Below are 42,643 nucleotides of genomic sequence, written 5' to 3' on the forward strand. Positions count from 1 at the left end.
GGTCGCACAGGTCGACCCGGCCCTCGAGCTGCGCGCCGGGCCCTACTGCTGCGCCCCGACCCGGGCCGGGCTGACCGTCGTCTTCACCGGCTGGCGGCGGACCACCCCGGACGCCGCCCTGCACGACGAGGGGGCCGGGACGACCGGTGGATGACCCGCCGGTGAACACCTCGCGACGTGGGCCCGGGGACCTCGCCCGCCCGGGTGAGGGAGCGGCACCGGCCCTGGGGCGGGGGTCGGTCGCCGTCGACACCAGGGACGTGATCGACGTGCTCGGCCTGGACCGAGGCCACCTGACCGCCCTCCACGACGCTGACGCCGGGCTCCCCGGCCTGGCCGCGCTGGCCCGCCCCGTCCCGGTGCTGGCGGCCGACACGACCATGGAGCAGGTCGACCGGGTCTTCGCCCGGCACCCGGAGGTGCCCTGCGTCGCGGTCGCCCACCCCACCGTCCCGGCCCTGCGCGGCCTGCTGGAACGCACCCGGTTCGACGCCCTGATGAGCGGCCCCTTCGGCTACGGCCGGTCGCTGCACGCCCGCCGCGAGCTCCTGGACACCGCCCAGTGGGACGCCCTGCTCCTCACCCCGGGCACCGGCGTCGTCGAGGCCGCCTCCCGCGCCATCACCCGCTCGCCCGGCTTCGTCCACGACCCGGTGCTGGTCGCCACCGAGTCGGGCACCGCCGCAGTGGCCATGCCGGCGCTGCTGGCCGCCCTGGCCCGGGCACTCGCCGAGCGGGCACTGACCGACCCGCTCACCGGGCTGGCCAACCGGGCCGCCTTCTTCGGCCGGGTCGAGGAGTCCTGCCGGCGCAGCGCCACCCAGCCCGGGCACCAGAGCGCCGTCGTCTTCTTCGACCTCGACGGGTTCAAGGCGGTCAACGACACCTGGGGCCACGAGACCGGCGACGAGCTGCTCGTGGCGGTGGCCGCCGAGCTGCGCCGGGTCGCCCGCCCCACGGACCTGGCGGCGAGGCTCGGTGGCGACGAGTTCGCCGTCTGCCTGGACATCGACGGCGGAGGGACGGCGACGGGCACCGCTGCCGCCATCGCCGGCCGGCTGCACGCCGCGGTGTCCCGGGTCGGCCGGGCCACGCCGGGCGGTGTCCGGGCCTCGGCCGGCGTGGCCGTCTGCGCCCCGGGCGCGGCCATCGACGCCGGCGACCTCGTCCGCGCCGCCGACCTGGCGATGTACACGACCAAGCGGGCCGGTGGCGACGCCGCGTCCGAGCCCGTCCTGGTCCACGCCGCCGCCGACGTCGACCCGCTGCAGAACTCCACCATCGGTGCCGCCGCAGCAGCCGGCGAGCTCGTCCTGGACTACCAGCCCATCGTGGAGATGACCACCGGCCGGGTGGTCAGCCTGGAGGCGCTCGTGCGCTGGCGGCACCCGCGGCTGGGGCTGCTGGCGCCGGGGGCCTTCCTGCCCGCGGTCGACCGCCGGGGCCAGCTGCCCGACCTCGACGACTGGGTGCTGCGCACCGCGTGCCGGGAGTTCGCCACCTGGTCCACCGACGGGCCCTTCCTGAACGTCAACGTCAGCCCGGCGACCCTGCTGGCCCCCGGGTTCCTGGACCAGGTGCTGGCCGCGGCCGGCGCGGGCGGCCTGCCGCCGGAGCGGCTGCGGATCGAGGTGCCCGAGCACCTCCTGGTCGACCAGCTGGACGCCGTCGCCGACACCCTGTCAGCGCTGCGCCGCGCCGGGGTCGCACTCACCCTGGACGACGTCGGGGCCGGGGACACCTCCCTGCGGCACCTGCGCGACGTCGACACCGACGGGATCAAGATCGACCGGTCCTACGTCGCCGGCGCCGTGGACGACGTCAAGGACCGGGCGCTCGTGCAGCTGCTGGTGGCCTTCGCCGACCGGACCGGCCTGGCGGTGACCGCGGAGGGCGTCGAGACCGTGGAGCAGCGCGACCTGTTGACCTCGATGGGCTGCCGCTACGGACAGGGCTGGCTGTTCGGCCGCCCCGGCCCGCTGCCGGCGCCCTCCCCACGACCGACGCGGGACTGAACCGGTCACCCTGCGGGGCACCGGCCCGAGTGCACCAGCTGCGTCGTCCAGAGGCCCGGCAGGACCTCGCGGTGACCCAGCTCGACGAAGCCCGTCCGCGTGTACAGCGCCCGGGCGGGCGCGTTGGCCCGCCCGGTCGACACCGTGGTCGGTCGTCCCGCGGCCCGGTCGAGGACGGCGGCCAGCAGCGCCGTCCCCACCCCGCGACGGTGGGCCGAGGGGGCGACCACCAGCCGGTCGACGTCGAGGCCCTCCGGCGCGGCCGTCCAGGCCACCGCGCCCACGAGCCCGTCCGGACCGGTGGCGGCCAGCCACTGCAGGGGTGCCGCACGCAGCTCCGCGAGCGTCTCGTGCAACGGCGGGATGCGGTCGTCACCGATCAGCGCGGCCTCCACCCGGTAGGCCTCGCGCTGCAGCTGCTGGAGCCGGAAGGCGAGGTCGTCGTCCCGACCGGGGACGACGGACGTGATCCACGGGGTCGTCACCCGCCCATCCTCGCCGTCGCGGTGACCCGGGCCACGGGCGCGGGGACGCCTGGGACTGGAGGGGTGACGGGCCGGTCCGACGCGCTCGCCTACCGGCTCCGGCCCACTCCCCATGTCACCCTCGGTGCCGAGAGACCACCAGCCGGTCACGACCCGACCGCGACCCGACCGTCCAGGTCACGACCCGAGCCGGAGTGCCCCTGTGCCACGCGACGACGTCCCCGGGACGCAGCTGCCCCCGCGGCTGGACCCCCGGGCCGGCCGCCCCCGCCGCGACCCCGAGCAGACCGCCGGCCGCTCCGCCGGCTCGGCCCGCCGGGTGGCGACCGCCGTGCGGCTGCTGGCCGGGGTGATGGCCGTGGTCGTCATGGGCGGCAGCGGCTGGGGCTGGTACCTGGCCCGGGTGGCCGAGGCCAGCATCACCCGCACCGACGCGATCCCCACCGACGGCAACGTCGACGCCTCGGGCACCGGGCACGCCGGTCAGGAGATGAACCTGCTGCTGGTGGGCCGCGACTCCCGCGCCGGTCTGACCCCCGAGCAGGTCGCCGAGTTCAGCACCGGCGACCCCTCGGGTCTGCTGAACACCGACACGATGATCCTGGTGCACATCCCGGCCGACGGGTCCGCGGCGTCCTTCGTCTCCATCCCCCGCGACCTGTACGTGCCCATCCCCGGGCACGGGTCGAACAAGCTGAACTCGGCCTTCGGGTTCGGCTACAACGACACCGACGGCGACGAGGCCGCGAAGAACTCCGCCGGCGCGCAGCTGCTCATCCAGACGATCAGCCAGACGACCGGCGTCCAGATCGACCACTACGCCGAGGTCAACCTGCTCGGCTTCATCAACCTGACCACCATCGTCGGCGGGGTCGAGGTCAACCTCTGCGAACCCTCGCAGGACGACATGTCCGGCGCCGACTTCGAGGCCGGACCGCAGACGATCAGCGGCGCCGCCGCGCTGGCCTTCGTCCGGCAGCGGCACCACATCGGGGTCAACAGCACCGACCTGGACCGGCAGGTGCGCCAGCAGGCGTTCATCGCCGGGCTGCTGCGCAACGTGCTGTCCTCGGACCTGCTGCTCAACCCGGTCAAGCAGCGTGAGGTCATCGAGCAGGTCGGCACCAGCGTCGCCGTCGACCAGGGTCTGGACCTCTTCCAGCTCGCCGGCCAGATGCAGTCGGTCCGCCCCGGCAACATCACCTTCCAGACCATCCCCGGCATCACCGACGCCACCGTCGACGGCGCCTCGGTCCTGCAGGCGGTCGACGACGACGCGCTGCGCGACTTCTTCGCCGGCCTGGGGACGCCGACCACCCCGGCCGCGCCCACCGTCGTCCCCACCGACGACGCCCCGGCACCCGCGGAGGTCGACGTCACGGTGCTCAACGGGTCGGGCGTGTCCGGTGCCGCGGCGTCGGCCGCCGAGGAGCTCGGCGCCGCCGGCTTCCCGGCCACCGTGGGTGGCAACGCCCCCGAGTCCAGCGACACCACCACCGTCCTGCACCGCAGCGGTGAGGAGGCCCAGGCCGCCGTGCTGGCCGCCCAGGTCCCCGGTGCCGCCGTCGTCGCCGACGACACGCTCGCCCCCGGCGCCGGCGTCCAGCTGGTCCTCGGCTCGGACTTCAACGGGATCGGCCAGCCCGTCACCGTGGAGGAGGCCGCCCCCACCGACGGCACCTACGCCTCCGTCGAGCGCACCGCGGAGGACACCAGCTGCATCGCCTGACGCCCGCCATCAGGGCGTGCCCGGTACGCAGTACTGGCCAGGAGTGCGCATCAGACACGCCCTGATAGGCGCCCGGTCAGGTCTCGACGCGCAACGCGCGGTCGTCGACGCCCACCAGCTGCTCGACCGCGTTCCCCTGCCCGGGGTCGTCTCCGCTGTCGGGGTCGTTCGGGGCGCACTGGCTGACCCCGAGCAGCACCGAGAAGACGATGACGATCGCGATGACGATGGCGCCCAGCACGTAGGTGCGGCCCACCTTGCGGGGCACCCGGCCCCGCTGCTCCTCGCTCACGAGCCCGGCTCGAAGACGGTCCGGACGCAGCCGTCCACCTTGTCCTTGAAGATGCGGTACCCCTCCGCTGCCTGGGACAGCGGCATGGTGTGGGTGGCCAGGTGCTCGGTGGTCAGCTCGCCGCGCTCCATGTGGCCGAGGATCTCGGGTACGTAGCGCTGCCCGTGCTGCTGCGCGCCGCGCAGCGTGAGCCCCTTGTTCATGACGGCGCCCAGCGGGAACTTGTCGACCATCCCGGCGAAGACGCCGAGCACGAAGACGCTGCCCCCCTTGCGGCAGGCCCGTACCGCCTCACGGACGGCGACCGGCCGGTCGGTCTGCAACCGCAGCTGCTGCTTGACCTGGTCGTACACGCCGGTCACGCCGGTGCCGTGCGCCTCCATGCCCACGGCCTCGATGCACACGTCGGGCCCGCGGCCCCCGGTGCGCTCGCGCAGCTCGGCGACGACGTCGGTGGTGCTGTAGTCGACCGCCTCGGCCCCGACGTGCTGGCGGACCTGGGCCAGCCGCTCGGGCAGCCGGTCGATGACCACGACCTGCTCGGCACCCAGCAGCATCGCGGCGCGGGCGGCCATCTGGCCCACCGCGCCGGCCCCCCACACGGCGACGACGTCCCCGGGCTTCGTGCCGCCCAGGTGCGCACCGGTCCAGCCGGTGGTCACCGAGTCCGAGGCGAACAGCGCCCGGGTGTCCGACACCCCGTCGGGGACGAGGAAGCACCCGACGTCGGCGTAGGGCACCCGCATGTACTCGGCGTGGCTGCCGGCGTAGCCGCCCATCGCGTGGGAGTAGCCGAAGCAGCCGCCGGGGCTCTGGCCCCACAGTCCCTCGGTGATGCCCGGGTCGGGGTTGCCGTTGTCGCACAGGGAGTACAGCTCCTGCCGGCAGTACCAGCAGTTGCCGCACGCCACGAAGGACGGGACGACGACCCGGTCCCCCACCGCCACCTTCCGCACCCCGGACCCGACCTCGACGACCTCGCCGGTGAACTCGTGGCCGAGGACGTCGCCGGTGCGCATCGCCGGGATGTAGCCACCGATCAGGTGCAGGTCCGACCCGCAGGTGACCGTCTTGCTGATCTTGAGGATGACGTCGTGGGAGTTGAGCAGCTGGGGCTCGGGCACGTCCTCGACGGCGACCTCGTTGACCCCGGCCCACACGGCGGCCTTCACAGCACACCCTCCTTCGGAGCCCGTGCGGCCGCGCCCTCGAGTGCGGCGCCCTGCGGGGTGGCCGCCCGGCGTCCGTGCGGCTGCGGGTCGACCCGCAGGACCTCACCGACCTCGACGACCTGCTTGGTCCGGCGCAGTGCGGCGCGCAGCTCCCCGATGCGCTCGGCGTCCGGGGTGCCGCGGAAGCGGCCGGCGAGCTCGGTGCCCCGACCGCCCGGGGCGGGTGTCGTCCGCACCTGGAGGTCGGGTCCCAGGGCGTCGAGCTCGGGGAACGGGCCGGTCAGCTCGTCGGGGTCGGCGAGCACGGTGACCGCGCGCTACCGGGCGGCGGACACGTCGGCCGGCTCGGTGGTGGACGCCTGCCCGATGCCGGGGATCCGGGTGTGCTGCAGCTTGGCAAGGGCGGCACCCCCCGCCCCGGCGACGCGGGTGAGCAACTGGTCCAGGGCCATGGGGTACCTCCGAGAGTGGGTCAGCGGGTGGTGGTCCGTGGTGGTCCGGCGCTCGTCCAGCGCCAGTGCGCCCGGGCACAGCGCGCCCCACGCGGTGGCGGAGCCGACGACCTCCGCGCGGGTCGACCGTCCGGGGACGGGTGGTCCTCCTGGTCTCGGGGTGGTCGCGCGGGGAGGGCGGCCCGCAGGCCGCCCTCCCCCGGGGCTCAGCTGGAGCTGGCGCCCTGCACGTTCTCGCGGGACTGCTGGGCCTGGCCCTGCACGTCCCCGGCGGCCGACTGGCCCTCCTCCTTGACCGTCGCGACGGCGTCCTGGGCGGTGCCCTTGACCGACTCGACGGCCTCCTGGGCGGCCGGCTTCAGGGCCTCCCCGGCCTCCTGGGCGGCCTGCTTCGCGGCGTCGACCAGCGGCTGCGAGTGCTCCTTGACCGCGGTCTCGGCCTGGCCGGCCAGCTGCTTCTCCTTCTCCGTGGTCGGCAGCAGCGAGGACACCAGCCAGCCCACGCCGAAGGCGATGAGGCCCGCGGCCATCGGGTTGCCCTGGGTCTTGCTGACGACGGCGTCCGGCGTCTGGCCGACCGTGTCGGCGGCGCTCTGCGCGGCCCCACGGACCGAGTCGGTGGCCTGGTGGGCGGCGTCGCCGACCTTGCTGCCACCGGACTCGGCGGAGCCCATCACCCGGCTGCGCAGGTTGTCCACGGAGGCCTTGGTCCGGGTCACCCGGCGGTCGACGACGCGGGCCGGGTTCACCTTCTCGTTGAGCGCGTCGACGTCGTAGCTGAGGTTGGCGCGGGTGTCCTCGATCTGCTGCCGGATGACGTCCGGGTCACTGCTGGTCATGGTGGGTCCTCTCGTCCGTGCTGGGTGGGTGGGGGTCAGGAGGGGGTCACGGCGCCGGGGACCCGCTGCAGGGTCTCCACCGTCCGCTCCGGCTTGGGGTTCACCGTCTTGAGCTGCTTGCGGCCCATGACGAAGAGGACCCCGGCCACGACGCCCCAGACGACGGCGACGATGAGCGCCGCCCAGCCTGCGGGGATGGCGCTGGCCAGCGCGGCCCACAGGGCCAGGCTGAGGAAGAGCACGGTGAGGTGCCCGGCGTAGCCGGCCCCGCCGAGCATCCCGGCGCCCTTGCCGGCCTTGGCGGCCTCGGTCTTGAGCTCGGCCTTGGCCAGCTCCAGCTCCTGGCGCATCAGCGTGGACAGGTCCTTGCTGACCTCACCGAGGAGCTGACCGACCGAGACGCCGTCGACGTCGGGGTGACCGTCATCGGTCTGCGCGCCCATGCCGGCCTTGGGCGCGGCGGCCGCGCTGATGTCGGTCGCGGAGACGCGCTCGGCGCCGGTGCCGTACGGGGCGCTCACGCCCGGCCCCGCGTCGGGTCGGCCGGCGGGACGACGGGGGTCTCGGTGCCGTACGGCGCCGGCGGGACCGGGGTGTACCCGGTCGTCGGGTCGTAGCCCGGGCCGGAGGCGTAGCCGGCGCCCGTGGTCAGGCCGGCGTCGGTGGGGGCACCGGCGTGGGTCGGTGGGACGTCGACCGGCGGCACGGCGGCGTACCCGGACGCCGCGCCGGGCAGCGCGCCGGTGCCCGTGGTGACGTCGTGCGGCGTCCCGGAGGTGCCCTGGCCGCCCTGACCACCCTGGTCCTTGTGGGCGGCGACGACGCCGGTGGTCAGCCGGCCGGCGAGCACCCCGGCCACGGCGGCGCCGAGCAGGAAGGCGCCGGGACGGCGGCGGGCGAAGCGCCGGACGTCCTCGAGCAGGTCGCCGGGCTCGCGGTCGCGCAGGTGCCCGGCGAAGGTGTCGACGGCGCCGGTGGCCTGCCGGACCAGGTCGTGCGCCGGGCCGGAGCCGCCTTCGCCGTCGGTCATCGCGCGTAGTTCCTCGGCCAGGGCGGAGAGGCTGCCCGCGGCCTTCTGCTGGCCGGCGCGGGCCTGCTCGGTGGCCTGCTGGCGCCCCTGGGACAGCAGGTCGGCGGCCTGCCGACGGGTCTCCTGGGTGACCTGCTGGGCCTGCTCGGCCGCGGTGCCGGCGACCTGCTTGCCGGCCTGCGCGGTGGTCTGCCCGACCGACCGGGCCTCGTCCTTGGCGACGTCGGTCGTCGAGGCGGAGCCGCTGTCGGTGCCGCCGCTCGTGCCGCTGGTGGGTGTGTCGAGGGAGTGCGTCATCGTTCCTCCAGGGAGGGGTGCGGACAGCCCGCGGGACGGCCCGGCGCAGCACTCGTCGACGGCGCCCTGGAGGCGTCGTGAGGGTGTGCGGGGCCGGACGGGCTGCGCTTCGCGCGGGTGGTGGCCACCGTTTCTGGGTGGCGGTCCGGGACTTCTCAGCTACCCGCCGCTCGAAGGTGGAAACGCGCGATGGGAACCATCCCGGCCGGAACCCGGTGGGAGCGGCGGTGTCACCAGAGCGGGAAGCCCGACCGGAGCAGCGGGGAACGCTCGGCGAGCGCGGGGAAGTCCGGGTGGTCCTCGTACGCGGCGGCCAGCAGGCACAGCACGCGCCCGAGCTCGGCGAGCCGCGGCGCGAGGAGCTCGTCCCCGGTCGCGGCGAGCCGGAGCCAGGTCCGGGCCACCTCGTGACGGCCCCGGGCGTGGCGGACGGCGCGGGCAGCACGGTCGTCGGGGGCGGCCGGGTCGGCCGCCAGCCGGTCGAGCTCGTCGGCCGCGCGCTCGAGCAGGAACCGGGCCACGTCTGCCGTCACGGGGGAACCGCCTCGGGGTGCTGTCCGCGGGCAGCACGGACGTCCTCGAGCCTCGGTGTTGGACCCGCCGGGCAGGCTAGCGGACCCCGCTGAGGGGTCGCGCCGACCCGTCCAGGGGTCAGCCGGTGACGGCGGGGGCGGCGTCCTCCGCGGGGGCCAGGGCTCGACGGTGACCCCACGCGGCGGGCAGCCGGTGCACGTGGTGGCGGGCCAGCAGCCGGTGCGCCAGCGCGGCGGCGATCAGGCAGGCCGCGAGCACCGGGGCGCCCGGGGTGAGCACGGCGGCGGTGAGGGCGAGGGCGAGCAGGACGGTGAACGGGGCGGACCGGGCCAGGGTCGGGGACACGGGGACCTCCTCCGGATCGGGGTGGGTGGAGCGGGTGGGGCGCCGGTGCCCGCCGCCGGGGACGGCGGGCACCGGCAGCGGGACTACGTGAGCGCGTCCTTGGCCTTCTGCAGCAAGCCCTGCATGGGAACCGGCGGGGTGCCGTAGAGCCGCGGGTCGCCCGGCGGGAGGATCGGGGCGTCGGCGTGGGCCGCGATCGGCGCCGACGTCAGCACGTTGTCCGTGCCGTCCAGCGCCGGGCCGTTGGCCCACCGGCCGGCGGCGGCGTCGGGGCCGTCGGAGGCGTCGATGAACGTGTAGGCGAACTCGGGCAGCTCCTCCTCCAGCGGGAAGGCCTCGGGCACCGGGACGCCGTCCAGGCCGTCGCTCTTGAGCTCCTCCATGGCGGCCAGCCACTGCTGCTGGTGCATGTGGTCGCGGGTGAGCAGGAAGCGCAGCAGGTCCTTGACGCCCGGGTCGTCGGTCATGTTCCACAGCCGGGCCACCTGCAGCCGGCCCTGCATCTCCGCCGTCGCGTTGTAGGAGAAGTCGGCGTAGAGGTTCCCGCTGGCGGTCACGTAGGCGCCCGTCCACGGGTTGCCCATGCTGTCCATGTAGGAGGCGCCCGAGCCGTTGGCGATGAGGTGCTGCGGGTTGTGCTGGCCGTAGCCGGCGGCCGCCTCCTTGGTGCGGTCGGCGGCGTCGGGTTTGAGCGGCGCGTGGTCGAGCAGCCGGTCGATCATCGTCACGATCATCTCGACGTGGGCGAGCTCCTCGGTGCCGATCGCCAGCAGCATGTCCTTGTACTTGCCGGGCAGCCGGCAGTTCCAGCCCTGCAGCAGGTACTGGGTGGCGACGGTCATCTCGCCCCACTGGCCGCCGAGGACCTCCTGCATCTTGCGGGCGAAGTCCGGGTCGGGACCGTCGGGCTTGGCCTCGAACTGCAGTGCGTGGGTGTGGGTGAACACGGTGTCTCCTGGTTCGTGTCGGCGGTTCCGGCGAGCACCGCGTCCGCGGTCTCACCCCCTCACTCCCCACCCCCGGTGGCCCGCCCGGGCCCTCCGGTGGCCCCCCGGTGCCGGGTTCAGCGGTCGGGCAGGTCGACCACCACGGACAGGCCCGCGGGCCCGCGCCGGCAGGTCACCCGGCCGCCGAGCTCGGTGGCCTGACGGCGCACCGACCACAGGCCCAACCCGGTCAGGTCCGCCGGCGGCTCCTGGGCCCGCAGGTGCTCCACCACCCGGTCGGGGACGCCGGCCTGGGTGACCTCCAGCGACGCCCACCCGCGGCGGGCCCCCACCACGAGCCGCACCGCCCGCCCCTGGCCGTGCCGGTGGGCGTTCTCCAGCAGGTTGGTGAGGATCCGCTGCACCCGGGCGTCGGCGACCGGCACGTCACCGGCGCCGGGCTCCACGGCGACCCGGACCTGGTCGCCGGGCAGGCCGGACGCCGCCAGGCTCGCCCGGACGACGTCGGCCAGCGATCGCGGCCAGCCGGTCGCCGGGAGCGCTCCCCCGGTCGCCGAGGCGGTGCGCAGCATGGAGACCAGGCAGTCGGCCTGCGCCCGGGCCAGGTCGGCGACCTCGCCGGCGTCGTCCCCGGCGGCGTCCAGGTGGGCCAGCAGGGCCCGCAGGGAGGCCAGCGGCGTCCCCATGTCGTGGCACAGCGCGCGCACCAGGGCGTCGTCGTCACGCACCGGCGCCGGGTCGGGACGGCGTCGGAACACGCGCGCCACCCGGGCCAGCGGGGAGCGCGGCACGCCGGTGGTGGTGTCGGCGGCGATGGTCACGGGCACTGCCTCCCCGACGACCGCGGCCAGTCCCGCCGCACCCCGTCCGCACCCCCTGGAGACGCGTGAGCCTCCCCGAGCCCTCCGCCCCGACCGCTGCTCCGGTCGACGTGGTGGTGGTCGACGACCACCCGCTGTTCAGCCGGGGCCTCGCGGTGCTGCTGCCCCCCGTCAGCCGCGGCCGGGTCCGCGTGGTCGGCAGCACCGACGACGCCTCGGCCGCGGCCGCCCTGGTCCGCCGGGAGCGGGCCGACCTGGCCCTGGTGGACCTGGGCATGCCCCCACCGGGCGGGCTGCGGGCGATCGCGGCGATCCGGCGCGCCGAGCCCAACGTGCGGGTCGTCGCCCTGTCCGGCACCGCCGACGAGGACGAGCAGCTGGAGGCGCTGCGGGCCGGGGCGGAGGCCTTCCTGCCCAAGAGCAGCGAGCCCGAGACGCTGGTTCCGCCGCTGCTGGCGCTGCTGGAGGGCTGGTCCGTCGTCCCGGCGGCGCTGCTGCGCAGGCTGCTCGCCGACGCCGCGCCCCGGGAGGACCGTGGCGTGCTGGGCCAGCTGTCCGCCGACGACCGCCGGCTGTGGCGTCTGGTCGCGGCCGGGACGCCGACGATGGAGATCGCCACCACCCTGCACGTGTCGGAGCGGACGGCGAAGCGGCTGGTGGCCGGCCTGCTGCGTCAGCTGAGGGTCTCCAGCCGCACCGAGGCGGCGGCGCTGGCGGGTCGGCTGGGGTTGACGGCGGAGGGCTGAGCGCACGGGTTCCTCACGGGGTCAGGCCCCGGCGGTGTCCCCGTGCTGGGGACCCGGCGCCCTGGCCCGAGTCCACGCGCGCGGGCGGCCAGCCGCCACCGGGGCGGCGGGATTGGCCCGCGCGGGCCAGGGACGGCCCGACCGGGCCGGTGGCCCGGGCAGGACAGGAGCGTCCGCCCGTCCGCGAGCCACCCCCGGGGGTCCCCGTGTTCCTGTCCCGCGTCGAGGCCGCCACCCTGCCCCCGCTCGCTCCCCCACCCCGCCGGGCCCGGCTGTGGCCGATGCTCGGGCCGGCCTTCGTCGCCGCCATCGCCTACGTCGACCCGGGCAACGTGGCCACCAACGCCACCGCCGGCGCCTCGTTCGGCTACACCCTGCTGTGGGTGGTGGTGGCGGCCAACGTGCTCGCGGTGCTGGTGCAGACCCTCACCGCGAAGCTGGGCCTGGCCACCGGGCGGGACCTCGCCACGCTGTGCCGGCTGACCCTGCCCAAGCCGGTGACCCGCGGGCTGTGGGTGCAGGCCGAGGTGGTCGCGATCGCCACCGACCTGGCCGAGATCGTCGGGGGTGCGGTCGCGCTCAACCTGCTCTTCGGGGTGCCGCTGCCGGTGGGCGGCGTGCTCACCGCCGTCGTCGCGTCCGCCCTGCTGGGCCTGCAGCGCGGCGGCCACCGGCCCTTCGAACGGGCGGTCACCGGCTGCCTGCTCGTCATCGCCGCCGGCTTCGGCTACACGATGGTCGACGCCGGGGTCGACCCCGCGGGCGTGGTCGCCGGCCTGGCCCCGACCCCGCTGTCCGGGGACGCCGCCGTGCTCGCCGTCGGCATCCTGGGCGCCACGGTGATGCCGCACGTGGTCTACGTGCACTCCGCGCTCACCCCCGGCCGCTACGGCGACGCCGTCACCGCCGGTCGCACGCGGGAGGGACGGGGCCGGCTGCTGCGGGCCCAGCGGCTGGACGTGCTGCTGGCGATGGTGCTGGCCGGGGTGGTCAACGCGGTGCTGCTCGTCGTCGCCGCCGGGCTGTTCTCCGGAGAGGGCGAGCAGACCCTGGAGAGCGTGCACGCCGGCCTGGGCGAGCGCTCCGGGCAGGGCGCGGCGATCGCCTTCGCGGTCGCGCTGCTGGCCTCCGGGTTCGCCGCCTCCTCGGTCGGCACCCACGCCGGACAGGTGGTGATGGCCGGGTTCCTCCGCCGGCGGATCCCGGTGCTGCTGCGCCGCACGATCACCGTCGCCCCCGCCGTCGGACTGCTGGTGGTCGGGGCCGACCCCACCACCGCGCTCGTCTGGTCCCAGGTCGTGCTCAGCTTCGGCATCCCGTTCGCCCTGGTCCCGCTGGTCTGGCTGACCGCCCGCCGCTCGGTCATGGGGGCGTGGGTGAACCGGCCGGTGACGACGCTGGCCGCCGGCGTCGTCGCACTCGCCGTCACCGCGCTCAACGCGTGGCTGGTGGTCGACGTCCTGCTCTGAGCGGGTGCAGGGGCCGCGCACCCGGGGCACCCTGGAGGACGTGACCCAGCCCAGCCTGTTCGACGAGCTGGACGCCGCCGAGGCCCGCGCGGCCGAGACCCCGGTGCGGCACCGGCTGCTGCAGGTGCGCCGGGTCTACGCCGAGCCCGCCGCGGCCGCCTCTCCTCGCGGCCGCCAGGTGCTGGCCCGCTTCCCCGACGCCGAGGTGGTCGAGGTCGCGAGCCACTGGGGCGTGCCCGAGCTGCACGGCAACGCCGGCAACGTGGACCGCTGGGTGCGGGTGAAGAGCGAGACGCTGGTGCTCGGGGTGAAGAAGTCGATCGCCACCCGGGAGAACGGCCGCTCGGCGAACTGGATCGCCCCCTCCACGGCCAACGGCTGCGCGATGGCCTGCGCCTACTGCTACGTCCCGCGGCGCAAGGGCTACGCCAACCCGATCACCGTGTTCACCAACATCGACCAGATCACCGCCCACCTGCGCCGGCACGTGGCGAAGCTGGGCCCCAAGCCCGAGCCCGACCAGTGCGACCCGCACGCCTGGGTCTACGACATCGGCGAGAACGGCGACTGCTCGGTGGACGCCGTGGTCAGCGACAACGTGGCCGACCTGGTCGCCACCTTCGCCGACCTGCCCACCGCCAAGGCCTCCTTCGCCACCAAGTGGGTCAACCGGCAGCTGCTGGAACTGGACCCGCGCGGGCGCACCAGGATCCGGTTCTCCGTGATGCCTGACGACGACGCCCGCCTCCTGGACGTGCGCACCAGCCGGGTCGCCGAGCGGATCGCCGCCGCCGACGACTTCGTGGCCGCCGGGTACGAGGTGCACCTGAACCTGTCCCCGGTGGTGCTGCGCCCGGGCTGGGAGGCCGACTGGACGGCGCTGCTGCAGCAGCTCTCCGACGTCCTGTCCCCCGCCACCCGCGCCCAGGCCGCGGCGGAGGTCGTCCTGCTGACGCACAACGAGGCGCTGCACGAGGTGAACCTGGGCTGGCACCCGCAGGCCGAGCAGCTGCTGTGGCGCCCGGACCTGCAGGAGGCCAAGACCTCGCAGAACGGCCAGGCGAACGTCCGCTACCGGGCCGACGTCAAGCGGGCCGCCGTCGACCGGCTGCGTGCGCTGATCAGGGCGCACGCCCCGTGGCTGACGGTCCGTTACGCGTTCTGAGCCACCTCAGACCGGGTCCCCCTGCAGCACCCGCTCGGGGTCGAGCCGCCCCGCCGAGACGGCGGCCGCGACGTCGTCCACCGTCTCGTCCCGACCGAAGGCGTAGGCGCGCAGCCGGGACAGCGCGGTGTCGGAGTCCGTGTCCCCCCGGGTGGCCAGCAGACCGATCACCTGCCAGACGGAGAGCCGGTCCGAGACCCCCGGCGACCGGTCACCCCCGCCGAAGGCCGCCGCCAACCCGACCTGGGTGACCAGCGCGTCGGCGACCAGCGAGGCCAGCGAGACGACGTCGAACACGTCGAGCGCCCGCAACCCGGAGGGGTCGTCGAGGTAGAGGTCCAGGGAGGCGAACGGATCGCCCCGGTCGAAGAGGGGCAGCGAGGCCACCGCCCGGTACGGGGTCCGGGTGACCAGCGCGTCGACGAAGGCCGGCCAGCGCTTCCCGGCGTCCTCCTCGTCGCTGAAGACCGGCTGGCCCAGGCGGGAGGAGGTCAGGCACGGCCCGTCCCCGGCGGTGAACTGCAGCCGCTCGGCCAGCGCCGCGGTGGGGTCCGAGGCGCCGACCGGGAGCCGGCCGACCGGCTCGTCCTGGGCCAGCGTGATCCCGGCGCCCTGCACGGGCAGCGCCCGGACGGCGGCCCGGGCCAGCCGGGTGGGGAGCGAGGCGGGGTCGGGGTCGGCGGCGGACTCCCGGGCGAGCGCGGAGGCGAAGTCGTCGACGGCGCTCACCGGCGGCCCCCGTCCCGTCCGTCGTCACCGCGGCTGTCGGCGCCGTCGTCGCGGTCGCTGTCCCGGTTCTCCTCCCGGCCCTCGCCGGTGACCTCGGCGACCAGCTCGCGGGCGATGTCCCGGAGCTTGCGGTTGGCGTCCTGCGAGCGCCGGGCGAGGGTCTCGAAGGCCTCGGCGGAGGAGATGCCCGCGCGGCCCATGAGGATGCCCTTGGCCTGCTCGATCACCGCCCGGGAACGCATCGCCTCCTGCAGGTTCTCCACGGTGCGCCGGGTGCTGTCGTAGGCGTGCATGTTGCTGATCACCACCGCGGCCCGCCCGACGATGCCTCGAGCCTGCGCCTCGGCTGCGGCGTCGAAGGCGTGCGGCTGCGTCGCGTAGCAGTTGAGCGCGGCCTGCAGGTCGTGCTGGAACGGGATGGGCGTGGACAGCGAGGCCAGCGCGCCCTGCCGGAGAGCCAGCGGGGTGAACCGCCCCCACCGCTCCTCGGTGGCCATGTCCGCGATCGCGACCACCTCGCCGCTGGCGGCGGCGGACAGGCACGGCCCGTACTCCAGGCCGAACTGGGTCTCGTCCAGCTCGAAGGCCAGCAACCCGGTCCAGGCCGCCGACGTCGGTCGGCCACGCTCGACGACGGTCACCGAGGCCTCGGCGACGCCGGGGATGGCGTGCTTGGCCTGGGTGGCGACCTGTTGCAGCACCGACTGCATGGTCTCCCGGGCCAGGTCGACGTCGTCGAACGCGGACCGGTCGGGTCCGTCGGGTGGGGTCGTCATGAGGGGGCTCCTGAGCTCAGGGCTCACGGCTCACGCCATCCGGGCCGGCACGACTGCCGCCCCAGGGCTGGACGCCCCCCTGTTGGACGCTCGGTCCGACGAGCGGACGCGCTCACCCTACCGGTGCCCGGACGACCTGCACGGCGGCCCCGCGGTGTCCCACCAGCCTCCCCAGCACCACCCGTCCCGGGTCGACGGGGGGCCCGGTGCGCCTGCCCTGGACGGCCCGCTGGGCTCCCTAGTCTCGCGACACACGCCCCGCTGGACCGGCCGCCGTCGCCCGCTCCGCACGCCCGAGCCGCCTGACCGGAGAACGCCATGATCCGACTGAAGAAGTCCCCCGCCGCCCGCACCGACGTCGCCGTCACCTTCGCCCTGGAGGAGCAGGCCGTCCCCGGCCCGGTCTCCGTCGTCGGTGACTTCAACGGCTGGACGCCGGGCACCCACGTGCTGAAGAAGCGCTCCAACGGCACCCGCAGCGTCGTCGTCACCCTGCCGGCCGGTGAGCCCGTCCGCTTCCGCTACCTCGCCGACGGCGGCGTGTGGCTGGACGACCCGCAGGCCCACGCGCACGACGAGCAGGGTTCACTGCTGCACCTGTGACACCCGGTCGCCGGGCCCTCGGGTGAGGGTCCGGCGACGGTCCGCAGTGGCCGCGCCGCCCTGGCCTCGACGCGCGGCGCGGCGCACACTCCCGGTCTCCCCGGGCTCCGAGACTCCGGGGACCCGCTGCACACACCGGCGGCCGGACGACGGGGGTCGCCATGAACGAGGCCATCTGGGCAGCACTGGGCGTCGCCCTCTCGGTGGGCCTGCGGCTGGGCTACCACCTCGGCGTCGAGGACGGCGCGAAGCGCGCCGCCAAGGGCTCGAAGCGCACCGTCCGGGGCCGCTGACCCGCACCCCAGGACACGTGGCACGCTGCCCTCCCGTGACCCTCGCTCCTCTCGTGCTGGCCGCCGCGAACGGCGCCGAGACGGCGGGCCTGGTCATCGGGCAGCTGCTCGGGCTGCTCATCGCCGTCGTGCTGGTGGTGCTCGGCGTCCGCGCCCGGCGCCGGCCGACCCTGGGCAACCGGGTGGGCGGGCTGGTGCTCATCGTGCTGGGCGGCCTGATGCTGCTGGGCGGGCTGGCCTCGCTCACCGACGCCGCCACCTGAACCGACCGGGCCCCCGTGACCTGGTGGTCACGGGGGCCCGGTCGGACAGGGGTCTCAGGCCGCCGTGGCGGCCTGCTCCCACTCGCGCTGCATGGCCCGGCGCACCTTGGGCTTGGCCGTCGTCAGCTGGACCAGCTTGGCGACCTGCTGCGGGGCGTTCTTCGGCGTCGTCGCAGCCATCCAGCCGTTGGGCAGGGAGAGCCGGAAGACCTTGTGCCAGGCGCTGCCGACCTGCCGGGGCAACGAGGCGGTGTGGTACCGCAGCCCGTACTCGTCGAAGATCGCGCGGACCTTCGGGGCGATCTCGGCGTACCGGTTGCTCGGCAGGTCCGGGAAGAGGTGGTGCTCGACCTGGTGCGACAGGTTGCCGGTCATGACGTGCATGGCCTTGGAGCCGGAGATGTTCGCCGAGCCCAGCATCTGGCGCAGGTACCACTCACCGCGGGTCTCGCCCTCGATGGAGGTCTTCTCGTAGGTCTCGACGCCCTCGGGGAAGTGCCCGCACATGATCACCGAGTGCGACCACACGTTGCGCACCACGTTGGCCACGAAGTTCGCGGTCAGGGTGGGCAGGAACGAGGGGCCCGACAGCAGCGGGTGCACCACGTAGTCCTTGGTGGCCTGCTTGCGGATCTTGCGCAGCACGGCCTTGCCCCGGGCCCGGAAGCCCGGGTCGGCGCGCCGCTCGGGGGTGGCCAGGTTCTTGCCCAGCTCCAGGTCGTAGGCGGCGATGCCGTACTCGAAGAAGCACGCGTTGACGAAGTTCCACAGCGGCTGCAGCAGGTACAGCGGGATCCACTTCTGGTCCTCGTCGACCCGCATGATCCCGTAGCCGAGGTCGTTGTCCTTGCCGATCACGTTCGTGTACGTGTGGTGCAGCTCGTTGTGCGAGTGCTTCCACTGCTCGGCCGGGCTGGCCATGTCCCACTCCCACGTCGTGGAGTGGATCTTCGGGTCGCGCATCCAGTCCCACTGGCCGTGCAGGATGTTGTGCCCGATCTCCATGTTCTCCAGGATCTTGGCGACCGAGAGGCCCGCCGTCCCGACGAACCAGGCGGGGGGGAACTTCGAGAGCAGCAGCACGGCGCGCGAGGCCAGCTCGATCTTGCGCTGGACGTCGATGACCTTGCGGATGTAGGCGGCGTCCGCGGCGCCGCGGCTGTCCGCGACCTCCTGGCGGATCGCGTCGAGCCGGCGGCCGATGTCCTCCACGTCCTGGGCGGACAGGTGCGCGACGGGGTTCTCGGACTTCTTCTGCAGCGCGGTCATGCGGGTCTCCTCAGCGTCGGGGGGTCGAGAGGTGGGGTGTCAGTGGTCGATGTCGCACGGCCCGGCGGCGGCGCTCACGCAGGTCTGCACGAGCACCCCGTCCCCGGGGGCGGCGGTGGTGAGCTCGCCGTTGCGCAGGTCGCGGACGGCGCCCTCGCGCAGCGGGAGCACGCAGCCGTAGCAGATGCCCATCCGGCAGCCGCTGGGCATGAGCACCCCGGCGGCCTCGGCGGCGTCCAGGATCGGGGTGGCGCCGTCGGCCTCCACGGTGGTGCCGGTCTTCCCGAAGGTGACCGTGCCGCCCTCGCCGGTGACCAGCACGCGGGGCCGGAAGCGCTCGGTGACCAGGCGCTCGGCGATGCCCTCGGCGGCCCAGTGCTCCTCCAGCGCCTCGAGCATGCCGACCGGGCCGCAGGCCCAGGTGGTGCGCTCGGCCAGGTCGGGCACCAGCTCGGCGAGCTCGGCGGGCTTGAGCAGACCGTCGGTCCCGGTGTGCCGCTCGACCAGCCGCAGGCCGCCGGCGGCGGCCAGCTCGCGCAGCTCGGCACCGAACACGACGTCCTCGCGGCGGGGTGCGGAGTGCACCAGGACGACGTCACCCAGCTCGTCGAGGTGGTTGCGCAGCATGCCCATCACCGGGGTGATGCCCGAGCCGGCGGTGACGAACAGGGCCTTCTCGGGCCGCTCCTGCGGCAGGGTGAAGTCCCCGGTGGCCCGGTCCAGCTGGACCACGGTGCCCGGGCGCATCTCGCGCACCAGGTGGTTGCTGACGACGCCGTCCGGGATGGCCTTGACGGTGACCGTGAGGCAGCCGTCGGTGCGGGTGCGGTCACTGGTGACCGAGTAGGCGCGCCACTGGCGGACGCCGTCGACGTCGACCCCGAGGCGGACGTACTGGCCGGGGGTGTGCTCGCGCCAGCCCCGGCCGGGCCGGATGACCAGGGTGGCGGCATCGGCGGTCTCGGGCCGGATCTCCACGACCCGTCCGCGCAGGTCGGCACCGGACCGCAGCGGGGCGAAGACGTCGAGGTAGTCGGTGGGCAGCAGCGGGGTGGTCGCCGCCTCCACCAGGCTCAGCACCCGGTCCCCGAGACGGGCGCGCAGACCGGGTCGGCGAGGCACGGATGTCGTCATGGGCCCATCCTGCCCGCTCCCGGGTACGAACACCTGTGCCAAGCTGGTGAATCGGAGGGTGCTTTTCACACCCTGCGAACAACTCCTGCCAGAAACCGCAGCTGAGAGGCCCCGTCGTGGCAGCACCGACCGACCCCACACCCCGGACGTTGCCGATGCACGTCGCCCGGGCCATCCGCAACGACCTGCCGGCGGTCGCGGAGGCGACGGTGGCGGCGATCGTGGTGTCGGTGCCCAGTTACGCCGACGCCTATGCCGACACGATGGGCGCCACCATCGAGAACGCCGTCCAGCTGGCACTCGGCGGGTTCCTGGAGCTGGCCACCACCCGGGGCGCGGCCGCGGCGGACACCCCCATCCAGCCCGCCCTGGACGGCGCCTACGCCCTGGGTCGCGGCGAGGCGCGCGGCGGCCGGTCCCTGGACGCGCTGCTGGGCGCCTACCGGGTGGGTGCCCGGGTGGCCTGGCGGCACCTGGCCGCCACCGCCGTGGGCAGCGGGCTGACCGCCGAGCAGCTGGCCCGGTTCGCCGAGCTGGTCTTCGCCTACATCGACGCGCTGTCCGCGGCCAGCGTCGCCGGGCACGCCGACGAGCGCACCGCCAGCGGCCGGGTCCGCCAGCGGGTGCTGGAGCGGCTGGGCCAGCGGCTGCTCGCCGGCGGCACCGTCGAGGAGCTGACCGCCGCGGCGGCACGGGCCGACTGGACTCCCCCCGGCACCCTCACCGCCGTGCTGCTGCCGGCCTCCCGGGTGCGCGGTGCGCTGGCGCTGCTGGACGGGCAGACCCTGCAGCCGGTGGACGACGACCTGTCGGTGCTGCTGGTGCCCGACGGCGAGGGCCCGGGCCGCGCGGCCCTGCTGCGCGCGCTGGAGGGCCGGGAGGCCGTCGTCGGACCGCCCCGGCCGTGGTGGGACGTCGCCGCCTCGCACGCCCGCGCCGCCCGCGCCCTGGAGCTCGGCTTCACCGCACCCGGGACGGCGGCGTTGGACACCCAGCAGCGGCTGGCCGAGTTGGTGCTCCGCGCCGACGACGACGCCCTCGCCGACCTGCGTGCCCAGGTGCTGAGCCCGCTGGACGACCTGCCCGAGGGCGCCCGGGAGAAGCTCACCGAGACGCTGCGGTCCTGGCTGCTGCACCAGGGCCGCCGGGCCGACGTCGCCGCCGCCCTCTTCGTGCACCCGCAGACCGTGCGCTACCGGATGGGCCAGTTGCGCGAGCTCTACGGCGACCGCCTGGAGGACCCCCGCACCGTCCTCGAGCTCACCCTCGCCCTCGCCTGAGGCCGCAGCTCCCCGCGTCGATCGGGGTGGTCACTGCAGGGGCAGGCCGGTGACGACGCGGGCGGCGGTGCGGCCGGCACGGCGCCAGTCGGCGGGCGTGCCGTCGCGGACGGCGAGGGCGGGGCGGTCGGCGGGCAGCTGGGCGTGGTGCACGGCCACCGCACCGTCGGCGGACACCCCGACGCCCACCGAGAGCCGGGAGTCCCGGGCCGCGGCGTGCCCGAGTGCGACGGCGGCACCGTCGGGGACCCGCTGCAGCCGCAGCGGGACACCCTCCTCCTCGGCCCCGGCGGACACCTCGCGCAGCACGGCGGACGGTGCACCCGGCGCGTGGTGCAGCACCACCGCCGGCGGCTCGACCCGGTCCTCGCGGCGGGGGCTCACCCGCCCAGGCCGTTCGCGTACGCCGCGACCAGCCCGGAGGCGACGGCGTTGCGCGGACCCTGGTCACCGAGCACGTTCCCGGTGCCGCAGACGACGCCGAACCCGGCGAGGGCGTCGGCGATCAGGTCGGGGATCTCGAAGTCCAGCGCCGAGCCCCCCAGCAGCACCACGAAGTCCAGCCGGCGCAGATCGCCGTCGGGGGCGACCTGGCGCAGCGCGCGCAGCGTGTTGACCACGAACACCCGCTGCTTGGCCTCCCGCCGCACCCGCCGGACGGCGTCCAGCGAGCGTCGGGTGGCCAACGGCACCGGCCCGTCGGGGGTGAGGACGACGACCCGGGCGAACACGTGCGAGGGCAGCGGCTCGTCGAAGAACTGCACCGTGCCGTCCTCGTGCCGGACGTGGAAGAAGCTCTCCACCTTGGCCAGCGGCCAGCGCTTGACCCACTCGGCGACCTCCCGGTCGTCCAGGGCCAGCTCGGAGTCGACCAGCCGCGTGACCAGCTCCCCGGCACCGGCGACGTGCACCGCGGTGCAGACGCCGTCGGCGGACAGCGAGGCGGCGTCGGTGGACCCGCCGCCCAGGTCGACCACGACCACCGGCACCTGCACCCCGGGGGTGGTGAGCGCGCCGAGCACGGCCATCTCGCCCTCGACGCCCCCGATGGTGGCCTCGGTGGCGAGCTCGGCGGCGACCCGGGCGGCGACGGCCTGCATCCGGCTGCGGCTGGTGCGCACCATGGCGGCCAGGCCCACCGCGTTCTCCAGGGCGATCTCCCCGGCCAACCCGCCGCGCACCTCGGCCGGCACGAAGGTGTCCACGGCCAGCACGTCCCGGATGGCGATGTCCCCGGGGGCCTCCCCGGACCCGTCGGCCATCGTGTCGGCCATCGTGTCGCGCACCGCGGCGAGCATCCCGCCCACGTGGGTGCCGGGCTCGCCGTGGGCGTCGCGCAAGGGCTGCACCCGGGCGAGCGCGGCCATGATCGCCTCGGCGCCGGCGTCCACGTCGACCTTGACCGTGCGGGTCTCGCCGCGCAGCTCCAGCACCCCGACGGGGATGCGCCGGTCGGTGACGTCGCCCGAGGGCGTGCGGACGACGACGGCCGAGCGGTTGCCGGTCAGCGCCCGGGCCACCGGGGACACCTGCCGGGTCTGGTCGGGGTCCAGGTCGAAGACGGTGGCGATGCCGTAGGTGTTGGACAGCGTGCGGATGGTCCGGCCCGGTGCCGCGACCTCCACGGCGGCCCGCATGCCCAGCGGCACCTTCTCCACCGCCGACACCTCGTCGACCACCGGGACCGGCGTGTGCAGCCGGTTGGTGACCAGCACGGCGTCGTCCCCGGCGAGGACGGCGGCCACGACCTCCACCCCACGGGCGACGGCGTCGTTGAGCGCACCGGCGACGTCGTCGAAGTCCCACCCCGCCGGGACGACGACGACCGCGGGTTCCCCCACCGGGTGCTCGGGCAGGTCCAGCACCGACACGGTGACCCCGACGCCCAGGCCCTCGCCGCCCGGGGTGGCCGGGTTGTGCCCGATCATCGTGGACTCGGTGATGACGGTCTCGGTGATCGTCTCCATCGCCAGGCCGCTGATCACCGGGGTGGCCTCGTTGAGCAGCACCCGGTCCAGCTCGTCCGGGCGCCGGCCGACGTCGGCGAGCACCCGGCGCACCGCGGTGAGCGCGCCCTCGGTGGAGGCCGGGGTGCCCTTGACCCCGGTGGTCCGGGTGAGCGCGGTGCCCAGGTGGGTCACCGCGCCGCCCGGACCGACCAGGGCCAGGCAGGCCTCGGTGGTGGAGTTGCCGATGTCGACGCCGACGACGAGCCGGTCGCTCACCCCGCGGCGCGCTCGATGGTCACCTCGAGCTCGACCGGGCCGGCGTCGGCCCGGATGCACTCGAACTCCTTGAGGTGCAGCAGCGCGGCCTTGGCCTGCCAGCGGGGGCGGGCCATCTGGTCGTTGCGGGTGGGCACCGGCTGCGGGGACTCCCCCTTGGCGTACTGGGCGGCGTTGGAGCCGATGGCCCGGAACACCGGGGCGTCCAGCAGCGGGGACTGCGGGAAGAGCTCCAGGTTGGACAGCCGGGGCAGGTCCTTCTGGTGGATCATCGTCGTCCCGCGGGACAGCAGGCCCACCGAGACGCCGGACCCGGACAGCCGGGCGGCGATGTGCGCGATCGCGGCCAGGTCAGCGGTGTTCCAGACCCGGACGACGCGCACCCCCACGCCCTGCTCCTCGATGCCGGCCATCAGCTGGCGGAGCACCTCGGCGTGCGGCACCCCGACGATGGTCTGGGTGAACGGGTCACCGAAGGCCGGGGACACCGCGACGAGCACCTCGTCGGGCCGGGTGCCGCGGGTGGCCGGGCCGGTCTCGCGCAGGGTGAGCGTGCGCTCGGCCGGTGCGTCCAGGGTCGTCATCTCAGTCCACCTCGGTCTCGGGGTTGGTGGCGGAGGTGACGTGCCGGAGCTTCTTGAGCTCCTCCCACCGCTCACCCTGCAGCCGGTAGCCGGTGCCCGGGCCGGCGTAGTCGTTGGCGTCGTTGATCGCCGACAGCGGGGTGAAGTCGGCGGTGAGGACCGCCGCGGTCTGCAGCAGGTCCCCCGAGACCCGCTGCCGCAGCACGGTGAGCAGGTTCTCGGCGACGTCGTGGAAGCCGGTGGCCTCCAGCCCGCGGACCAGGTCCAGGCCGGTGACCCCGCGGTCCATGACCTGCTGGGCACCGGTGAGGTCGGCCAGCACGTCGCGGAAGGGGTAGTCGTTGGAGCTGTTGGCGTAGGTGGCCGCCTCGACCTCCTCGTCGGTGATGCGCGGCAGCTCCAGGTACTCGAAGAGCGCCTGCAGCACGCGGGCGGCCTTGGCCCGAACGGCGACGATCTCGGCCTCCCGCACGTGCCGCAGGCCGCCGTCGACCTGGAGGTCGCGCTGGATGGTGTTCCAGTCGTCGTAGTCGTCGGTGTCGAAGTTCGACCCGGCGAACATGTTGTCCGAGTTGGGCACCGCCGAGTAGCCGGAGCAGACGAAGTCGGTGCCGGGCAGCAGCTGGGGCAGCATCCGCGCGGTCCGGCGCATCGCCGAGTGGGAGAAGGACTGGTCGTTCCCGGACGCACACTCCAGGTCCATCATCGAGGCGACCAGGTTCTCCGCGGCCACCGCGCGGATGCCGCCGGGCACCGCACCCGGGACGCCGATGCAGCTGATCGAGCCGTTCTGCAGGCCCTGCACCCCGGCGCCCTTGGCCATGAGGATGCAGCGGATCTCCAGGTACAGCATCGAGCGGCCCTCGGCGTTGCCCATCTGCACCTCGGAGCCGGTGCCCGAGGTGAACCGCATCTTGATGCCACGGGAGGCGTAGGCCGAGGCCAGGAAGGTCTTGGACCACGGGGTGTCGTCGCCGTCGACGAAGACCGACTCGGTGCCGTAGATGGAGATCGTCTCGGCGTAGGCGGTGATCCCGCGCATGCCCAGCTCCAGCTCGGTGGCCTCCTCCAGCGCGCACTGGGTCAGCACTCCCCCGCGCCCGACCTGGCCGCCGACCTGCAGCGCGATCGCCACCAGCGGGGCGTACCGGACGACGCCCAGGGTGGTCTCCAGCTCGGCGAACCCGCGCAGCGCGCCCTCCGCGGCGTCCACGGCGACCTGCAGCGGGTTGTCCCGGGCGCTGGTGGAGTGCGCCTGGTTGGCCGGGGTGCGGCGGGCCCGCATCTTCTGCATCCCCTGCATGATCTCCACGACGTTCATCAGCTTGACGACGTCGAGCACCTTGGCCGGGGTGAGCCCGCGGGTCACCGCGATGACCTCGGAGCGGGAGACACCGGGGTCGATGAGCATCCGGGCGATCTGCACCGAGGGCAGCGCCATCGACGCCTCGGTCGTCGCCACGTCGATCGCGTGGTCGGCGATGAAGCTGTCCATGAAGTCGAAGTCGGCCCGCTCGCGGCCGTCGAGCTCGACGATGCGGCCGTCCTCGACGCGCACGCTGGGCTGCGGGTCGAAGTCGCTCTCCATCGCGACCAGGCCCTTCTCGGGCCACTCCTCGACGAACCCGTCCAGGTTGACCGGACGGGCCTCGAGCACCTCGGTGCGCAGCGAGTGGCGGGGCTCCTCGGCGCGCAGCGGCTGGACGGCGGTCACGCGGGGCTCCCGGTGGTCTCGTCGGCGGCTGTCTCGTCGGCGGCGACGGCAGGGGTGACGGCGTCCGGGCTGGTGGCGGCGGTCGCGGCGTCCTCGGGGTCGTCGTCGGCCAGCAGCCGGCGGCGGCCGTAGACCTCGGCGGCCTCGCGGACCAGCGCGGCGGACACCGGGGCGCCGTGGGTCTGCTCCAGCCTGTCGGCCATCGCGGTGAGCTGGGCCGCGGTGGAGGCCCGCGGGCGCAGCGCGTTGTACATCGACAGCACCTCGGCGTCGGGGATCGCGGTCATCTCCGCGGCCCGGCGGAAGTTCGCGGCCAGCTGGGTGCGGCCGCTGGCGTCCGCCAGCTGGGCCTGCAGCTCCAGGGTCTCCGGGGCGATCCGCAGGTCCTCGGCGGTGAGCTCGCCGGAGACGACGGCGTCCATGGTCAGCGCGGTGACCGGCTTGCCGGTGGGGGTGCGCAGCAGCTCGGGGCGGTTGATCGACAGGGGGTAGTCGGCGACGGTCAACGTGGGTGGTGCGGGGGTGCTCATGCGGGGGTGCTCCTGGGGTCGACGACGTCCTGGGCGCGGTCCGGTGGGTCCTGCGCGGCACTGTGACAGCCGCCACGTTGCCTGTTCGTTGCGTCGGCGGGGGGTCTGGTCTGCGGGGCGCGGAGGGGTTCTGATGTGCCGCATGAGCGCACCCCTGAGCCACGCCGACGCCCGCGTCGTCCTCGACGCCGGCCTCGCCCACGCCACCGAGATCGGCCAGCCGATGAACGTCGCGGTCGTCGATGCCGGCGGGCACCTGGTCGCCTTCGCCCGGATGGACGGCGCGATCCGGGCCAGCATCGACATCGCCACCCGCAAGGCCGTCACCTCGGTGCTGATGGAGCTGCCCACCGCTGCGCTGATGCCGTTGGTCCAGCCCGGCGCGGAGCTCTACGGCCTGGAGCAGACCGCCGGCGGGATGGTCGCCTTCGGCGGCGGCATCCCGCTCACCCGGGACGGCGTGCTGGTCGGGGCGGTCGGGGTGAGCGCCGGGTCGGTCGAGCAGGACGTGTCGGTCGCCGAGGCCGCCGTGGCCGCACTGCCGGGCTGACCCGCAGGTCAGCGCCGTACACCACCGACGGGTCACCCGGCCGGCCGTCGTCCACGGCCGGGCGCCCCGTCCACCGGTGCGCGTGGGCGCTTGCCGGGGCACCCCTCGCCCCCGATGATCGGGACGGGCGTCGGGGTGACTGGCGCCACGTCGAGGTCAGGAGGCGACCGTGGCGCGTGGACGGGTGCGCCGGGTCGCCGACGACTCCGGCACCGACCCCGCGGCGCACGCCCGGGAGCTGACCGGCGTCTTCGACGCGGTGCTGTCCGGCGACGAGCACGGTCCGGTGCCGCGGCCCGTGGTGTCGGCGTCCTGGCAGCGGAGCCTGGCGGCGCACGTCGACCCGGAGCACCGCACGCCGCCGGTGGTCTACGACGAGCACGAGCTGCCCGGTGTGCGGGACGCGCACCCGCTGGCCGAGGTGCTGCCGCTGCTGCGCAACACCCTGGCCAGCATCGCCGACGAGGCCATGCACGTGATGCTGGTGACCGACGCCGCGGGCAACGTGCTGTGGCGCGACGGCGCGGCCAAGCTGCTGGTCCAGGCCGACAGCGTGGGCCTGTTCCCGGGCACCAACTGGAGCGAGGCCGCCATCGGCACCAACGCGATGGGCACCACGCTGGCCGTCGACGCCCCGGTGCAGATCCACTCCGCCGAGCACCTGGTGCGCACCTACCACTCGTGGACCTGCGTGGCCGCCCCCGTGCACGACCCGGACACCGGCGCGATCCTCGGCGCCGTCGACGTCAGCGGGCCGCTGCACACCGTGCACCCGGCCCTGGTGCAGCTGGTGTCGGCGACCGCGCAGCTGGCCGAGCACCATCTCCGGGTCCAGCTGGCCATCGCCGACGAGCGGCTGCGGATGGAGAACATGGGCCACCTGCTCCGGCTGGGCCCGGCCGCGGGAGCGCTGGTGACGCGGTCCGGGCGGCTGCTGGCCGGGCAGCCCTTCGGCTGGTGGCCCGAGCGGGTCTCGCTGCCCGCCGACCCCGACCGGCTGACCCTGGCCAACGGCGCCGAGGTGGTCGCCGAGCCACTGACCGGGGGCTGGCTGCTGCGCTCTCCCGCCCGGTCGGTCCGGCTGGCCCCGGCCGTGCCCTCGCTGTCGCTGCGCTTTCTGGGCGACCACCCGCGGGCCCGGCTCGACGACCGCCCGCTGGCCCTCACCCTGCGCCCGGCCGAGGTGCTCACCGCCCTCGCCGTGCACCCCGACGGGCTGACCGGGGAGCAGCTGGCCCTGCTGCTCTACGGGGACCGCGGGAACCAGACCACCGTGCGCGGCGAGGTGCACCGGCTGCGCCAGCTGATCGGCGCCGACCTGCTGCGCACCCGGCCCTACCGGCTGGCCGCCACCGTCGACAGCGACGTCGTCACCGCGCGGCGGGCCCTGAGCGAGGGGCGGGTGGCCGATGCGCTCAGCGCCTCCCCCGGCCTGCTGCTGCCCCGCTCGGAGGCCCCGCTGGTGCGCGACCTGCGCGAGGAGCTGGCCGGCGGCCTCCGCCGCGCCGTCCTCGACGGTGGGGACGTCGACCTGCTGCACCGGCTGGCCGGCGGGGTGGGCGCCGACGACCTCACCGTGCACGACCGGCTGCTGGAGCTGCTGCCGGCCGGTGACGCCCGGCGCGGGCCGGTCCAGGTGCACCGGGACCGGCTGCTGGCCTGAGCCCCCGCCCGGCGCCGTCCGGGCACGGGCTGCGACGATCCGCCGGTGCTGCGCGAGGGTCGGGGGGACCTCCCCCGGGAGGTCTGGGTACTGGCCGTGGTGGCCTTCGTCGTCGCCCTCGGGTTCGGGGTCGTGGCCCCCGCCATCCCGCTCTTCGCCCGCTCCTTCGGCGTGGGGACGACGGCCGTGGGGCTCGCGGTCAGCGCCTTCTCCGCGGCCCGGTTCGCCTCGGCGTTCGGCGGCGGGGCGCTGGTGGAGCGCCTGGGCGAGCGACTGGTGCTCAGCACCGGACTGGCGGTGGTCGCGGTGTCGACCGGGCTGGCGGGCCTGGCCACCAGCTTCCCGGTCTTCCTGACCCTGCGGGCGCTGGGCGGGGTGGGCAGCGCGATGTTCACCGTCGCCGCGCTGTCGCTGCTGCTGCGGGTCGCCCCGCCCACCCACCGCGGCCGGGCCGCGGCCACCTACCAGGGCGGGTTCATCCTGGGCGGCATCGCCGGACCGGCGGCCGGTGGGCTGCTGGCCGAGCTCTCACCCCGGTTGCCGTTCTTCCTCTACGCCGGGTTCCTGCTCGTCGCCGGGCTGGTCGGGCTGTCCCAGCTGCGGGTCCCCTCGGGCCCGGTCGACCCCGACCTGGTCGCCGCCCCCGACGTGCCCGCCGCCCAGCCGCTGGCCGTGCGGGCGGCGCTGGCCCAGCCGGCCTACGTCGCGGCGCTGGCGGCGAACTTCGGGGTGGGCTGGATGCTCTTCGGCGTCCGCAACTCCCTGGTCCCGCTGTACGTCACCGAGGAGCTGGGCCGGACCGTCGCCTGGGCCGGCGCCGGCCTGCTGGTCGGGTCGCTGGCCCAGGCGCTGGGCCTGCTGCGCTCGGGCCGGCTGGTCGACGGCTGGGGGCGCCGGCCCTCGCTGCTGCTGGGCGCGGGCCTGGCCACCGCCTCGGTGGCGGTGCTGGCCGGGCCGGCGTCCACCCCGGCGTTCCTGGTGTCGATGACGGTGTTCGGGCTGTCGGCGTCCCTGCTGGCCAGCACCCCGGCGGCGCTGGTCGCCGACGTCAGCCCGGCCCGCGGCGGCCGGGTGGTCGCGGTGTTCCAGATGGCCGCGGACCTGGGCGGCATCATCGGGCCGCTGGCCGCCGGGGCGCTCACCGACGCGGCCTCCTTCCAGGTCGCGTTCGCCGTCACCACGGGGGTGCTGGCGCTCGGCCTGGTCGCGGGACTGCGGATCCCGCGGACCAGGCCGGGCGGTCAGGGGTAGAGCAGCCGGTTGACGCGCACCAGGAAGTCCGGCCCGCGGTCCGCGGACGGGTCGCCCATCAGCTCGCCGATGACCGCCATGGCCAGATCGCGCCGGCGCGGCGACCGGGCCGGGTCGGCCGCGGCGAGGGCGGCGGGCAGCTCGGCGAGGGTGAGGTCGGTGCAGTAGGCCGGGGCGCCGGGCTGCTGCCGCCAGGAGTCGGCGAGCGGGCCGGCGTCGAAGGCGTCGAACCCGGTCTGCTCGACCAGCAGCCGGCCCAGCGCGCGGTCGGCGTCGTCGTCGTCGGCGGACACCGGCAGCGCGATCCGGTCCGGGGCGCCGGCGGGTCGTGCCAGGCCGGCGAAGGAGCCGGCGACGATCGAGTTCCAGGCCTTGACGACCGGGCGGCCCAGCTGTTCGGACACCCACAGGCTCTCGACCTGACCCCCGTCCAGGGCAGCGATCTGCCCGTCCCGCACCGGGTAGTAGTTCGAGGTGTCGAGCAGCACGGCGTCCGCGGCCAGCCGGTCGACGACGGGCCGGACGCCGGGGATCGCCGACAGCGGGATCGAGACGACCAGCGCCTCGACGTCGGTGGCGACGTCGTCGGCGTGCACCGGGCGGCCACCGGCGTCGGTGACCTGCGCCGGGAAGGTCTCCGGGCCGCGGGAGTTGGCGACGCGGACGTCGTGGCCTGCGGCGGTCAGGCGTGCGGTGAGCGTGGCGCCGATGGCGCCGACGCCCAGGATGCCGATCTTCACGTGGGTGGTCCTCTCAGGTGGTGGTGGTGGTGGTGGTGGGTGACGTGCCCACGAACAGGACGCCGAGCACGGCGACGAACGCCAGGACGCCGGCGGTGGTGAAGGCGCTCTGGGCGGCGGCGACGGCCTGGTCGGTGCTCAGGTCGCCGGCGTCGGTGGCACCGGAGCCGATCGTGTAGGCGGAGACGAGCACCGCTCCGCCGGCGGCGCCGGCCAGCTGCTGGACGGTGGTGAAGGCCGCGGTGCCGTGCGGGTACAGGTCGGCGGGCAGCGAGGACAGCGCGCTGGTGGTCATCGGGGCCCACATCAGGGCCTGGGAGGCGTTGAGCACCAGGTAGGCCAGCAGCAGGGCGAGTGCGCTGGTGCCCTCGTCGACGGTGCTGAAGAACCACAGCGTGGCCGTCCACACCAGCGAGCCGGGGATCGCCAGCGGGCGTGGCCCGACGCGGTCGTAGACCCGCCCGCCGAGGGCGGAGACGATCGCGATCGCGGCACCGCCGGGGACGAGGAAGAGCCCGATGGCCAGGGTGCTGAGCCCGGTGACCTCGGTGAGCAGCAGCGGCAGCACGATCAGCGAGCCGAACCCGTTGAGGGCGATGACGACCATGACCACGAGCGGGATGCTGAAGCCCCGGCTGCGGAAGACGCGCACGTCCAGGAACGCCCCGGGTCCGCGTTGCAGGACCACCTGGCGGCGGACGAACGCGGCCAGGCCGAGCAGTCCCACTCCGACGGGCAGGTACGGCGGGACGAGGGTGTGCCCGGACACCGACTCACCGATCGAGGCCAGCCCGTAGACCAGCGCCCCGAACCCGACCGCCGACAGCAGCATGGACGGCACGTCGAGGGTCACCGGCTCCGGGGTGGTGGTGTTGCGCAGCTTCCAGGCACCCAGCACGGGGGCGAGCAGCGCGACCGGCAGCACCAGCAGGAACAGCCACCGCCAGCTCAGCGCCGACAGCACCAGCCCGGACACCGCCGGCCCGACGGCGGGGGGCCACGGCCGGGACCGCGGTCACCACGGCCATCATCTGGCCGCGCCGGGACTCGGGTACCAGCCGCATCGTGGTGGTCATCAGCAGCGGGACGAACACGGCGGTCCCGGCGGCCTGCACGATGCGCCCGGCGAGCAGCACCTCGAAGCCCGGGGCGACCGCGGCGATCGCGGTGCCCACCAGGAACAGGCTCATCGAGGCCAGGAAGACCGTCCGCAGGTGGAACCGGCGCATGAGGAAGCCGGTCGCCGGGATCAGCACCGCCAGGGTCAGCAGGTAGCCGGTGGTCAGCCACTGACCGGTGGTCGGGGTGATGCCCAGGTCGGTGATCAGGGTCGGGAGCGCGACGCCCAGCAGCATCTCGTTGAGCAGGACGATGAACGCCGACACCATCAGGATGCCGATCACCAGGCCGCTGCCCGGGGCCAGCCGGTCCGCGGCGGGCCGTCGTGCGGTGGTGCCGGCGACCGGTGCGGCGGTCGTGTCGTGGGCGGTCATGCGCGTGGTCCTCGGGGTGTGGGGTGTGGGTGGTTCAGGCGGTCAGGCGCGGGTCGAGTCCGTACTGGTCCGGGACGCCGAGGTTCTCCCGCAGGGTCGGGCCCTCGTAGTCGAGGTGGAACAGCCCGCGCTGCTGCAGGACCGGGACGACCTGGTCGACGAAGGCGTCGATGCCGTCGGCGTAGACGTCGATGGCCAGGGAGAACCCGTCGCAGGCGCCGGCCTCGAACCAGGCCTGCATGTGGTCGGCGACGTCCTCGGCGGTGCCGGGCACGACCGGGTGGTAGTCGATGACGCCGTGCGCGAGGACGTCGCGCAGCGTCCAGCCCTCGCGGGCGACCTCCAGCGCGTGCGGCGCGCGCGGGTCCCCGGGCGAGGGCCGGGCCGCGGCGAGCTGCTCGGGGGGCAGTGGCTCGTCGAGCTGGGCCGGCTCCAGGTGCAGGCCGAGCATCGAGCCCAGGTACCCGACCCGCGCCTCGAGGTCGACGACCTCGTCGAGCCGGCGGCGGCGGTCCCGGGCCTCCCGGCGGGAACCGGCGATGCTGGGCATGAAGCCGGCGAACAGCTTCACCTCGTCGGGGTCGCGGCCGACGCTCACCGCGGCCGCCCGCAACGCGTCCCGGTGCGCCTTGCCCTCGGCGATGCTGAACGGGTTGGCGTAGACGCCGCTGGCGTACCGGGCGGCCACGGCCAGGCCGTTGCCGCCCCCGCCGGCCTGGAAGACGACAGGTTGGCCCTGCTCCGACGGCGGGATCGGCAGCGGTCCGCGGGAGGCGACGTGCGCGCCCTGCAGGCCGACGGGCGCGATCTTCGAGGTGTCGGCGAACCGCCCGCCCTCGACGTCCAGCACCCAGGCGTCGCGCTCCCAGCTGCCCCACAGCGCCTGCACGACCTGGACCACCTCGTGCACCCGCTCGTACTTCTGCGCCCGCGGCGGCAGCGCGACGCCGAAGTTGGCGGCGGCGGCCGGCAGCGAGGTCGGGACGGCGTTCCAGCCGGCCCGGCCGTGGCTGGCCACGTCCAGGGCCTTGAACTGCCGGGCGATCGCGTACGGCTCGTTCAGCGTCGTGGACGCGGTGGCCACCAGCCCGATCCGCTGCGTGGCCCGGGCCATCGTGGTCAGCACGACCAGCGGGTCGATCGAGTGGTTCGGCACCGCCCGGGAGATGTCGTTCTCCAGCACCGGGGTGTCGGCCAGGAAGACCAGCTGCAGCTTGCCGCGCTCGGCGGCCTGCGCGTACCGGGCGAAGACGTCCATGTCGGTGTAGCTGCGCGGGTCGACACCGGGCATCCGCCAGGAGCCCGGCTGGGAGCCATAGCCGTTGGCGATCTGGATGGCCAGGAGCAGCTGAGCGGGCACGACACGTCCTGTCGGGAGGCGGTAACCTGATCCGGAGATGGTCTCCGTTCGGATGCCACGACCATACGGAGACACTCTCCGTCTTGTCCACCAGGGAGGCCGGACGTGTCCGAGACGACAGCCGGACGGCGGCCCCGGACCGACGCCGCCCGCAACCGGACGCACATTCTGGACGTCGCCGAGCGGTACTTCACCGAGCACGGCGTGACCGGGTCGCTGGACGCGCTGGCCAAGCAGGCCGGTGTCGGCGCCGGCACCCTCTACCGGCACTTCCCCAGCCGGGACGCCCTGCTCGCCGCACTCCTCGCGGCGCGGGACAACGAGCTGGTGGCCCGCCGGGACGCGGTCCGGACCGCGGAGACCGACCCGGCCGTCGCACTGGACGGCTGGCTGGAGGCGCTGGGCACCTGGGCGACCGCGTTCGACGGGCTGCCCGACCCGCTGCGGGCCGCCGTCACCGAGCAGACCTCGCCGCTGGCGCTCACCTGCCAGGGCTACGTGACGACGACCGAGGAGTTCCTCACCGCGGCCCAGCAGGCCGGCCGGGCCCGGTCCGACGTCCGCGGCCGGGACCTGTTCCTGGCGGTGCTGGCGATCAGCTGGGTCCGCGAGGCGGCCATGGCCGACGCGGCCTCCCCGGCCGGCCTGGGGTCCCTGCTGCGCACCGGTTGGGCCACTCCCCCCGCCTGAGACTCAGCTGATCCCGGGCAGCTCGGGGCGGCGGGCCACCAGCAGCACGTGGGTGTCCGGCCAGTCCAGCTGCTCCCCCGTCGCCGGGTCCAGCAGCGTCGCCACGGGCGCGAAGACGTTGTCCACCAGCCAGTCGTTGCGCCAGGCGCCGGAGCGCGGGTCGACCTCGAAGCCGGCCGCGCGCACCAGCGCCGACCACGCGGCGCCGTCCAGGGCGCAGAACTGCTCGTGCACCTCGCTGAGCCAGTTGTGCGTGTAGCTGACCTTGGACAGGAACTCCATGGCGTCGGCCAGCCGCAGCAGCACGTCGTCCCCGTCGATCTCGAAGGGGAAGGCCACCCCGGCCGCCCGGCGGAAGTCCACCGCGAACTGGTCGAGGCGGGCCCGGGTGCACAGCCCGTCCAGGTACGGGCCGACCTCCTCGGCGGGCCGCGCCAGCAGGTCGACGGGACCGGCCGGGCGGGCACCGTCGTCGGTGCGCAACCGCAGCCGGACGGTCCGGTCGCCGTCGGCCGGGCCGCACACGTCGGAGTTCACCCAGACACCGCCGGGCACGGTGTGCGCGATGACGTTCGCGGCCAGCTCCTCCAGCGCGGACACCCCGCCGCCGTAGCTGAGGATCTCGTGGGTCAGCGCGAACGTCGTCGTGGTGTCCACCGTGGCCGGCGGGAAGACCGGCCCGTTGAGCACGTTGGCCTGCACGAAGAAGGTGTTCGGGTTGGCTGCGAAGGCCCCTTGTGCCCGGCGGTGCTCGCACTCGTCGAACAGGTGCCGGGCCACCTCGACGCCGAACAGGTCCGACTCGTGCAGGGTCGGCTCGCCGGCCGCCAGCTCCAGCATCGCGCCGGTCGCGCAGCCGATGTCGACGATCCGGCCGGGCTGCACGTAGGGCCGGGCCTGGTCCCACTTGCGCTGCGCCGCGGACTCGAAGGCAGCGATGTAGGAGCGGTACTCCCGGGTGGCGGTCAGCCCGCCCTCGGAGCCGACGACCGGGTCCGAGCAGATGACCCGGGTGGACTCCGCCAGCCCGTACCGGTCGAACACCGCGACCGTGGCCGGGTGCGCGAGCTCGCGCCAGGCCGGGTCGTCGGCCACCAGCAGCTCGAGCACGTCCCACGGCCGGGCCGGGGCGTCGAGCGAGGCGTCCTCCACCGGCACGATGCGGTAGCCCAGCGCCCGGTACATCGCAGCGACCGACGCGGTGGAGCAGGCCACGACGGTGTCGGCCGGGTCCGGTGCCCACCGACCGCCGGTCTCGTGCGCGACGGTCTTCAGCGTCAGCTCGGCGAACCGGTCGGTGGGGGCCACGTCGACCACCCCGACGACGACACCGGTGAGGCCCTCGGCCAGGCAGAACCGCTCGATGGCGGCCTCCCGCCGGTGCGCGGGCACCGGGTTGCGCCGGGTGCCCCGGTGGTTGGCCGAGGTCACCGCCCACACCACGGCCACGTCCTCGGTGCACACGACGGGAACGCCGTCGGTGTCGGCCACCCCGCCGGCGACGACCGCCCGTAGGTGCTCGGCCTGGAACCGGGTCAGCACGTGGTGCCGGCCGGGGAGCAGGACGCTGCGGACGGTCGCGGGGGGCACCCCCCGATCCTGACCGCCGGGGTGCGGCGACCGGCCACCGGGTCAGCCCCGGCCCGGCACCGCCAGGCCGTACTGGCTGATCTTCCGGTACAGGGTGGCGCGGGACAGCCCCAGCTCCGCAGCGGCCTGCACCACCGTCGTCCCGGGCACCGTCAGCCAGCGCAGGATCTCCTCGCGCTCCAGCTGCTCCAGTCGGGTCAGCGACCGCTGCACGGAGCTGAGCACCTCCGGGCGCAGGTGGCCCACGTCGACGACGTCGGTGCGGGACGCGGCCTCCCGCACCACCGCCCGCAGCTCCCGGACGTTCTCCGGCCAGCCGTACGCGGCCAGCGCCCGGACCGCCCGCGGGGTGAACTCGACGTCCCGGTGGCGCAGCTCCCGGGCAAAGGACCGGGCCAGTGGGCCGACGTCCTCGGGCCGGTGGCGCAGCGGTGGCACCTCGACGACGGCGTCGGCCAGCGCGGCCAGCGCCGGTGGCAGCGCGGCGTAGGACGACGCGGTCAGCACCGCCGGGCGCAGCGGGGTCGCGCTGTGCGCCAACACCGCGGCCAGCTCGTCGGCGGCCCAGGCCGGCAGCGCGTCGGCGCCGGCGACCACCACGCAGGTGTCCGGGGAGGTCAGCGCCGGTGACCACAGCGCCAGCCACGCCTCGACGTCCTCGGGGCCGGGCGGGCGGGCCACCAGCACCCGCTCGCGGCGCCGTCGTCCCTGCCGGGCCAGCGTGGCGACGGCGGACTTGCCCACCCCCGGCTCCCCCACCACGACGGTCAGCCGGCCTGCCGAGACGGCGTCCCGGGCGCCGGCGACGGCCTCGGACCAGCCGCGGGAGGCACACGGGTCCCCGGCCGGCAGCCGGTCGGCCACGACATGGAAGACCTCGCCGCGCGGCAGCGGACGCACCGGCTGACCGCCGGCGCGCACGTGCATGAGCGCGCTGGTGTTGCCCGCCGCCGACTGGGCCAGGGCCAGCAGCAGGTCGGAGGAGGCGTCGGACCAGGTGGTCATGTTGATGCTGCCGACCAGGTCGCCGCTGCGCGGGTCCAGCACCGGGACGGCGGCACAGGTGTAGCGCCGCAGCGGTGCCACGAAGTGCTCCCCGGAGCGCACCAGCGCCGGCACCCGGTCGGCCAGGGCGAGGGCGAGGCCGTTGGTGCCGGCGGTCTGCTCGCCGAAGTAGAAGCCGGGCGCCAGGTGCACCCGGTCCAGCGAGCGGTTCATGTCCGCATCGACCGACCAGCGGGCCAGCACCAGGCCCTCGTGGTCGGTGATCATCAGCCCGACGGGTTCGGTGCCCAGCGTCCCGTGCAGCCGGCTGAGCACCTCGGCACCGCACTCGTAGAACAACGAACCGGTGTCCACGGTGCCGGTGAAGACCGGCTCGACGCCCTCCGGGGAGACCCCGTAGCGCTCGCTGCGGACCCACGAGGCCTGCACCCGGGGGCGGGCCAGCGGGATCGGACTGCCTGACGTGTCCACGACGGACCCCCTCCGCGCGACGGTGCGCTCCTCGAGCGTAGGGCCCGGGACCCCCGGCCACGAGTGGTCGGTGTCTCACATTGAGACGCCGGGTCGTAGAGCGACGTGCGCATGCCGCCCTAGCGTCGGAGCCGGTGTGATCCAGCTCCCAACGGAGGGTCTGGAGCCTGCTCGAGGAGGACCCGTGTACAGCAAGGACGGCAACGACTACTTCGTCGTGGACGCGCACATCGCGCTCTGGGACGCCCGCCCCGAGAACCAGCGCAACATCCACGGCAAGCAGTTCATCGACTGCTTCTACGACTACCACCGCAACCTGAGCCCCGAGTCCGAGCTGTGGCCCTACGAGGAGTACCTCTACCAGGGCGGCGAGCGGCTGATGCGCGACGTCTTCGTCGACGGGATCGTCGACCACGCGGTCTTCCAGCCCGCCCGGCTCGGTGAGTTCTACGAGCGCGGTTTCGGCCAGACCGAGGAGGCCTGGGCGCTGACCCAGGCCCACCCCGACAAGCTGACGTACAACCACTGGTTCGACCCCCGCGACGGCGAGGCCGGCCTCGACCAGCTGCGTGCCGACGCCGAGCGCTTCCAGCTCAAGGGCGTGAAGCTCTACACCGCCGACTGGCACGGCGACAGCCGCGGCTGGAAGCTCGACGACCCGATGGCCTACCGGTACTTCGAGGTCTGCCGCGAGCTCGGCATCACGAACGTGCACGTGCACAAGGGCCCCACCATCCGCCCGCTGGACCGGGACGCCTTCGACGTCGCCGACGTCGACCACGTGGCCACCGACTTCACCGACCTCAACTTCATCGTCGAGCACGTCGGCCTGCCCCGGCTCGAGGACTTCTGCTGGATCGCCACCCAGGAGCCCAACGTCTACGGCGGCCTCGCCGTCGCCATGCCCTTCATCCACTCCCGGCCGCGGTACTTCGCCCAGATCATGGGCGAGCTCCTCTACTGGATCGGCGAGGACCGGATCCTGTTCTCCAGCGACTACGCGCTGTGGACGCCCAAGTGGCTGGTGGAGTCCTTCGTGGACTTCCAGATCCCCGCCGACCTCACCGAGTACGCGCCCATCTCGGTGGACCAGAAGCGCAAGGTGCTCGGGCTGAACGCCGCGCGTCTGTACGACATCCCGGTGCCCGAGCGCCTGCAGGTCGCCGACGCCGACGCCACCGCCACCGGTCCGCGCGACCCCGACGCGGCCGACAAGAACCTGGCGATGGCCTGATGACGGCGGTCCTGCCCCGACTGTCCGACGCCGCCGTCACCGCGGCACTCGACACCGTCATCGACCCCGAGCTCGACGAGGCGGTGACCGACCTCGGGTTCGTCCGGTCGGTGGTCGTCGAGGGCACGGACGTCGAGGTGCACCTGCGGCTGCCCACGTCGTTCTGCGCCCCCAACTTCGCCTGGCTGATGGTGTCCGACGCCCGGGACGCGCTGCTCGCCGTCCCGGGCGTGGGCCGGGTCGTGGTGGAGCTCGACGACCACCACGACTCCGACCTGATCAACGCCGGGCTCGCTGCGGACGCCGGCTACCGGGGCACCTTCGGCCACGAGGCGGAGCTGTCCCTCGACGAGCTGCGGGCCACCTTCCAGCGCAAGGCGCACACCGCCGCGATGGAGCGGGCCCTCACGGAGTGGCTCCGCGCCGACGCCTCGCGCACCGAGCAGGCCGTCGGGGACCTCGTCCTGGCCGACCTGCCGGCCGGGACGTCGAGGGACTCGCTGCTGTCCCGCCGGGCCGCCCTCGGGCTGCCCACCGACCCGTCGTCCCCGGTGCTGCTGACCCCCGAGGGCACCCGGCCGGCGCCGGAGACCGTGGCGATGACCCTGCGCAAGGCACGGTCGGTCCGGATCTCCGTCGACGGGAACGCGCACTTCTGCCGCGGCCTGCTCACCACCCGCTACCCGGGTTCGGACGCCGACCAGGTGTTCCGCCCGTCCATCGACTCCGCACTCCCCCTGGAGGTCCTGAGATGAAGGCCGTGCGCGTCACCGGCTACCACCAGCAGCTCGCGCTGGCCGAGGTCGACGAGCCGGAGGTGAGCGGTCCGCACGACGTCGTCGTCCGGGTCGGCGGAGCCGGCGTCTGCCGCACCGACCTGCACATCCTCGAGGGCCAGTGGGCCGAGAAGTCCCAGGTGGCGCTCCCGTACACGATCGGCCACGAGAACGCGGGCTGGGTCCACGCGGTCGGCGACGCCGTCACCAACGTGGCCGTCGGGGACGCGGTGATCCTGCACCCGCTGGTCACCTGCGGGCTGTGCCGTGCCTGCCGGTTCGGCGACGACGTGCACTGCGAGGCCAACCGGTTCCCCGGCATCGACAGCGACGGCGGGTACGCCGAGTACATCCTCACCACCGCACGCAGCTGCGTGAAGCTGGACGACTCGCTGGAGCCGGCCGCCGTCGCCGCGCTGGCCGACGCCGGCCTGACCGCCTACCACGCGGCCGCGAAGGCAGCCCGGCGACTGCGGGCCGGGGACCGCTGCGTGGTCATCGGCGCCGGCGGCCTGGGCCACATCGGCATCCAGGTGATGGCGGCGATCTCCCCGGCCGAGCTGATCGTCGTCGACCGGAACCCCGACGCGGTGGAGCTGGCGCTGGGCATCGGCGCCGACCACGCCGTCGTGGCCGACGGCAGCCAGGTCGAGCAGGTGCTGGAGCTGACCGGTGGCAAGGGCGCCGAGGTGGTCATCGACTTCGTCGGTGAGGGCGGGTCGACGAAGCAGGGCATCGCGATGACCCGGCAGGGCGGGGACTACCTGATCGTCGGGTACGGCGAGAACATCGACGTCCCGACGATCGACCTGATCTCGGCGGAGATCAACATCATCGGCAACCTGGTCGGCAGCTACAACGACCTGGTCGAGCTGATGGCCCTCGCCGCCCAGCAGAAGGTCACCCTGCACACCCAGCGCTACGCGTTGGCGGACTTCCAGCAGGCGATCGACGACCTGGACGCCGGCCGCGTCCGCGGCCGGGCGATCCTCGTCCCCTGACGACGCCCCGGCATGGGATCCCCCGCATACGGCGCGGCGCGTCAGCGGTATGCGGGGGATCCCATGCCACGGCGGGCGGGGGCTAGAGGGCGGCGACCCTCGGGGCGACCTCGGTGCCCAGCAGCTCGATGCCCCTGAGCAGGTCGCTGTGGGCCAGGCGCGGGTTGGTCATCTGCAGGCTCAGCCGGTCGACGCCGCCGAGCTGCTCGGCGACCCGCTCGATCTTGGTGGCCACGGTCTGCGGGTCGCCCATGAAGAAGGCGCCGTCGGGGCCGGAGGTGGCGTCGAACTGCGCCCGGCTGGGCTGCCGGAAGCCGCGCTCGCGGCTGATCTTGGTGAACATCTCGTTCCAGCCCGGGTAGATCGTGTCGGCGGCGGCCTCGGTGCTCTCCGCGACGTAGCCGAACACGTGCAGGCCCACCTTGAGCTTCTCGGGGGCGTGCCCGGCCTGGGCACCGGCCCGGCGGTAGAGGTCGACCAGCGGGGCGAACTGGCGGGGTTCGCCGCCGATGATCGCGATCATCAGCGGCAGGCCGAGCAGGCCGGCCCGGGCGAAGGACTCCGGGCTGCCGCCGACGCCGACCCAGATGGGCAGCTGCTCCTGCGCCGGGCGCGGGTAGACCCCCTGGCCACGCAGCGCGGGCCGGTGCTGGCCGGACCAGGTGACCTTCTCGGAGTCCCGGATCTGCAGCAGCAGCTCCAGCTTCTCGGTGAACAGCGAGTCGTAGTCGGCCAGGTCCAGGCCGAAGAGCGGGAACGCCTCGGTGAAGGACCCGCGGCCCACGACGAGGTCGGTGCGGCCACCGGAGAGCAGGTCCAGGGTGGCGAACTGCTGGAACACCCGGACCGGGTCCGCGGCCGACAGCACCGTGACGGCGCTGCCCAGCCGGATCGCACTCGTCCGGGCCGCGGCGGCGGCCAGGATGATCGCCGGGGCGGAGTCGTAGTACTCGGGCCGGTGGTGCTCACCGATGCCGAAGGAGTACAGCCCGACCTGGTCGGCCAGGGCGATCTCCTCGAGCAGGTCCGACATGCGCTGCGCGGGGCCGATCTCCTGTCCGGTGGACGGGTCGGTGACTGCTGCCACGAAGCTGTCGACGCCGATGTGCACGGTGGACCTCCCAGGTCGATGGGCCACCGGGTGCGGTGGCGGGTGCAGTCTAGTCAAGCGTTCAACTGTCTGCGGTGTTCCCGGGGTCGACGGCGACCGTCCGGGTGCGCCAGGGTCCTCGTGTGACGCACGCCGCAACCGACAGCCCCAGCGCCGACACCCGTGCCGTGGTGGACCCGGCCACCTACGAGACCGGTCCCCCGCTGGCCGCCCTGGCCCGGCTGCGCGACCGGCACGCCGTCGTCTGGGTGGACGAGCCGGCGCTGCACGGGCAGCCGGCCGGGCCGGGGTTCTGGCTGGTGCTCCGGCACGCCGACGTCGAGCGCGTGATGAAGGACCCCGCCACCTTCTCCTCCTGGCTGGGTGCCACCCAGGTGCGCGACGCGACCGACCTGCCCTTCGCCCGCCGGATGATGCTCAACACCGACCCGCCCGACCACGCCCGGCTGCGCCGGCTGCTCAACCGCAGCTTCACCCCGCGCGCCGTGGCCGCGCTCACCGCGGCCGTCGAGTCCTCCGCCGCCGGGCTGGTCGACCGGATGCTGGCCGGGCCCGAGGTCGTGGACGTCGCCCGGGACGTGGCTGCCGACCTGCCGCTGCTCACCCTGGCCGAGGTGCTGGGGGTGCCGGCCGAGGACCGGTGGCTGATGTACGACTGGTCCAACCGGGTCATCGGCTGGCAGGACCCGGACTACGCGACGTCGTCGCACTTCGACGGCAGCACCGGCACGGAGCTGGCCCGGGAGGCCCTGCGGCTGCGACCGGAGCCCGGCCCGGACGGCCGGATGCCCGACCCGCGCACCGCCGCCGGCATGCCCGACCTCTACGGCTACGCCCGCCTGCTCGCCGAGCACAAGCGCGCCGCCCCCGGGGACGACGTGATGAGCCTGCTGCTGGCCCAGGTCGACGGCGCCGACGGCTCGGTGAGCGACGCCGAGTTCGAGTCGATGTTCTGGCTGTTCGCCGTCGCCGGGAACGAGACCCTGCGCAACGGCCTGCCCGGTGGCCTGATCGCGTTGCTGCAGCACCCCGACGCGATGGCCGAGCTCCGCGCGGACCCCTCGCTGCTGCCCGGTGCGGTGGAGGAGATGCTGCGCTGGTGGACCCCGGTCATGGTGTTCCGCCGGACGGCGACCCGGGACGTCGAGCTGGCCGGGCAGCAGGTCGCGGCCGGGGACAAGGTCGTCGTCTCCTTCACCGCGGCCAACCGGGACCCCGGCGTGTTCGCCGACCCGGACGCGTTCGACCTGCGCCGCTCCCCCAACCCGCACCTGACGTTCGGGCACGGCCCGCACTTCTGCCTGGGCGCCCAGCTGGCCCGGGTGCAGATGCGCGCGCTCATCGGCCAGCTGGTCGGGCGGACCCGCACGCTGGAGGCCGCCGGGGAGCCGGTGCTCCTCCGGTCGGCCTTCCAGCGCGGGGTCAAGCGGCTGCCGGTGCGCTGGACCGCCTGAGGGTCAGTCCGCCTCCTCCACCGGTGCCCGCCCCCCGGGCGGCACCAGCCCGCTGGCCACCCCGGCGGCCCGGCGGCGGCTCTCCACGAACTCGACCAGCGCCGGCCCGCGTGGACGCCGTCCGGGCCGGATGTCGCAGGTGGCGACCTTGGACTCCTGGATGTGCACGTTGGGGTCCATCACGACCCCGAACAGGTCGTTGCCGCTGTCACCTGTCGACAGGCCCTGCTCACCCCAGTGGTAGGGCACCCCGATCTGGTGCACGACCTGTCCCCCGCCCATGGTCAGCGGGCGCATCCGCTCGGTGACCAGCACCTTGGCCTCGATCGCCGTCCGGGCGCTGACCAGGGTCGCCCAGCCGCCGTTGGTGAGCTGCCGTTCGGCGGCCAGCTGCGGGGAGACCTCCACGAAGAACTCCGGCTAGATGTGATGTCCAGCGAGGTTGTCCAGGCGGCTGATCGGGGGTAGGGCTCCGGTGGCGCTGTGGGGCCGGTGGTGGTTGTAGAAGTGCAGCCA

The 42,643-nt window shown here is 74.6% G+C and carries 45 protein-coding genes and 2 pseudogenes (1 of these 47 running past the window's edge); 18 read left to right on the plus strand and 29 right to left on the minus strand.

Features of this window, described 5'->3' with window-relative positions; all coding sequences use genetic code 11:
- Positions 1-154, plus strand: the 3' end of a protein-coding gene (locus ASG41_RS19065) for a DUF1349 domain-containing protein (protein WP_056298904.1). The gene continues 455 nt to the left of window position 1, outside the view; only the last 154 of its 609 coding nucleotides appear in the window; its start codon lies off the left edge, out of view; its stop codon occupies positions 152-154.
- Between the two features lie 106 nt (positions 155-260).
- Positions 261-2,015: a bifunctional diguanylate cyclase/phosphodiesterase gene (locus tag ASG41_RS19070; RefSeq protein ID WP_157519534.1), complete on the plus strand. Its 1,755-nt coding sequence runs from the start codon at positions 261-263 to the stop codon at positions 2,013-2,015.
- 5 nt (positions 2,016-2,020) lie between these two features.
- Here ASG41_RS19070 and ASG41_RS19075 read toward each other — a convergent pair whose 3' ends face one another.
- The gene (locus ASG41_RS19075; RefSeq protein ID WP_056298909.1) at positions 2,021-2,500 is read right to left on the minus strand and encodes a GNAT family N-acetyltransferase; all 480 of its coding nucleotides are present in this window, start codon (positions 2,498-2,500) and stop codon (positions 2,021-2,023) included.
- A gap of 202 nt (positions 2,501-2,702) precedes the next feature.
- Between ASG41_RS19075 and ASG41_RS19080 the strand changes: the two genes are divergently transcribed.
- Entirely contained in the window at positions 2,703-4,229 is a 1,527-nt protein-coding gene (locus ASG41_RS19080) for an LCP family protein (protein ID WP_056298912.1), read from the plus strand.
- 76 nt (positions 4,230-4,305) lie between these two features.
- Here ASG41_RS19080 and ASG41_RS19085 read toward each other — a convergent pair whose 3' ends face one another.
- The 11 genes from ASG41_RS19085 to ASG41_RS19130 form a co-directional block, all read right to left on the minus strand.
- On the minus strand, positions 4,306-4,521 hold the full coding sequence (locus tag ASG41_RS19085; protein ID WP_056298915.1) for a hypothetical protein: 216 nt from the start codon (positions 4,519-4,521) through the stop codon (positions 4,306-4,308).
- Positions 4,518-5,693, minus strand: a complete 1,176-nt coding sequence (locus ASG41_RS19090) for a zinc-dependent alcohol dehydrogenase (RefSeq protein ID WP_056298918.1) — start codon at positions 5,691-5,693, stop codon at positions 4,518-4,520. Before ASG41_RS19090 ends, ASG41_RS19085 begins: the two co-directional genes overlap by 4 nt.
- A complete protein-coding gene (locus ASG41_RS19095; protein WP_235564919.1) occupies positions 5,690-5,998 on the minus strand; it encodes a hypothetical protein in 309 nt (102 codons plus the stop codon). The genes ASG41_RS19090 and ASG41_RS19095 overlap by 4 nt, the downstream gene beginning before the upstream one ends.
- 12 nt (positions 5,999-6,010) lie before the next feature.
- Complete coding sequence (locus ASG41_RS25120; RefSeq protein ID WP_255353004.1) at positions 6,011-6,145, minus strand: hypothetical protein; 135 nt, start codon at positions 6,143-6,145, stop codon at positions 6,011-6,013.
- 206 nt (positions 6,146-6,351) lie between these two features.
- On the minus strand, positions 6,352-6,984 hold the full coding sequence (locus ASG41_RS19100) for a DUF3618 domain-containing protein (protein ID WP_056298921.1): 633 nt from the start codon (positions 6,982-6,984) through the stop codon (positions 6,352-6,354).
- 35 nt (positions 6,985-7,019) lie between these two features.
- A complete protein-coding gene (locus ASG41_RS19105) occupies positions 7,020-7,505 on the minus strand; it encodes a phage holin family protein (RefSeq protein ID WP_235564920.1) in 486 nt (161 codons plus the stop codon).
- Complete coding sequence (locus ASG41_RS19110) at positions 7,502-8,311, minus strand: hypothetical protein (RefSeq protein WP_056298925.1); 810 nt, start codon at positions 8,309-8,311, stop codon at positions 7,502-7,504. The genes ASG41_RS19105 and ASG41_RS19110 overlap by 4 nt, the downstream gene beginning before the upstream one ends.
- 230 nt (positions 8,312-8,541) lie before the next feature.
- Positions 8,542-8,844 carry a hypothetical protein gene (locus ASG41_RS19115; RefSeq protein WP_157519535.1) on the minus strand — a complete coding sequence of 101 codons (303 nt, stop codon included), beginning with the start codon at positions 8,842-8,844 and terminating at the stop codon, positions 8,542-8,544.
- Positions 8,845-8,962: 118 nt separating this feature from the next.
- The gene (locus ASG41_RS19120) at positions 8,963-9,190 is read right to left on the minus strand and encodes a hypothetical protein (protein WP_157519536.1); all 228 of its coding nucleotides are present in this window, start codon (positions 9,188-9,190) and stop codon (positions 8,963-8,965) included.
- Positions 9,191-9,273: 83 nt separating this feature from the next.
- Positions 9,274-10,137, minus strand: coding sequence for a manganese catalase family protein (locus ASG41_RS19125; RefSeq protein WP_056298935.1), 864 nt, complete (start codon positions 10,135-10,137; stop codon positions 9,274-9,276).
- A 116-nt stretch (positions 10,138-10,253) separates the two neighbouring features.
- Positions 10,254-10,958: a sensor histidine kinase KdpD gene (locus ASG41_RS19130; protein WP_056299147.1), complete on the minus strand. Its 705-nt coding sequence runs from the start codon at positions 10,956-10,958 to the stop codon at positions 10,254-10,256.
- 65 nt (positions 10,959-11,023) lie between these two features.
- Here ASG41_RS19130 and ASG41_RS19135 point away from each other — a divergent pair, with 65 nt between their 5' ends.
- From ASG41_RS19135 to ASG41_RS19145, 3 genes are all read left to right on the plus strand, one after another.
- Positions 11,024-11,704 carry a response regulator transcription factor gene (locus ASG41_RS19135; protein WP_056298938.1) on the plus strand — a complete coding sequence of 227 codons (681 nt, stop codon included), beginning with the start codon at positions 11,024-11,026 and terminating at the stop codon, positions 11,702-11,704.
- Positions 11,705-11,910: 206 nt separating this feature from the next.
- Positions 11,911-13,173, plus strand: coding sequence for an Nramp family divalent metal transporter (locus tag ASG41_RS19140; protein ID WP_056298939.1), 1,263 nt, complete (start codon positions 11,911-11,913; stop codon positions 13,171-13,173).
- A gap of 40 nt (positions 13,174-13,213) precedes the next feature.
- Complete coding sequence (locus ASG41_RS19145) at positions 13,214-14,338, plus strand: spore photoproduct lyase family protein (protein WP_056299150.1); 1,125 nt, start codon at positions 13,214-13,216, stop codon at positions 14,336-14,338.
- A 6-nt stretch (positions 14,339-14,344) separates the two neighbouring features.
- Here ASG41_RS19145 and ASG41_RS19150 read toward each other — a convergent pair whose 3' ends face one another.
- Both ASG41_RS19150 and ASG41_RS19155 read right to left on the minus strand, forming a co-directional pair.
- Complete coding sequence (locus ASG41_RS19150; RefSeq protein WP_056298942.1) at positions 14,345-15,067, minus strand: GAF domain-containing protein; 723 nt, start codon at positions 15,065-15,067, stop codon at positions 14,345-14,347.
- Positions 15,064-15,843: an ANTAR domain-containing response regulator gene (locus tag ASG41_RS19155; RefSeq protein WP_056298945.1), complete on the minus strand. Its 780-nt coding sequence runs from the start codon at positions 15,841-15,843 to the stop codon at positions 15,064-15,066. The genes ASG41_RS19150 and ASG41_RS19155 overlap by 4 nt, the downstream gene beginning before the upstream one ends.
- A gap of 318 nt (positions 15,844-16,161) precedes the next feature.
- Between ASG41_RS19155 and ASG41_RS19160 the strand changes: the two genes are divergently transcribed.
- The 3 genes from ASG41_RS19160 to ASG41_RS19165 all read left to right on the plus strand — a co-directional run bounded on the left by ASG41_RS19160 (position 16,162) and on the right by ASG41_RS19165 (position 17,002).
- Positions 16,162-16,446 (plus strand): isoamylase early set domain-containing protein, encoded by a 285-nt coding sequence (locus tag ASG41_RS19160; RefSeq protein WP_056298950.1) that lies wholly within the window; start codon positions 16,162-16,164, stop codon positions 16,444-16,446.
- Positions 16,447-16,607: 161 nt separating this feature from the next.
- On the plus strand, positions 16,608-16,739 hold the full coding sequence (locus ASG41_RS25125; protein ID WP_255353005.1) for a hypothetical protein: 132 nt from the start codon (positions 16,608-16,610) through the stop codon (positions 16,737-16,739).
- A 35-nt stretch (positions 16,740-16,774) separates the two neighbouring features.
- Positions 16,775-17,002 carry a hypothetical protein gene (locus ASG41_RS19165; protein WP_157519538.1) on the plus strand — a complete coding sequence of 76 codons (228 nt, stop codon included), beginning with the start codon at positions 16,775-16,777 and terminating at the stop codon, positions 17,000-17,002.
- Between the two features lie 54 nt (positions 17,003-17,056).
- Here ASG41_RS19165 and ASG41_RS19170 read toward each other — a convergent pair whose 3' ends face one another.
- Positions 17,057-18,271 carry an acyl-CoA desaturase gene (locus tag ASG41_RS19170; RefSeq protein WP_056298954.1) on the minus strand — a complete coding sequence of 405 codons (1,215 nt, stop codon included), beginning with the start codon at positions 18,269-18,271 and terminating at the stop codon, positions 17,057-17,059.
- Between the two features lie 39 nt (positions 18,272-18,310).
- The gene (locus tag ASG41_RS19175; protein WP_056298960.1) at positions 18,311-19,405 is read right to left on the minus strand and encodes a ferredoxin reductase; all 1,095 of its coding nucleotides are present in this window, start codon (positions 19,403-19,405) and stop codon (positions 18,311-18,313) included.
- A gap of 116 nt (positions 19,406-19,521) precedes the next feature.
- On the opposite strand from ASG41_RS19175, the gene ASG41_RS19180 reads away from it, so the two are divergent.
- Complete coding sequence (locus ASG41_RS19180) at positions 19,522-20,685, plus strand: CdaR family transcriptional regulator (protein WP_235564921.1); 1,164 nt, start codon at positions 19,522-19,524, stop codon at positions 20,683-20,685.
- A gap of 30 nt (positions 20,686-20,715) precedes the next feature.
- Here the strand turns inward: ASG41_RS19180 and ASG41_RS19185 are convergent, their stop codons facing one another.
- The 5 genes from ASG41_RS19185 to ASG41_RS19205 are packed head-to-tail and all read right to left on the minus strand — an operon-like array spanning position 20,716 to position 25,738.
- On the minus strand, positions 20,716-21,069 hold the full coding sequence (locus ASG41_RS19185; RefSeq protein WP_082557119.1) for a glycerol dehydratase reactivase beta/small subunit family protein: 354 nt from the start codon (positions 21,067-21,069) through the stop codon (positions 20,716-20,718).
- Positions 21,066-22,910 (minus strand): diol dehydratase reactivase subunit alpha, encoded by a 1,845-nt coding sequence (locus ASG41_RS19190; protein ID WP_056298967.1) that lies wholly within the window; start codon positions 22,908-22,910, stop codon positions 21,066-21,068. Before ASG41_RS19190 ends, ASG41_RS19185 begins: the two co-directional genes overlap by 4 nt.
- Positions 22,907-23,494, minus strand: a complete 588-nt coding sequence (locus ASG41_RS19195; protein WP_056298970.1) for a propanediol/glycerol family dehydratase medium subunit — start codon at positions 23,492-23,494, stop codon at positions 22,907-22,909. The genes ASG41_RS19190 and ASG41_RS19195 overlap by 4 nt, the downstream gene beginning before the upstream one ends.
- Before the next feature lies 1 nt (position 23,495).
- Positions 23,496-25,208, minus strand: a complete 1,713-nt coding sequence (locus ASG41_RS19200) for a propanediol/glycerol family dehydratase large subunit (protein WP_056298976.1) — start codon at positions 25,206-25,208, stop codon at positions 23,496-23,498.
- Positions 25,205-25,738, minus strand: a complete 534-nt coding sequence (locus tag ASG41_RS19205; protein ID WP_082557120.1) for a diol dehydratase small subunit — start codon at positions 25,736-25,738, stop codon at positions 25,205-25,207. The genes ASG41_RS19200 and ASG41_RS19205 overlap by 4 nt, the downstream gene beginning before the upstream one ends.
- Positions 25,739-25,880: 142 nt before the next feature.
- Here ASG41_RS19205 and ASG41_RS19210 point away from each other — a divergent pair, with 142 nt between their 5' ends.
- From ASG41_RS19210 to ASG41_RS19220, 3 genes are all read left to right on the plus strand, one after another.
- Positions 25,881-26,288 (plus strand): heme-binding protein, encoded by a 408-nt coding sequence (locus ASG41_RS19210; RefSeq protein WP_056298987.1) that lies wholly within the window; start codon positions 25,881-25,883, stop codon positions 26,286-26,288.
- Positions 26,289-26,457: 169 nt separating this feature from the next.
- Positions 26,458-27,951 carry a GAF domain-containing protein gene (locus ASG41_RS19215; protein WP_056298989.1) on the plus strand — a complete coding sequence of 498 codons (1,494 nt, stop codon included), beginning with the start codon at positions 26,458-26,460 and terminating at the stop codon, positions 27,949-27,951.
- A gap of 45 nt (positions 27,952-27,996) precedes the next feature.
- Positions 27,997-29,202: an MFS transporter gene (locus tag ASG41_RS19220; RefSeq protein ID WP_056298993.1), complete on the plus strand. Its 1,206-nt coding sequence runs from the start codon at positions 27,997-27,999 to the stop codon at positions 29,200-29,202.
- On the opposite strand, the gene ASG41_RS19225 is transcribed toward ASG41_RS19220, so the two are convergent.
- From ASG41_RS19225 to ASG41_RS19235, 4 genes and pseudogenes are all read right to left on the minus strand, one after another.
- Positions 29,193-29,942: an NADPH-dependent F420 reductase gene (locus ASG41_RS19225; RefSeq protein ID WP_056298996.1), complete on the minus strand. Its 750-nt coding sequence runs from the start codon at positions 29,940-29,942 to the stop codon at positions 29,193-29,195. The two genes, ASG41_RS19220 and ASG41_RS19225, sit on opposite strands and share 10 nt — an antisense overlap.
- 13 nt (positions 29,943-29,955) lie before the next feature.
- Positions 29,956-30,906 (minus strand): MFS transporter, encoded by a 951-nt coding sequence (locus ASG41_RS19230; RefSeq protein WP_162245586.1) that lies wholly within the window; start codon positions 30,904-30,906, stop codon positions 29,956-29,958.
- A gap of 55 nt (positions 30,907-30,961) precedes the next feature.
- Positions 30,962-31,435: pseudogene (locus tag ASG41_RS25130) on the minus strand (MFS transporter); the annotation flags it as partial.
- 34 nt (positions 31,436-31,469) lie between these two features.
- On the minus strand, positions 31,470-32,795 hold the full coding sequence (locus ASG41_RS19235; protein WP_056299001.1) for an NtaA/DmoA family FMN-dependent monooxygenase: 1,326 nt from the start codon (positions 32,793-32,795) through the stop codon (positions 31,470-31,472).
- A 105-nt stretch (positions 32,796-32,900) separates the two neighbouring features.
- Here ASG41_RS19235 and ASG41_RS19240 point away from each other — a divergent pair, with 105 nt between their 5' ends.
- Positions 32,901-33,485, plus strand: a complete 585-nt coding sequence (locus ASG41_RS19240) for a TetR/AcrR family transcriptional regulator (protein ID WP_056299003.1) — start codon at positions 32,901-32,903, stop codon at positions 33,483-33,485.
- A 3-nt stretch (positions 33,486-33,488) separates the two neighbouring features.
- Here the strand turns inward: ASG41_RS19240 and ASG41_RS19245 are convergent, their stop codons facing one another.
- Positions 33,489-35,075 (minus strand): hypothetical protein, encoded by a 1,587-nt coding sequence (locus tag ASG41_RS19245; RefSeq protein ID WP_056299007.1) that lies wholly within the window; start codon positions 35,073-35,075, stop codon positions 33,489-33,491.
- A gap of 42 nt (positions 35,076-35,117) precedes the next feature.
- Entirely contained in the window at positions 35,118-36,551 is a 1,434-nt protein-coding gene (locus tag ASG41_RS19250) for a helix-turn-helix domain-containing protein (protein ID WP_200939112.1), read from the minus strand.
- Positions 36,552-36,735: 184 nt separating this feature from the next.
- On the opposite strand from ASG41_RS19250, the gene ASG41_RS19255 reads away from it, so the two are divergent.
- The 3 genes from ASG41_RS19255 to ASG41_RS19265 are packed head-to-tail and all read left to right on the plus strand — an operon-like array spanning position 36,736 to position 39,562.
- The gene (locus ASG41_RS19255) at positions 36,736-37,785 is read left to right on the plus strand and encodes an amidohydrolase family protein (protein WP_056299010.1); all 1,050 of its coding nucleotides are present in this window, start codon (positions 36,736-36,738) and stop codon (positions 37,783-37,785) included.
- Positions 37,785-38,540, plus strand: coding sequence for an iron-sulfur cluster assembly protein (locus ASG41_RS19260; RefSeq protein WP_056299013.1), 756 nt, complete (start codon positions 37,785-37,787; stop codon positions 38,538-38,540). The genes ASG41_RS19255 and ASG41_RS19260 overlap by 1 nt, the downstream gene beginning before the upstream one ends.
- Positions 38,537-39,562, plus strand: coding sequence for an NAD(P)-dependent alcohol dehydrogenase (locus tag ASG41_RS19265; protein WP_056299015.1), 1,026 nt, complete (start codon positions 38,537-38,539; stop codon positions 39,560-39,562). The genes ASG41_RS19260 and ASG41_RS19265 overlap by 4 nt, the downstream gene beginning before the upstream one ends.
- Before the next feature lie 82 nt (positions 39,563-39,644).
- On the opposite strand, the gene ASG41_RS19270 is transcribed toward ASG41_RS19265, so the two are convergent.
- The gene (locus ASG41_RS19270) at positions 39,645-40,673 is read right to left on the minus strand and encodes an Atu2307/SP_0267 family LLM class monooxygenase (protein ID WP_056299019.1); all 1,029 of its coding nucleotides are present in this window, start codon (positions 40,671-40,673) and stop codon (positions 39,645-39,647) included.
- A 122-nt stretch (positions 40,674-40,795) separates the two neighbouring features.
- Here ASG41_RS19270 and ASG41_RS19275 point away from each other — a divergent pair, with 122 nt between their 5' ends.
- Positions 40,796-42,127: a cytochrome P450 gene (locus ASG41_RS19275; RefSeq protein ID WP_157519541.1), complete on the plus strand. Its 1,332-nt coding sequence runs from the start codon at positions 40,796-40,798 to the stop codon at positions 42,125-42,127.
- A 3-nt stretch (positions 42,128-42,130) separates the two neighbouring features.
- Here the strand turns inward: ASG41_RS19275 and ASG41_RS19280 are convergent.
- Positions 42,131-42,547: pseudogene (locus ASG41_RS19280) on the minus strand (molybdopterin dinucleotide binding domain-containing protein); the annotation flags it as partial.
- Between the last annotated feature and the right edge of the window lie 96 nt (positions 42,548-42,643).

Origin of the sequence: Modestobacter sp. Leaf380, from assembly GCF_001424485.1 — a bacterium.
GTDB lineage: Bacteria > Actinomycetota > Actinomycetes > Mycobacteriales > Geodermatophilaceae > Klenkia.

Excerpts from the sequence above, each read along its gene's own strand:
- ASG41_RS19195 (WP_056298970.1), bottom strand. The coding sequence starts at position 23,494 with ATGACGACCCTGGACGCACCGGCCGAGCGCACGCTCACCCTGCGCGAG.
- ASG41_RS19100 (WP_056298921.1), bottom strand. The coding sequence starts at position 6,984 with ATGACCAGCAGTGACCCGGACGTCATCCGGCAGCAGATCGAGGACACC.
- ASG41_RS19175 (WP_056298960.1), bottom strand. The coding sequence starts at position 19,405 with ATGACGACATCCGTGCCTCGCCGACCCGGTCTGCGCGCCCGTCTCGGG.
- ASG41_RS19260 (WP_056299013.1), top strand. The coding sequence starts at position 37,785 with ATGACGGCGGTCCTGCCCCGACTGTCCGACGCCGCCGTCACCGCGGCA.
- ASG41_RS25125 (WP_255353005.1), top strand. The coding sequence starts at position 16,608 with ATGAACGAGGCCATCTGGGCAGCACTGGGCGTCGCCCTCTCGGTGGGC.
- ASG41_RS25120 (WP_255353004.1), bottom strand. The coding sequence starts at position 6,145 with ATGGCCCTGGACCAGTTGCTCACCCGCGTCGCCGGGGCGGGGGGTGCC.
- ASG41_RS19155 (WP_056298945.1), bottom strand. The coding sequence starts at position 15,843 with ATGACGACCCCACCCGACGGACCCGACCGGTCCGCGTTCGACGACGTC.
- ASG41_RS19265 (WP_056299015.1), top strand. The coding sequence starts at position 38,537 with ATGAAGGCCGTGCGCGTCACCGGCTACCACCAGCAGCTCGCGCTGGCC.
- ASG41_RS19160 (WP_056298950.1), top strand. The coding sequence starts at position 16,162 with ATGATCCGACTGAAGAAGTCCCCCGCCGCCCGCACCGACGTCGCCGTC.
- ASG41_RS19210 (WP_056298987.1), top strand. The coding sequence starts at position 25,881 with ATGAGCGCACCCCTGAGCCACGCCGACGCCCGCGTCGTCCTCGACGCC.
- ASG41_RS19110 (WP_056298925.1), bottom strand. The coding sequence starts at position 8,311 with ATGACGCACTCCCTCGACACACCCACCAGCGGCACGAGCGGCGGCACC.
- ASG41_RS19170 (WP_056298954.1), bottom strand. The coding sequence starts at position 18,271 with ATGACCGCGCTGCAGAAGAAGTCCGAGAACCCCGTCGCGCACCTGTCC.
- ASG41_RS19205 (WP_082557120.1), bottom strand. The coding sequence starts at position 25,738 with ATGAGCACCCCCGCACCACCCACGTTGACCGTCGCCGACTACCCCCTG.